The organism is Ottowia cancrivicina (assembly GCF_029813755.1).
Taxonomy (GTDB): Bacteria; Pseudomonadota; Gammaproteobacteria; order Burkholderiales; family Burkholderiaceae_C; genus Ottowia; species Ottowia massiliensis.
The window spans coordinates 1-56526 of record NZ_JARVII010000017.1; the positions used below are offsets into that span (position 1 = coordinate 1).

Genomic DNA, 56526 nt, shown 5'->3' on the forward strand with positions numbered 1-56526 from the left:
GTGGGCGGCTGCTGCGGCACCACGCCCGATCACATCAACGCCATTGCCCGCGCCGTCATGCCGCTGGCGCCGCGCGGCGTGCAGGCGGCGCGCTTCAAATAACACCTTCGCCGCTTCGATACCGCCGATTAAATATATCCAGCTCAGTTGGTTCAGGCTGTAACCATGGTTTTTCAAAATAGCGACCAGCGCGACCAGATAAAAACCGGTCAGCGTGAATTTGTAGGTGCTGCCGTCGATAAGCAGCAGCCAGTCGCGCGGGGCGGGGGATGCGGGGGTTTGCGACATCATGTGGTGTTTTCCTTGGGGCGGGCAGAATGAAGGACAAAGGCCGTCTGAAAGCGGGTTCGGCTTGTTGATAAAGCGGTAAGGGTTTTTGTTACAGGGCACGTCGGGTTTGCACCGATAAGCTGCCGCGTTCCGTTACCACTTGGTTACCCCAGTCGGTCAGGGCGGCCAGTGCGGGCAGAAAACTGCCGCCGAATACCGTCAAGGCATATTCCGTTTTCAACGGCGGTTTGATACCAAATACCTGCCGCGACACCAGTCCGTCGTGTTCCAACTGTTTGAGCAGGCGGCTTAATATTGTTTCGGTGATGCCCGGAAGACATTCGTGCAGTTCGCCGAAGCGTTTTGCACCGCCTTGCAGGTGGTAGAGGATGACCGCCTTCCATTTGCCGCCGACCAAATCCATCGCCACACTCAGCGGGCATGGGTAAGTTTTGCCGCTGAAGCCGAAATATTCGCTTTGACATTCTGTTTTCATTATTCCACCTATTCAAAAGGATAGTTATTGATCGACTGTTTCCGGCTGCCTACAATCGCACCGTTCTCAATATCCAAGAAGGAATAATCATGACCCTCGTCATTTTGGCGCATCCCGATTTCAGCCGATCCGTAGCCAACAAAGCCGTTATCGGACACCTGCAAAACAGCGGGTTGGACATCGAAATCCGCGACCTCACCGCGCTGTATCCCGACTACCGAATCGATTCCGCCGCCGAGCAGCAGGCATTGCTGCGCCATCGGACCATTGTGTTTCAATATCCGCTCTATTGGTACAACATGCCCGCGATTTTAAAGCAGTATTTCGACTGCGTGCTGACTTACGGTTTTGCCTACGGTACGGGCGGCGATAAATTGAAGGGTAAAAACTTCGTGCCCAGCATCACAATCGGCGCGCCCGAACAGGATTACCGCGCCGACGGCGAAGCGCATTTCCGCGTGTACGAGTTTTGCAAAAACCTCGAACAAACAGCCTATTACACGCAAATGAACTATATCGACCCGTTTTATTTCCACGGCACGTCGCCTGCGCTTTACAGCACGGATGAAATCAAAAATCGGGCGGAAACCTGTGCGGAAGGATTAGTAACGCTGCTGCTGCGGTTGGAAAGATAAAGCGGTGTTTTCAGACGACCTTCAACGCTTCTTCCGCCCGCAGCAGGGCGGTTTGCTCGTCGGCTTCGACGATGTAGTTCACGCCCAGCGCAGGGACGAGTTTGGACGATTGTTCGCGGTTACGCGGCGCAGGCGTGAGAGCCTGCTCTCGGGCAGGCTTCGGGCGCTCTTTCTTGAGCCCTTCTATTGCTCTTGATTCGATAGCACCCCGCGCCCATTCCACTAGGACTTGCGGCCCTTTTGGCTCCATCAACACCCCTGCGGCGAGGCAGCGGCAGCGGCGCCTTGGACGCCTGCCTATGATTGCCCGCTTTTTTGCCTGCTTCGCCCCATGTCCGCCGATGGCCTGAACCTCGCCCAGCAAGACGCCGTGAACCATTTGCGCGGCCCTTGCCTGGTGCTGGCCGGGGCCGGTTCGGGCAAGACGCGCGTCATCACCCACAAGATTGCGCGGCTGATGCAAACAGGCGTGCCGGCCAGCCGCATTGCGGCCATCACCTTCACCAACAAGGCCGCCGCCGAGATGCGCGAGCGCGCCCGCCAGCTGGCGGGCAAGGAGGCAGGCCAGGTCATCATCTGCACCTTTCACGCGCTGGGCGTGCGCCTGCTGCGCGAAGATGGCGCGGCGCTGGGCCTGAAGCCTGGCTTCAGCATTCTGGACAGCGACGACGCGCTGAGCTTGCTCAAAGACTGCGGCAAAACCACCGACAGCGCCACGGCCCGCCAGTGGCAATGGGCCATCAGCCGCTGGAAAAACGCGGGCCTCTCGCCCGAAGAAGCCGCCGCGCAGGCCCAAGGCGAAATCGAGCGCCAGACCGCGCAAATCATGGCCCGCTACCACGAGCGCCTGGCCGCCTACCAGAGCGTGGACTTTGACGATTTGATCGGCCTGCCGCTGCGCCTGCTGCTCACGCAGCCCGAAGTGGCGCAAAAGTGGCAGGCACGCCTGGCGCACACGCTGGTCGATGAATACCAGGACACCAACGCCACGCAATACCAGCTGATGAAGGCGCTGGTGGGCCAGGCGGCCAACTTCACCGCCGTGGGCGATGACGACCAGAGCATTTACGGCTGGCGCGGCGCCACGCTGGACAACTTGCGCCAGCTGCCGCGCGACTTTCCGCAGCTCAAAGTCATCAAGCTGGAGCAGAACTACCGCTCCACCGGCGCCATCTTGCGCGCGGCCAACAACGTGATCGGCCCCAATCCCAAGCTGTTTCCCAAGCGCCTGTATTCCAGCCTGGGCGAAGGCGAGCCGGTGCGCGTGCTGGCCTGCGACCACGAGCAGCATGAAGCCGAGCGGGCCGTGGCGCGCATCCAGTCCTTGCGCGCTACCGCGCCGCAGCGCAGCTGGCGCGACTTTGCCGTGCTCTACCGCGCCAACCACCAGGCCAAGGCATTCGAGCAGGCCCTGCGCCGCGCGCAAATCCCTTACAAGGTTTCTGGCGGGCAGAGCTTTTTTGACCGCGCCGAAATCAAGGACTTGTGCGCCTGGTTGCGCCTGTGGATCAACGAAGACGACGACCCGGCCTTCATGCGCGCCGCCACCACGCCGCGCCGGGGCATTGGCCACCAGACGCTGGCCGCGCTGGGCGAATTCGCCAGCCGCGCGCGCCTGTCGCTGTTTGGCGCGCTTTTTGCCCACTCGCTGCCCGCCGCCCTGCCCGCGCGCGCCGTGGCCGCGCTGCATGAATTTGGCCGCCTCGTCAGCCGCCAGCAGCAGCAGGCCCGCCACGCCGTGGGCCACGGCGCCGCGCGCCAGCTGCTAAGCGAGTGGCTGCAAGACATCGCCTACGAAAAACACCTGCTCGACAGCGCCGACAGCAAAGAGCAAGCCGCCGCCCGCTGGCACAACGTGCAGGAGTTTTGCGACTGGATGGCCGCCCGCTGCGGCGGCCAGGCGGGCGATGAAACCGGCGCCGGCGCCCGCGCCGAAAGCAGCCTGCTGGACGTGGCGCAGACCGTCTCGCTCATCTCCTCGCTGGCCGAACGCGAGCAAGACCCCGACGTCGTCACCCTCTCCACCCTGCACGCCGCCAAGGGGCTGGAGTGGCCCCACGTCATCCTGGCCGGCGTCACGGAAGACGTGCTGCCCTTTCGCGCCAGCGAAGACGGCGGCGGCGCACAAGCGGCCGCCCGCATCGAAGAAGAGCGCCGCCTCATGTACGTGGGCATCACCCGCGCCCGCCAAACCCTGGCCGTGAGCTGGACGCGCCGCCGCAAAAAAGGCCGCGAAACCATCGCCGCCCAGCCCAGCCGCTTCATCGCCGAAATGGCGCTGGACGCCGCCACCGTCCGTGAAGACCCGCGCGAAAAACTCAAGGCCCTGCGCGCCGAATTCGCCCAAAAAGCCGCCGCCCAAGCTCAACAGCAGGCGCACGGGCGCTGAAGGCGTGGACGGAGTCCTTCCGATTGTGGAAATCCGCGTTTTTCATGCGCGGCCAAAAGCCTGAATGCGATGCCTGCGGCATGCGCACATTCATGCCTGGCCAGGCAACAGCGCAACGACATTGAGCGCCAGCCCGGCGGCGGGCAGGTTAACCAATGTGAGACGGAGCTGATACGCGCTCCAGGAGCAGGCCGGCATCTCAAGCGTCAGGCAGGAGGCGGTTTGGGGCAGGGCTGAAAAGGGCGTGAATGGCGAAATTTCCCGCCACAAGCCGTTTTCAGATCTGGCGCTGACTTTCACGCGAACAGCCTGGGCAGCAGATGGCTGATGAACTTTCAACAATATGCGGCTGCCAGTGGACAGCGGCCAGGCCAGTTCAGGCGGAGAGTCGAGCGTGATGCTCTCTTGTGGAGAGTGCGTGCCCAGCAGCAAACAACTGACACGCACAGGGCGGGCAGCTTCACCATTGACGAGCCAGCCGTCGCTATCCACATGTTCGCCCGCACCAAAAGTCCACAGTCGCGCCTGGCGAGGCAGCCCGGCTCGCGCCTGCATGATGTCAATCATGGCCGCTTCCAGCGGAGACCGGCGCAGACTGGTGTAGCCCAGAAAACCGGGCTGGCCGTGCTGCTCACCCGGGCTGCCATTCCAGGCCATGCTGGAAACAAAGCGGCTGCCGTAATGAATGATGTCTCGCAACGAGCGATAAGCATCGGCATAGCTTCCCAGAAAATCGGCGCGTGTCAGATTACCCGTATTGTGTTCCACCACCGCCCATTCGGCGCTATTGCGGCGGAACTCATTGAATAAAGAAGTCTTGCTTTCCGTAATAATATTATTGGTAGCGCACTGCCCGTAAATAATGACACCCAGGTGACCGTTTTTGGGACAAGCGCCTTCAATGCTGGCGCCACCCGTATCATAGTTTTTCACTGGGCTGTCGATGCGCTCGGCCAGTGGATCAAGCCGGATTGTGGGTTCCATGAAACCCTGCGAGGAATAAATACGGTCGGACGGAATACCTGTTTCTGCCACCCATTGTGAAAGTTCGTCGTAATGAAGCTGCACGAGATGACGGCGAAACTGTGCCCACAGCGCAATCCACGGATTTTTCGTGAAATGTACATATTCACGCAACCAGCGCGGCGTGGTGCGCGATAGAAAAACGTGCCAGAGAAATTGGCGGGGTGGCTGGACATCAGCCCAGGTTGCAAACTTCTTTTTCGCCAGTTTCGAGACACGGGCCAGCGTCAAACATTTCTTGCGCCGATAGCTTGATAAATCCGGAACACCGTCTTCAGCATTTCCTGCATAAGGGCCGTCACCACGCAGCCAATGACGGAATTGCCGCAGCGTCTGCGGGTTATAGTCGTACCACTGCGGATTTTCCAATTTTGGAAAAAACGGATTCATGTACACATCAGCATCCAGATTCACGCCAATGAAGAGCGATGGATGTTTTTCTCGAAAGGCATTAATGATGCGGCAGGCAGCCTACAAATTTCTTTTCTTGTAAAAGCGGGGCTTTTCCATGTATACATTCAGGCTGATGCTGCGCCCCAGCTCGGGAGAATCGACAGAGCCGGGAAGATTGGATAGCGCGGTGTCAGGCATGACCTGGTTGAATTGATTCCACTGGCACAGAGATTCATCCTGCTCCAGTACATCATTAATGTCCCACTCCAGCGACTGGCCTGCCGAATCAGCCCAAATGCCACCATTGAGCGTGAACAATACTGGAGTTTGTGTCCGGATGGCATGATCCATGACAGCATGCAGACTGTCTTCGGCCACCAAGCGCTCGTTGTGATCGCACTTCTTGTTTGGAACAAAATCAGGATCGAACGCAAAATCTCCTTCGCGCCCCAATATGGTGCGCAAATACAGAATTTGCGTGCGGATGCCCACTTTCATTGTTGGACTTTCAAAAGGAGAGAAAGTCTCTCGAATGCCTTCTGCGCCGCCGCTTGCTACGCGGCTAGTAGCGATCGGAAAATAAAATGCATTATTTTCGTGCAAGGGGTTTTCATCATACAGGCCACGCCACGAATGAATATTTTCGGACGGAACAAGCTGCGTCTTTAAAATTGAATAACGATCGCCTTTCTTACGCTCACCAAAAATGGAAACCGATACTGCCGAGAAGAAATCCCGCCGAATGGATTGCATGCCCGCAAATCCCGGACAGGCTGCTTCCTGCGGCAGGTTGAAATAATCAAGCACATCGTTTCTTTCTTGATCGCACGCCAGTGAAAACAAAGAACCGCCATCCACATAAACATGTATGGCAACGGTTTCCAAAGCCCAGCCTTGCAATTGGAGCAGACCGTCGGCAGACAAGGACAACTTCTCAATGTGATGAGCAGGAACGGTTTGGTTGGCCATGAATTAAAATTCCAAAATCAAAACAGACAAATTTCCCAAATATTCTTAGAGCCTATCCTTAAAATTATCCAGAAAGCCTGAGCATGCGCCGAATGCAAGCGATCTTCACGAAGGCTTCAGCTGAAGAGGGCAGTGACCTCGTAGTCCTTGCTCAGTCTTCTCGATTGGCTCAGCCAGGCAAAATCCTCTGCCCAATCCAGCGTTTGGGGCTTTACCTTGAAGATGTGTTGCTGGCAGCGCTTGATTTTCCCGCCGAACATGCCCGCGCCCATTCGATAAGTTGATCCGCACCTATACGTATAAACACCCTCACAAAAAGGCTCTTGCAGCGCTCAAGCGCACGAGCACAGTCGGCAGCAGCTCCATCGTATCTGCTGCAATGTGGCGCTGGCGCCAGCGGCGAAAATGTTGCGCACCCGCTTTCAACGTTCAACGCGGGGCGCCCCCCAAGGCAGGGCCTTTGGCTGCGCGCATCATTGGCAGCCAATGGTCTGCACGTCAAAGATGGCATTCATCATCTGCCGGGCGCTGCGCCAATGGGGCCTCTCCCGCTCATCGCAGCAAGGGCCCCGGCAGACGCCGCACTTCTCTCCCCTTGGTGATCCGCTTCAATGAATCGCCGCGCACATGACGGCGGCTGAGAAATGGATTCAGGCGCTTCCCGACCGCAGCAGCCGCACGGCTTCGGGCAAGGTGCGGGCGCCGGGGGCCAGATAGTCAATCGCCGCGCCCAGCAGCGTGGCGCTGATCAGCGCCGCCAGCAGCGGCTTGTAGCTCAGGCGAATGGCGGCAGTCAGCCAGCCCTGGCGCTGAAGCCGCGTGGCCGTGCGCGCGGCGGCCCAGGCAAACGCCAGTTCCACGGCCACAGCCAGCAGCACATCGGTGCCGAACAGCAGCAGCAACAGCAGTCCCGCGCCCACAAAAGACACCAGCGCCAGCGCGAAGATCAGCAGCACGGGAATCAGCACCACCGCGCCTTCTTCCGCCGCGCCGCCTGCATCCACCACGCCATCGACGATGCCTTCGGCGGCGCTATCCAGCAGGGCATCCACGCCGCCTTCTTCCGCGTCGAAAGAGCCGCTGGCGCCGCCGCCCGCGAAGTCGCCGTCTTCACCGCTGGCGGCCAGCGCGTCGTCTCCGGCAGAGCGGGCAGAGGCGTCGGCGGCGGCATCCAGCAGGTCTGTTACCGGATCGGGCGCGTCTGCCGCCCGCCGCTGGCGCAACAGCCAGGCAGCCCAGCAACGCAGCAGCAACAAATAGACGGCGTAGCCCGCGCCTATGCAGAGCGCGTAGCGCAGCGCCAGCCAATCAAGCCCCGCCAGTCGCAGCGCGACGCTGGCGCTCCACATGGCCGCCAGCGTGAGCAAGCCAATCAGCCAGCCATGCAGCCACAGCGCGTGACGCTGGCGCAAGTGCCGCCGCAAAGCATTTGACGCGGGCAGACGAATGCTGCGGAACGAGGCGCGGGCAGGCTGCGAGGGGCGGGAATGAGAGGGCATGACGCAAAAAGAAGAAGACGGCGGTGCGGAGGGTTCTGGATGCGCCGCCTATAATTCTCGCAATGGGAATAACTTTTATTCTGCGCGAAAAAGGAGATCGAAATGAAAGTGGACCTGGGCGGCGTGGCCGAAACCCTGCTCATTACTTTGTACATGCGGGCCAAGGACGCCCAAAGCGAGCACCCGAAGCTCAATGACCGCAAGGCGGCGGAGCTGATTCAGAAAATCGACTACGACTTTTCAAAATTCAATACGGCGCGCGCCTCTTATTACGGCGTTCTGGCGCGGGCCAAAATCATGGACCGCGAAGCGCGCAAATTCATTGAAAAATACCCGGATTGCGTGGTGGTTTCCGTCGGCTGCGGTTTTGACACCCGGTTCGAGCGCGTGGATAACGGCCAGATCCGCTGGTACAACCTGGACTTGCCCGAGGTCATTGAAAAACGCCGCCTGCTGCTGCCTGATACGCCGCGCTCCATTTCCATAGGCAAATCGCTGCTCGACGCTTCCTGGCCGCAGGATATTGACCGGGCGGGCAGAAAGCTTCTCATCATTTCCGAAGGCGTGCTGATGTACCTGGAAGAAAAGGATGTGAAGGCGTTTCTTTCCATCCTGACCGGGGGTTTTGATGATTTCGAGGCGCAGCTTGATCTGCTGTACAAGGGCATGGTGAAAAAAGCCGCTTTGCACGACGTGGTGAAAAACACCTCGGCCCAACTCAACTGGGGCGTGAAAGACGGCAGCGAAGTCGTGAAACTCAATCCGGCGCTCAAACAGATTGGCTATGTCAATTTCACCGACGAAATGAAGCATATGCTGCCCGGCTGGATGAAATTGTTCACTCCCATTTTCTATCTGGTCAATAACCGGCTGGGAATTTACACCTATCAGAAAGCGGCCTGAACGCGCGCAAAAAAAGAGCGGCAGCAAACGCATGCCGCTCTTTTTGTTTTCAATCAGGCCGCCCGGTTTTTACGCACAGCGAATCATCGTGCCGAAAGCCTGGTCGGACAGCACTTCCAGCAGCATGGCGTGCGGCACGCGCCCGTCGATGATGTGCACGGCATTGACGCCGCTGCGGGCGGCATCGAGCGCGCCGGCGATTTTGGGAATCATGCCGCCGGAGATCGTGCCGTCTTCGCATAGCGCCTCGATTTGCTGCGCCGTCAGCTCCGGCAGCAGGGCGCCGTTTCGGTCGAGCACGCCCGGAATGTTGGTGAGCATCAGCAGCTTTTCGGCTTCCAGCACCGTGGCCAGCCGCGCGGCCACCACGTCGGCATTGATGTTGTAGCTCTCGTTGTTTTCGCCAAAGCCGATGGGGCTGACCACGGGGATGAAGCGGTCGTCTTGCAGCGCCTGCACCACGCCGGGGTCGATCTGCACGATTTCGCCCACCTGGCCCACGTCGTGCACCACGGCGGGGTCTTTGCTGTCGGGCAGCCGGAGCTTGCGTGCGCGGATCAGGCCGCCGTCGCGGCCCGTCAGGCCCACGGCCCGCCCGCCCGCCTGGTGAATCAGGCCCACGATGTCTTGCTGCACTTCGCCAGCCAGCACCCATTCCACCACTTCCATTGTTTCGGCGTCGGTCACGCGCATGCCTTGAATGAAGTGGCCCTGCTTGCCCAGGCGCTTGAGCGCCGCTTCAATTTGCGGGCCGCCGCCGTGCACCACCACGGGGTTGATGCCCACCAGCTTGAGCAGCACCACATCTTCGGCAAACGCCGCCTGCAAGGCAGGGTCGGTCATGGCGTTGCCGCCATATTTGATGACCATGGTTTTGCCGTGATATTTGCGGATATAGGGCAGCGCCTGCGCCAAAATGGCCGCCTGTTGCCGGGCGAAAGCGGCGGATGCAATACCGGGTTGAGTCATGAGAAATTCCTTTTGCAAAAGTGAAACAGGCTCTGGCGCGAATGAATGGCATGAAATGGCTCGCCGCAATGAATATTTGGGAGCATCCGGCATGGAAAAAGCGGTATTGCAGGGTTTCCGCCCGGTTTTTCAAATGCCTGGCATTATCATGGCGAGGCTCATTTCCGCGCGCCGGACGTATTTTACTTCGGCCTATATTGGGCAGGCGCCTGGTGAAACCGGGTTGAAGCCGGATGGCAATCCTGTTTTTCGATTCTTGAAAAGGAGTTTTCGTCATGAAGTTTTTCCGCCTTTCACACGCTAGCCTTTGCGCCATTGCCGCCAGCCTTTTGCTGGCGGCTTGCGGCGGGGATGGCGATTCTTCGCCCACGCCACCTCCCAGCCCCACGCCCGGCGCTGCCGCGCTGCCCGATGTGCCCAATGGCCGCGCGACGCTGCTGGCCGGCTCGCTGGAGGCCGATCCGGCCAAGGCCTGCGGGCGCGTGGATGCGGACGACCCGCTGCAAAGCCGCTTTGGCTACATCACCCACGCCATGACGGTGGCCGCTGATGGTGCGGTTTATCTGACCGACCGGCCTTGCCGCGCAGACAGCGGGCAGGCGGACGCCGTGCGCAAGATTGCGCCCAATGGCAAGGTGAGCACCGTGGCCACGGGCGCGCTGCCGCAAGCGGGCGCGGCCCTGGCCCGTTTCGTGCGCCCGGCAGGCCTGGCCGTGAAGGGCGGCGTGCTGTATGTGAGCGATGGCGGGCCATATGGCGGCCTGGATGCGGGCGGCGTGTGCGAAACCTATTCGCTGACGACGGCGCCGGGCTACCCCGCAGCGGGCCAGGCCACGGGCATCTGGCGGGTGGCTGCGGATGGCCGCATCTCCGCCGTGGCCGGGGTGGCGCGCGCGTCGTGCGAAGCGGGCGCGGCCTCGCTGGATGGCGCAGGGCCGCAAGCGAGCTTTTGCCTGCCAGCCGGCATGGCTTTTTCGGCGGACGGCGTGCTGCACGTGATGGACGCGCGCATGCAGGGCACGCCCGGCACGTGGCGCACGGTGCATGTCAGCGATGGCAACGTGCAAAGCAGCCCTGCCGGGCGCTTCACGCTCAAGCAGACGCTGCCTTACCCATTGCTCGTTCAACCAGCTTGACCAGAGCAGCCTTTCTGGCCTTGTAGAAGCTGTCGAAATCATCGGCCCGGAGTGCGGTCGTATCAACAAGGTGCGAGCCAACAATGGCGTTCATCTGCGCATCTGTAAGCTGAACCTGCGTGTGCGCCTGTAACTTGGCCAGATAGATGGATGGCGCATGCCCACCGATCATTCGGTTAGCCTTGTAAGAGATTGGTGTTTTATTGACGACTGTGTTGTAGACGGCGCGCTTAATCCCGTTCTTTTCACACCAGTTCTGCGGGAAGATGTGATGAATATCCAGCGCAAGTTCCTCGTCGTCGAGTTCCTGAATCTTTGCCTTCCAGAAGAAGTCTTGCGCCCCTTCGCGAAGCACCAGCACATTTAGGCCCTTGTACGCGGCTGACAGGCGCGATGTCATCGTGTCCAAGCGGTCTGGGCTGAACGCCGCATCTGCAATGGTTCGAGGTATTGCGTCGTCACTCTCGATCCACTGCAGAAGATCCTCGACATCGTTTGCGATGCGAGTGTCGATGGCACTGCCATAGAGTTCGCCGAGAACACCACTCCAGTACCAGTGAGAAAGCTTTTGGTAAATGCGCGGCTCAAGCCAGCGTTCGCGCAAGTGCGCGAGTACCGAGGCGAGTGGGGCCAGTTGTGTTCGATACGGCAATTCGCGTGGGCTTTTCACACATTCCTTGCGTAGGAACTTGGCCGCGAGAAGGAAGCCTGCTTCCACCTCGTCTGCCCATTTGGCATACGCGCTCAGGGGCATCGCAAGTATCGAGACACGTTTTGCGCTCACCGGTTGCACAGACTTTCCTGTTTTCCCCGACGCCACATCGGCGCGGCGCAACTCCAGTGTGTGCAACATCGATACGGCCTGTAGGAAGTCCGTCGACTCCACCTGTGACAGTAGCGCCTCTTTGCACAAGCGCTGATACCGTCCCGAGACATTGCGGGCCGCGTTGCCATGCCAGTCATCGCGCAGATTAAAGCCGTCAGCGGCATAGGTAGCCGTGACCAGTTCGAACACATTGAGAGGGACACCGCCGGTGTTTACCTTTTCGAAGACTAAGCAGACGGCCTCCTTCGTCGTAGCCTTACCCAGCTGGATCACAGGGAGCTGGTAGTTGCGGAAGGCATTCAATACCTGCCGACGGAATTGCATGTACAGGCCAAATTTTTCGGGCGCGTACTCCTGCAGGGCTTCTTCCCATGCGTCGGAGTTCAGGATCTGCTCGCACGGAAAGTACAGCTGCTCGCACTCTTTCTGCGTCGTACTCAAATCAAGATCGATCTGCCTGCCAAAGTTGGAGCGTTTAATCTTGTCCTCTTCGATGGCCTCGATAGCATCCTCTAGGCGGTCTCCGCCTTCCAGTGCCACTTCGATGTTCCAGTAGTAGTGTCTTCGAATCGGCTTACCCTTTTCGGTGCGGGTATTCACCGCACTCTTCGTGGCCAAGACTTGCGTCAAAGTGGTGAGCCGCTGTTGCCCGTCGAGAATCAGAAGCTCCGCATCCGAGGCACCTGATGGGGGCGAAACTCCTTCCACTGGCCGTACCTGGAACTTGGCCTCGCCACCTGTCTCCAGAAGCATGACTGTCCCAACCGGGAATGACCTTGCGATGCTCACCAGCAAACTGCGAATGTGCTGGTCATCCCACACCCAACCCCGCTGAAAGTCCGGCAATTGAATCTTTGCCTTGACGATTTCAGTCAGGATCTCGGGCAATAACCGCTTGGTGCTGTCGAAAGTGCTCATTGTCTCTCCTTCATTTTCACTTCACCACTTCCATCAACTATCTGATCGGCAGCGCCGATGGCCGCATTTACGTGACCGATTCATGCCCTGCCGCCGGGCGCGTGAGCCGGCTGGTTTCCGTGCCTGATTTGAGCGTGCTGACCGACCAGCTGCCCAATTCATCGCTGGTGGCCATCGACAGCCGGGGCAATGTGTATTCGGCTTCCGCCGATGCGCGGCGGGACGGCGTGAAATCCACCCTCTACCGCAAGGCGGCTGGCCAGACGCAGTTCGTGCCCGTGGCAAGCAACGTGCGTGCGCTGCGCGCCTTGGCTGTGGGGCCGGACGATGCGCTCTACCTGAAGTCGGGCCACGCCATCGTCAAGATCACGTTCAATCCTTGAGCTGCAAGGCCGATGCGGCAAAGGCATGAGCAGGGCCTGAAAAAGCGGGCTGGCACGGTTTCAGACAGTTCATATTCGCTCCTGAAAGCAGAGCATGAGGTCTTAGTGCAACCTGCGCAAGACGGCATTTCTACCCCTTTATATTTGCTCTTGTTTTTGATGCGCTCCGCCCAGCGCTACCCGGCCGGATGAAACGGCTTGCCCAGCGAAGCGGGCATGTTGGCGCGTATCCAGGCCGGGTTGCGCGAAATCAGCGCCAGCACGGCAATCGTGGCCAGGTAGGGCAGCATGGTCATGAGCTGGCTGGGCCACTGCACGCCCTGGCCTTGCAGGTGCAGCTGGAGCATGGTCACGCCGCCAAAAAGGTAAGCGCCCAGCAGCACGCGGGCGGGCCGCCAGGTGGCAAACGTGGTCAGCGCCAGCGCAATCCAGCCCTTGCCCGCCACCATGCCCTCGGCCCACAGCGGCGTGTAGGCCAGCGACAGATACGCCCCCGCCAGCCCGCACAGCGCGCCGCCCGCCGTGACGGCGGCCAGGCGAATCAGGCGCACGCGGTAGCCCAGCGCGTGCGCCGACTGCGGCGCTTCGCCCACGGCCCGCAGCACCAGCCCGGCGCGCGTGCGCCACAGCAGCCAAACCAGCGCCAGCGCCAGCAGCGCCGTCAGATACACCAGCGGGTGATGGCGAAAAAGCGCAGGGCCGGCAAAAGGCACATCGCCCAGCCCCAGCCAGTCAAAGCGCGGGCGATCGGGCAGGCGCTCTTGCACATAGCCAATGCCTGCAAAAGCCGACAGGCCGCCGCCAAACAGGCTCAGCGCCAGCCCCGCCGCGTACTGGTTGGCGCCCAGCCAGATCACCAGCGCGCCAAAAGCAGCGGCCAGCAGCGCGCCCGCGCCCGCGCCTGCGGCAAAGCCCAGCCAGTCGCTGCCCGTGTGCACCACCGTGGCAAAACCGACCAGCGCGGCGCACAGCATGATGCCCTCGGCGCCCAGATTGACGATGCCCGCCTTTTCGTTGATGAGCAGCCCCAGCGCGGCCAGCGCCAGCACCGTGCCCGCGTTCAGCGTGGCGGCCAGAAGAAGAGCGTAGGCTTGCATGGCGTTCAGCGCCCTCCCCGGCGGATGCGGTAATGCACCAGCGTGTCGCACGCCAGCAGCGCAAACAGCAGCAGCCCCTGAAACACGCCCGTGATGGATTTGGGCAGCCCCAGGCGCGACTGCGCCAGCTCCCCGCCGATATAGAACATGCTCATCAGCAGCGCCGCCAGCACGATGCCCAGCGGATGCAGCCGCCCCACAAAAGCCACGATGATGGCCGCAAAGCCATAGCCCGCCGGCACGTTGGGCGTGAGCTGCCGCAAAGGGCCTGCCACCTCCAGCGCCCCGGCCAGCCCCGCCGCGCCGCCCGAGGCCAGCATGGCCGTCCACAGCGCGCGCCGCGACGAAAAGCCCGCATAGCGCGCCGCCGCCGGCGCCAGCCCGCACACCTGCTGCGCAAAGCCCGCGCGCGTGCGAAACAGCCAAACCCACAGCAGCGCCGCGCCCGCCAGCGCCAGCGGCAGCCCCGCATGCAGGCGCGAGCCGTCCATCAGGCGCGGCAGCTGCGCGGCCGGGCCAAACAGGCGCGTTTGCGGAAAGTTGTAGCCCTGCGGGTCTTTCCACGGCCCATACACCAGATAGCCCAGCACCTGCACGGCCACGTAAACCAGCATCAGGCTCACCAAAATCTCGCTGGCATGGCACTTGTCGCGCAGCAGCGCCGCAATGGCCGCCCAGCACATGCCGCCCGCCGCGCCCGCCAGCAGCATGGCCGGCAGCGTCAAGCCGCCCGCGCTGGCGTCAGCGGCCAGCGCCACGCCGCCTGCAAACACCGCGCCCATCACGAACTGCCCTTCTGCGCCGATGTTCCACACGTTCGAGCGGAACGCCAGCGCCAGCCCCAGCGCCATCAGCAAAAGCGGCGCGGCCTTCAGACCCAGCTCGCCCAGCGCGTAAACGCTGCGCACCGGCTCCCAGAAAAACACTTGCAGCCCGCGCGCGGAGTCTTTGCCCAGCGCGGCAAACAGCAGCATGCCCAGCAGCGTGGTCAGCGCCAGCGCCAGGACGGGCGAGGCCCACACCCACACGCGCGAAGGCGCAGGCCGGGCCTCAAGCCGCCACATGGCTGCACTCCTTGTCCTTGATTCGCAAAATCCGCCCCGCAAAAAAGCAAACGGCAGATTGTGCCTACGCGCTTTGCCGCCTGCTGCGGCTGGGGCCTGCTCGCAGCAGCCAGGAGGCGGCCGCTTCAGCCCTGGAGCCGGAAGATCTTGCTGGGGTTCATGATGTTCAGCGGGTCCAGCGCCTGCTTGATGGCTCGCATCACGTCCAGCGCGCCCTCGCCGGCTTCCTGCTCGAGAAAGTCCATTTTGTGCAGGCCCACGCCGTGCTCGCCGGAGCAGGTACCGCCCATGCCAATGGCGCGGGCCACGAGCTGGCGGTTGAGCTGCTCGGCGCGCTCACGCTCGCTGGCGTCGTCCGGGTCGATCAGGTAGCCGAAATGAAAGTTGCCGTCGCCCACGTGGCCCACGAGAAAGTAGGGAATGCCGCTGGCATTGACTTCATCGACCGATTGCAGCAGGCAATCGGCCAGGCGCGAGATGGGCACGCACACGTCGGTGGAGATGCTGCGGCAGCCGGGGCGGCTGCTGACGGCGGCAAAGTAGGCGTTGTGCCGCGCGGCCCAGAGGCGGCGGCGCTCTTCGGGGGCGCTGGCCCATTCAAAGTCATTGCCCTGGTGTTCGTGGGCGATGGCCTGCACGGTTTCGGCCTGTTCGCGCACGCTGGCGGGCGAGCCGTGAAACTCCATCAGCAGCATGTGCGCTTGGCGCAGGCTGGTCTTGCTGTAGGCGTTGATCAGGCTCACGGAGTGCGCGTCGATCAGCTCTACGCGGGCGATGGGCACGCCCAGCTGAATGGTTTTGATGACGGTCTGCACGGCGTCTTGCAGGCTGGCGAAGGTGCAGATGGCCGCCGTGACGGCTTCGGGCAGCGGATACAGGCGCAGCGTGATTTCGGTGATGACGCCCAGCGTGCCTTCGCTGCCGACGTAAAGGCGCGTGAGGTCGTAGCCCGCGCTGCTTTTTTTGGCGCGCGTGCCGGTGCGGATGACTTCGCCTTGCGGGGTGACAACTTGCAGGGCCAGCGCGTTGTCGCGCATGGTGCCGTAGCGCACGGCGTTGGTGCCGCTGGCGCGCGTGGCGCACATGCCGCCCAGCGAGGCATTGGCGCCCGGGTCAATGGGAAAGAACAGGCCCGCGTGGCGCACGTGCTCGTTGAGCTGCTCGCGCGTGACGCCCGGCTGCACCGTGACGGTGAGGTCTTCGGCATTGACGGCCAGGATGTGGTTCATGCGCGAGACGTCCAGGCTGACGCCGCCTTGCACGGCCAGCAGATGCCCTTCCACTGACGAGCCAGCGCCGTAGGCGATGACGGGCACGCGGTGCGCAGCGCACAGGCGCACGGCGTCTTGCACGTCCTGCGTGCTTTCGGCAAAAACCACGGCAGCCGGCGGCGGCACTTTGAAGATGGATTCATCACGGCCATGCTGCTCGCGCACGGCCATGCCTTGCGAAAACCGCACGCCAAAGCGCGCCTGGAGGGCGGATGCCAGATCGGGGGAGAGTTCAGTCACGTTTTTTCTCTGGAGCAAAGGCCGTGACTGTAAATCCGCCTCGGCCCCTCGTGGCGAGAGCGCGAGGGGCCAGGAAGGCTGAAGACCTGTTCATGAGCTGGCCGTGAGGGGGCGAAAACACCCACGCGAGTGCTCATGGGCCTTGCAAACGTCCCATCGGGCCACAAGCGGACGGCAAGGCCTGCTGCGGCTTGCGCCTTGCAGGCCATCCCGATCCGCCCCTCACGGCCGGTTCTCAGATGAAGGGAACGAAAGGCACGCCATCGCCCTTGAGCGTGTTGTAGATGTCCTGCGCAGCTTTGACGCCTGCGTCGGCCATCTTGCCAAGCGCTTCCGCGCCAGCGTCGCCCAGGTCTTTCAGGCCGTCAATGACGGCTTTGCCGCCTTCGGACAGCTCCTTGCCCCATGTGTCGATGATGCGCTGCGCGGCTGCGCCGCCTTCGGTGAGCAGGTGCTGGGCGGTTTTCTGGGCTTCCTTGATGCCGCTGTCCACCAAGGTGGTGACGGCGTCCACCGCCTGCTCGGCGGCTTCTCCCACGCCCTTGGCAATTTCTTGCAGGCCGTCGAGCGCGGCCTGGCGCACTTTGTCGAGGGCTTCGCCGGGGTTGTTGACGATGTACTGGAGCATTTCCACGCCCGCTTTGCCCGCGTCGCGCAGCTTGTGGGCGATGTCCACGGCGGCGTCCACAGCCTGTTTGCCTTGCGCAATGACCGTATCCCAGGCCTTTTGCGCCAGCTCGCCGCCTTTGGCAATGAGGTCGGACAGGCCCTGCTTGGCAATGCGTGCGGCTTCGCCGGGGTGCGTGGCAATCCAGGCCAGCGTTTCCAGCCCTTTTTCACCGGCCTTGATGGCGTTGTCGATCACGCCGTCAATGGCTTTCTTGGCGTTTTCCAGCGCCTGCAATCCGGCTTCGCCAGCGGCTTGCAGCGCGTTTTGAGCCGCATCAAGCGCATTCATCACGCCTTGGACGATCTTCTTGCCCGCTTCGGTGCCCAGACGGAGGGCTTCGCTGGCCATGTCAGACAGCGCCTGAGCGGCTTTCTGCGCGGCTTCGCCCGGGTGGGATGCAATCCAGCCCAGGGTTTGCAGGCCCTTTTCGCCGAGTTTCCGGAGATCGCCCACGATTTGGTCGAACTGCTCCTTGGCGGCGGTTGCGAGTTCGCCCGCGCCCTTGGCGAGTTCGCCCAGCTTGCCGATCGCGCCATTGACGATTTGCTCGGCTGCGGCGCCAAATTTTTCAGGGTGGCGGATCATGTCGGCCAGCGCATGCATGCCTTCGGCGGTCATCTTCATGCCCGCGCCCACGCCTTGAGCGGCCAGGGTGCTGGCGACTTCCGTGCCCTTGATGGCAGCGCTGCCCGCCATGCGGGAGACAGCGCCGACAAGCTCGGTTGCGCCTTCGGGGCCGTAAATGCTGGCCAGCTCCAGCGCGCCCGTCGGCCCCTGGGCGGCAGCCAGAACGACGTTGCTTGCCTTGAGCCAGTCGGGGGCCTGATAGGCATTGCCTTGCTCCTTGGCCTGCTCCAGCTGGCTGGTCACAACCACATCCATGGCCACTTCGGCCACGGCCAGCGTCACGTCCACAGCGATGGGAACACCAAATTCAGCGATGAATGGCTCGGCTACGCTCAGCGCTGCGTCCACGCCGTTGAGCTTGGCGGCTTGCAGGGCCATGTAGCGGATGTCGGCAGGCACATTGGGGTCAGCGGCAATTTCGGCCATCTTTGCCGCGTCTATGCCAGCGGGTATGGCGCCTGCCATCGGCACGGCCTTGGCAAGGCCCTTGAGCAGCTTAGAGGCCACTTCGCTCGTCAGCTTCACGCCGAACTTGTCCATCATGTTGGCGAAGGCGCGCAGGGCCTGTCCGGCCACTTTGCTGTCGCCAATGACTGCCAGCGTTTCCTTGAGCGCCTTGCCATCAACCGAGTCGGCCATTTGCAAGGCAAAGCGCACGGCTTTGTCATCAGCATCAGCCAGCATGCCGGCCAGCTTGGTGGCGGTGTCGCCGTCCAGGCTCTTGAAAATGCCCGCCAGCGCTTCAGAGGCAGGCTTGCCGTTGATGGTGTCGGCCAGCAACGAATCAGCCATGCCGGGTTTGAGGCCGCCCACGGCGTCCAGCAAGCCTTTGCGCGCGGCCTTGTCTTCCACGCCTTCCACGGCGGACAGCAGCGCATCCACGGAAGCCGACTCTTTCAGGTTAGGCAATGTTTTGCCCAAGGCTTCCTGCAATGACTTGTCGCCTTCGCTGTAGAGCTTGGACAGGCGGCTGGCCTGCTCGGGCGTGAGGTTTTCGGCCACGGCAGGGTCAAGCTTGCTGACCAGCCCTTCGGGCAGCTGCTTGACGGCGGGCAGATTCTTGATTTCGTTGGTGATCTTGCTGGCATTGGCCGCTTCGATACCGCCTTCGGTGAGGAATTTTTTGAGTTCCTGCAGGTCGCCTGCAATCTGCGGCACTTCCGCCGTCAGTCCCAAAGCGGCTTCAGCCTTGTCTTTGAGCGAGGCATTGGGGTCGAGCAGCGTCAGCGCATGCCCCACGCTCTTCAGCGTGGAGTCGGCATAGCGCAAGTGGCCTGCCAGCTGCGGGAAGGCGTCGCCCACGGAGGTCTTGATGGCATTGGCCAGATCCAGTGTGGCCTTGGCCTTGTCGAGCGCGCTGGCGTCAGGCTTGGCCCAGGTCGTGATGGCGTCCACCAGCGCCTTGCCAGACGGCAGCGCGCTGAGATAAGGCTTGAGCGCGTCGCCCAGTTTTTCAGGCGCGAGCTTGCCCAGACCGTCAGCCAGGTCCAGCCCCGCCTTGATCTTGTCCGCCGCCGATTTCTCAGGGTTGCTCAGGACGTTGTAGGCATCCACGGCTTTTTGCGCACCGGGCAGCTTGTCAAGGAAAGGTTTGAGCGCATCGCCTACCTTGCCGGGCAGGGCCTTGCCCAGATCCTGGCCCAGCTTCATAACGGCGGAAGCCTTTTCGGCATCCGTGGCTGCCGGGTCGCTGAGTTTGTTCAGCGATTTGGTGACGCTTTCAACCGATGGGAAGTCCTTCAGATACTTCTTGACCACTTCGCCCGCCTTGCCGGGCACCAGCTTCATTTCATTCAGGCGGTTGGCCAGGCCAATGGCGGCATCGGCACGCTGCGCGGCTGAAGACTTGGGGTCAGCCAGCGTGCGCATATTTTCGCGCGCCTTGGTGTCTTGGCGCACCTTCTGCACGGTGGGGTCGTTTTCAACGCGCAGCTCCTTGCTCAGCGAGTCCACGCTTTGATCCGGCAGATAGCGGCTGAGCGTGGTCATGGCCTGCACTTTCTCTTCGGCATTGCCGTCGCGCAGTTGCCGGGACGCATCGGCGGCTTCCTGCTGTTCCTGCTGGCTGCGGCTGCCCATCTCGTCAGGAAAGCGCTCTTTCATGCCCTCCGGCGTGGTTGGATCGCTTGTGGGTTCTTTCTGCGGTTTCTGCCCGGCGGCCGCAGGCCCGGAAGCGTTTCCGGCCTCGGCTGGCGCGGCCTGCTTGAGTAGCGCGGCGCTGGCCGGGTTGTCCTGATGGCGCTGCGAGACAACTTGCATGGCCTGCGCGTAATCCGCCTGCGTGGGCTGCTGGCCTTGCGGCAGGCTGGCTTGCACGTGGGCCTTCACTTCGTCGGCCACGGCGGTTTTCAGATCGGCCTGCGTGACTTCCACGTTCCTTTGCAGATGCGGCAGCGCAGCGCTGCGGCCATGCGTGGCGGCGCTCACGTCCTGTAGCGTCTGGTTGGCTTGGCTGGCCGTTTGCACGGCGCGATCGGTCGCCAGCGCCTTTTGCTGGATGGGGGTCAGCGCGGCTTTGGTTTCAGCCTTCTGGCCGAGGGCCATTTCAGAGAGGGAATTGGCTCCCTGTCCGGCCTTGTCCTGCGATTGCTGTCCGGCCGACTGCGCATCAGACTGCTGACCGCCCCCTTGCTGGGGCGTGGCCACCGCCTTTTTCTCCACTTCAGGCTTGGGCGGCGGGGGAGGAGGAGGCGGCGGCGGAGGAGGAGGCGGGGGAGGCGGAAGGTGAGGACGGATATAAGTCATTTCTTCAATCCCTGTCTAAATAACGAAACTTTGTTTGCCGCATGGCGGGCAGCGCATGCCGCAAACGCGAACGGGGCACTATATGAAGCACTTGCGCCAAAGGCATTACGAAATGTTCTGCTTGAAAATGAAAGCAGAAATTTTTCAGAAAACGTAATCGCCTTGCCTGCAAAACCGTCTTGAAGGCCGCCCAAAGCTGCTGCGCGTGCATGACGGCGGGGCGTGCCAGACCATCATTTCGTTACCGCTTTGTGCGTTGCATGCCACACGCGCTGGCGCGTGATGAATGTTCAATCCCATGAAAAAAACCGCCCGGCCTGATGGCGCGGGCGGCCTGTTTCAATGGGCTGTTCAAGATGATTCGCCGTGAGCAGACTCCGGCGCGGCTGAGGGCCGGAGCTGCGCCTTCAGGCCGGCCCTGCCTGCTTGGCGACACTCAAAAAAAGGAGCTGATTCAAGGCAATCAAAACGGCGCTTCGCGCAATGTGCACTAGGACATGGCGCTATGAAGAAAAGAGCGAAATGTGTACCCATCCCGGAGATGGCCCGCCTGCCGCTTGAACTCGCTCCGGCCGGATTCGTTCTTTTCGCGCCCACGGCCAGATCATGAGCAGGTTCCGAGCGCCGGTCAGGCGATGGAAGCCTGATAGATGGATTCGATGGCCTTGTCCAGCGCGGCGTTGAATTCGGCATCGCTTTGCTGGGCCGTCAGTCCTTCGGTCAGAGCGCGGCTGAAGCTGGCGATGACGCCGGGGTTTTGCGCCAGCAGCGCGTTGGATTCATCGCGGCTGTAGCCGCCCGAGAGGGCCACCACGCGCAGCACGCGCGGGTGTTTCACCAGATCGCCATAAGCGCCCGCCACGCTGGGCAGCGTGAGCTTGAGCATCACTTTCTGATCGCCGGGCAGTGCGTCCAGCCGCTCAATGAAGCCGGCCTTGAGCAGGCTTTCGGCCTGCGGCTTGTCGGCGGCCTTGATGCTCACTTCCGGCTCCAGAATGGGCACGAGGCCCGCTTTGAGAATTTGCTGGCCCACGGCAAATTGCTGATCCAGCGCGGCGGCAATACCCCGGGCATTGGCCGCGTGGATGACCGAGCGCATCTTGGTGCCGAAGATGTTTTTGCCAGCGGCGCGCGCCAGCAGGCTGTCCAGCTGGGGCATGGGCTTCATCAGCTGCACGCCGTCGGCCTCATCGGCCAGGCCCTTGTCCACTTTCAGGAAAGGAACGACCCGCTTGCGCTGCCACAGGTAATCGGCGGCGGGCAGGCCGTCGAATTCGCGGTCCATCGTCATCTCGAACAAGATGGCGCCCAGCACGCGGCGGCCATCGAAGGCGGGGCTTTGCACGATGCGCGCGCGCATGGCGTGCACCAGGTCGAACATTTGCGCTTCGCTCTGCCAGGCCGATTCGTCAAGGCCGTAGAGCTTGAGCGCCTTGGGCGTGCTGCCGCCGCTTTGGTCAAGCGCGGCGACGAAGCCTTTGCCGCTGGCGATCTGGTCCATCTGTTGCTGGTTCATGGCTGTGTCTTTCGGGAAGATTGAAAAAAGCGCCGCTGCGGGCGGGCAGGCGGCGCGGGGAGAAACGGGCCGGATTATCGGCGGCGCGCAGGGCCAGCGGCCGCCCGCGCAGGCAGGCAGGTTTCATCAAAAAAAAAGAGCGAATTTGGTAGGCATGAAAATGCCATTTGCGCCCATTCGACTAGGACATCTCGCTATGAATAGAAGAGCGAAATTGGCCTCTCTTGCGCCGCCTGGCGCCTCTATCCCACGCGGCTGATCTTGAGCATGTTGGTGCCGCCTGGCGCGCCCATCGGCTCGCCGCAGGTGATGGCGTAGATGTCGCCCTGGCTCATCACGCCGTGGCGCAGCAGGCAGCTCTCGGCTTGGCGCAGGGCTTCGTCGCGGTCGGCGCTGGTGTCCATCAGCATGGGGATGACGTTGCGGTACAGCGCCATCTTGCGTTGCGTGGTCACGCGCGGCGTGAGCGCGTAGATGGGAATGCCAATGCGGCGGCGGCTCATCCACAGCGCGGTGGAGCCGGAATCGGTCAGCGCCACGATGGCCTTGGCGCCCACCAGCGCCGCCGCGTGCAGCGCGCTGGCGGCAATGGCCTGGTCGATGCGCGGCAGGTGGCTGTGGCTGCCGTCGTACTCGTGGTCAGAGGCTGCCATGTGCTTTTCCGCTTCTTCGCACACGCTGGCCATGGCCTGCACCGTCTCCAGCGGGTAGCGGCCTGCGGCGGTTTCGGCGCTCAGCATCACGGCGTCAGTGCCGTCGAGCACGGCGTTGGCCACGTCGCTCACCTCGGCGCGGGTGGGTACGGGGTTGTTGATCATGCTTTCCATCATCTGCGTGGCGGTGATGATGAGGCGGTCATGCTCGCGCGCCAGGCGGATCATGCGTTTTTGCAGCGCGGGCACGGCCGCATGCCCCACTTCCACGGCCAGATCGCCGCGCGCCACCATGATGCCGTCGCTGGCCAGCAAAATCTCTTTCAGGTTGGCGATGGCCTCGGCGCGCTCGATTTTTGCAATCAGCCCCGGCCTGTGGCGCTGGCCTGCGGCGGCCACGTTGCACAGCTGGCGGGCCATTTCCATGTCCGTGCCGCTTTTGGGAAAGCTCACGGCCACGTAATCGGCTTCAAGGCCAATGGCCGTCTTGATGTCTTCCATGTCCTTGGCCGTCAGCGCCGCCGCCGTCAGCCCGCCGCCTTGCTTGTTGATGCCCTTGTTGTCTGACAGCTCGCCGCCCACGCGCACCACCGTGTGCACCGCATCGCCCGCCACGCGCTGCACATCCAGCACGATCAGGCCGTCATTGAGCAGCAGCACGTCACCCGCCTTCACGTCGCCGGGCAGCTCCTTGTAGTCCAGCCCCACGGCGTGTTCGTCGCCCGGCTCCTGGCGCGCGGCATCCAGAATGAAAGGCGCGCCTTCCCTGAGCTGCACCTTGCCCTGCGCGAATTTGCCGACGCGAATTTTCGGGCCTTGCAAATCAGCCATGATGGCCACCTCGCGCCCCACGCGCCGCGAAGCTTCGCGCACCCGCTGCGCGCGGGCAATGTGATCCTGCGCATTGCCGTGGCTGAAATTGAGCCGCACCACATCCAGGCCCGCGCGGATCATGCTCTCAATCACCTGCGCATCGCTGGAAGCGGGGCCAAGCGTGGCCACGATCTTGGTGGCTTGATCCACGATGGGATTTCCGGTCAGGACTGAAGCGGCAGCAGACGAGACGGGCATGGCGGCAAGGAAAAAGTGGCAATTCTGGCACGCGCCGCCTGCGGCGCACCGTCCGCCTGCCTTCATGAATCGCCCCGCTGCGCTGCCTCGCTTTCTGCTTCCTGCCAGACTCTGAACAGCCTCTAACGGTGGGGCCAGGCGTAGCTCAACGCCAGCATTTGCGCCAGCGCGGCGGCCGTCAGCACGCCCAGCCACAGCACCCAGCCTTGCGCGAGGCCGCGCTCCAGCAGGCAGGCGGCCAAGGCCAGCAGCAAGCCAGCGATGCCTGCGGCGCGCAGCCAGGGCTGCCAGCGGGCAAAGGGGCGCTGCGGGCCGAGCACGTCATGAAAGTGGCGCTCCATGCCCAGGCTCAAAGCCACAAAACCAGCAAAAGCGCAGACAAAGGCAGTCAGCAAAAGCAGGGCGTTCATGGCGTGGCGGGGCTTTCCGGGGCGATGGCGGGCAGTGCAGCGGCGGACGCGGGCGGCTCTGGCGCTGCCTTGGGCGTTTCTGAAGCGGGCTTGCTGGCGGTTTTGCGCGCAGAGGCCTTGGCCGAAGCAGCGGCCGCTGCGGCTTCGCGCTGCCGCAGCCAGCGCACGGCGGCCCACAGCCCCAGGCCCAGCAGCAGGCAAACCGCGTCAAACCCGGCCACGCGCCACAAACCGGCGGGAATGCTTTGCCCCCAGTGCGCCCCGCCCGTGGCGGCATTCAGCAGCGGCATCAGCGCCAGCAGCGCGCCCGCCACGGCCAGCAGCGCCTGCCACAGCCGCTGCGAAGGCCGCGCCAGCCCCAGCGCCAGGCACAGGCCCCACGCGGCAAAAAACAGGCTGATTTCCGCATCGGCGCGATCCGGCAGATCGACAGGCAGCAGCCGGTTGGCCCAAAAGTAGGCAGGCAAAGCCACCAGCAGGCCGCCTATGGCGCCCAGGTTCAGCCCATCCACCACGCGCAGCAACAAGCTGCCTTTTTCGCCGCGCTTGAGGGCTTTCAGATGCTGCGGGCGCTCCTTCACGGCCCACAGCAGCAAGCCCGTGGCCACCATCGCGCAGCCCATCAGGCCGCTCAGGAAAAACAGCCAGCGCAGCGGCGCATCGGCAAAACGGGCCGTGTGCAGGCCCTCCATCACGTTGTAGGTGTGCACGGCAGCGCCCGGCTCTTCGCCCGCTGCGCCCAGCAGCTTGCCGCTGGCGCCTTCAAAGCGCAAAGAAGGCGGGCGCAGGCTCATTTCGCTGCCGTCGCTCTGGCGGGCAATGGTGATGACGGCGGCCGCATCGCCCGGGTTTTCCACCACCACGCGCCCGGCCAGGCCGCCCCAGCGCCGCTGCGCCTGCTCCACCAGCGCGGCCACGTCTGCCAGCGGCGCTTTTTCGCCGCTGGGCTGGGCATTGCCCGGGCGGCCGCCAAAAGCTTCGGCCTGATAGGCGGGCAGCCCCGCCTCGCCATAAGCAGCCTTGGGCGCCCAGGGCATGTACATGAACATCAAAGTGCACAAGCCCGTGTAAGTCATCATCAAGTGATACGGCAGCGCCAGCACGGCCGTGGCGTTGTGCGCATCCAGCCAGCTGCGCTGGCCCTTTTTGGGGCGGAAGGTGAAAAAGTCCGCAAAGATGCGCTTGTGCGTGACGATGCCGCTGATGATGGCCACCAGCATGAACATGGCGCAAAAGCCCACCACCCAGCGCGCCGTCAGCGGCGAGAGATAGTGCAAATCAAAGTGCAGGCGATAGAGAAAGTCGCCCCCGCGCGTGTCCCGCGCGCTGGCATGCGGCTGGCCGCTGGCATCCAGCGTGGCCTCGCCAAAGCGCACGGCGCGCCCGCCCTTGGGATCGGCATTGGGCTTGAGCCACATCAGCGTGGACACCGGATCGCGCGCACTGGGCAAGGCAATGAACCAGCGCGGGCTGCCCGCCGCGTTGGCCTGCATCCACTCAATGGCCTGCCGCGCGCGCTCGGCCTGCTGCTGCGGCGTGGCCGGCTGCGCGCTCGCTTGCAGGGCCGCCGCGTGCATTTCAGGCTTCATCCAAAACGTGATTTCCGGCCGCCAGTAAGCCGCCGTGCCCGCCGCAAACACCAAAAACAGCACCCAGCCCACCAGCAGCCCGCTCCAGGTGTGCAGCCAGGCCATGGATTGACGAAAGCCGTTTTTCATGCCCCGCCTCCTGTCGAAAGCGGCGCCATCCAGCCCAGCCAGCGCAACGCCGCCGGCAGCGCCGCCACGGCCAAGGCCAGCGCCAGCCCGCCCCACGCGCGCGCAGCCGTCGAAGCGGCAAAAGCCCACAGCGCCGCCCCCGCATACACGGCAAACGAAGCCAGCATGCCCCAGGTCACCGCCTCGGAACGGGCCAGCGGCAGCAGCAGCGCCAGCGCCACGCTGCACAAAGCAGCCAGCGCATAGCCGCCCACAATGGCCGCCAGCGCACGCGAAACAATGCCCAGCCGCTCAGACCAGGGCGCGGGGATGGAAAGCATGAAACACCCAGAAAATGAGAAACGTTCAAAAAACGTTTGATTGGGCCACGAAACGGGATGAAATGCCGCGTGGCGCCCAAAAACCAGCTCACAGTCTGGCCGGAGGAGCGAAAAGACAGATCGGGATGGGCCGCAAGGCACAGAAGGGCCTTGTGATTCATCGGGGGTTTGCAAAACCGCAGACCGCCCGGGGGCGCGCTTTCCACACCTACGCTATGAACAGGTTCTGAAAACGCGCCATGGCGCTCCATGACGCGCCCATGAGGGGCGGCGAGAGGAAGCTGAGCAAGACACGGACGTAGGCACACCAGGTTTTTCGCTCCTTCATCAATAGCAATATGTCCTAGTAGATACTGCGCGAAGCGGTATTTTTGGCACCCAAAATTCGCTACTGTTTTTGCGCTGCCAGGCAGATAAAGCTGCGCGAACGCGCCTGAAAGGACGCGCCTACCAGCTGCCGCTGGCGCCGCCGCCGCCAAAGCTGCCGCCGCCGCCCGAGCTGAAGCCGCCGCCACTGAAGCCGCCGCCCCCGCCGCCAAAGCCGCCGCCGCTCCATCCGCCGCCTGAGCTGCTGCCGCCACCGCCCTTGCCGCCGCCCGACAGGGCGATCAGCCAGACGAAGAAGGCGACGATGAGCGCTGCCACCACGCTGAAGGTCAGAAAGAAGGTGATGGCGCCGCCTGCCAGCCCCGCCGTGAAGGCCCCTTTCTTGCGCCCGAACAGGCTGCGCAGCACGCCAAGGCAGGCGATGACGAAAAACAGGATGAAGAAGATGAGTTCCGGCCCCGTTGCGCTCCGGTTTGCGTCGGCCTGGGCGGGCAGCGGCAGGTCTTCGCCACGGATGCGGGCGGCCACGGCGTCGATGGCGGCCTGAAGGCCTCCGGCGTAGTCGCCCTGGCGGAAGTGCGGGGCCATCTGCTGGTCGATGATGCGTTTGGCGATGATGTCGGGCAGCGCGCCTTCAAGCGTGCGGGCCACTTCAATGCGCATCTTGCGCTCGCGCAGGGCCACGATGATGAGGGCGCCGTCGCCCACGTCCTTGCGCCCCAGCTTCCAGGCGCTGGCCACGCGGTTGGCGTAGGCGGCAATGTCTTCAGGCGCGGTGGTGGGCACCATGAGCACGGCCACTTGCGCGCCCCTTTCCTGCTCCAGCGCGGCCAGGCTGGCTTCGAGTGCGCTGGCTTGTTCGGCGGTGAGCGTGCCCGTCTGGTCGATCACGCGGGCGGTGAGCGCGGGTATGGCCTGCGGGGCCTGCGCACTGGCCGCCAGCGCCAGGGCCAGCCACAAGGCCAGCGCCAGCAACAAGCTCAGCCAGCGCGGCGGGCGGAAGGCGAAGGGGGCGGCAAGGGCATTCATGGCGGTCAAGCGTGGAGCAAAAGAAAGCAGATGCGGAAGATGCCAGAAAGCGGCGGCAGGCCGCTTTCAGGCTTGCGGCCGGGCCGTGCGCAGCTCCTTCTCCGGCTTTCAGCCGCCCGGAGCCTCACGGCGCGGGGCGGGACAGGCGGTCCAGCCAGGCGGCGAGGTCGGCAATGGCGGCGTCGGCGGCTTCGCGCATGGCTTTGGCGCCGCCGGCGGCGTCGGGCGTGGGGGCGGGGCGCTGGACGGTGAAGGTGCGCTGGCCCAGCAGGCGCTGGCTGGCGCGCGGGGCGATGAGGGTGGCGCGAATCTGGATGCGGGCGTGGCTGCGGTTTTCGGCTTCAAAGACCTGGCTGAAGTCGTCCAGGTGTACGCGCAGCTCGGCAGCGGCCAGCCCTTCGCCCGCGCCGACGACGGGGCGGCTGGCGGCCAAGGTTTCGCGCAGGCGCTGGGTGAGCAGCTCGGGCGGACTCATGCTCCAGCGCGCGCGCGCGTAGGGGCGGGGCTGATCGGCTTCGTTTTTGTAGGCCAGGCGGTAGAGCATGGCGGGGCTGTCCAGCGCGGCGGGCGCGGTCACGGCAGGCAGGGCCAGGGGCGGCTGGCTGGCCGCGCCGCTGGCCGCTGCGGCAGCGGGCAGGCCAAGGTCGTAGCTGGCAGGGCGCGCGGGCTTGTCTGGCAAAGGGGTGCTGCATGCGGCAAGCAAGGCGGCGGCCAGGGCAAGAACCCAGGCCCAGGCTGGCGCGAAGGCGCGTGAGGGGGCGGCGGTCTGGTTCATGGCGGTTTCAGCAGGAAATCAGGGCGGTGGGGCGAATCAAAAAACAGAGCAAATCAAGAGGGTGCCAAAACGGGTTCTGCGCACTTTCCACTAGGACGTATAGCTATGTTTTCAGGAGCGAAATTGAGGCTTGTCTGCATGCCGGATGGCTCATGGCCCGTGCGCTTTCAGGGTGCGGGAATGACGACGGGCGTTTCAGCCGGGGCGCCGCCAGTGGCAAAGCCTGGTTCGCCGGGGCCGGGGGGGATGGGGCCATAGCCAAAGAGCAGCGATTGCGGGTTTTCGGTGAAGGTGGCGGCGGCGCGGTCCACGCGGCGCAGGGCGCTGCTGGCATGATGGGTGGCTTGCTGGATGCCGGGCAGGGTGTCGGCGGCCAGGATGCCGGCGCTTTCGTTCAGGCTCTGAAGCACGCCGCCGTTGGCGGTGAAGCTTTGCATGCCGTTTTTGACGCTGGCGGCGGCGGCCTGCAAATCGCCCGTGGCGCGGCGGGCCTGCGCGGCCACGTCTTCAAAGCCCTTGAGGGTGGCGGTGGCCTGCCTGACGAGGACGGGAATGCTGCTGTGGCTGGGGCCGAACTGGGCGGTGATGGTGCGGTTGGTGTCGTCAGCAAGTTTGGCAATGCTGCGGGCGGCGCCCGCCATGTCGCGGCTGGCTTCGCCAAGGTCGCGGATGGCCTGCGCGATGGCTTTGCGGTTGTCTTCTTCCAGCAGGGCGTTGATGCGCGAGGTGGCTTCGCTGGCCTGGCTCATGAGCACACGGGCGTGGTCAGTGAATTCGCCCAGCAGGCCGCTGCGCAAAGGGATGCGGGGCAGCTGGCCGCGTTCGGCCTCGATGGCCTCGGTGCTGCGGCCATCGTTGTCAAGCTGCACGTAAGACAGGCCGGTGATGCCCTGGTAATCGAGCCGCGCGTAGGTGGAGCGGGTGATGGGCGCGCCTTTGTCCACTTCAATGCGCACGAGCACGTTGCCCAGCTTTTCGCGGTCAAAGCTGATGCGGGTGACTTTGCCGACGGTGACGCCGCGAAAGCGCACGGGGGCTTGCTCTTGCAGGCCGCTGATGGGTTCGTGTGTGCTCATTTCGTAGGCGTCGCGCACGGTGCGGTCGCTGGTGAGCCAGGCGGCCAGGCCGATGAGCATGGCGCTGACGATGAGCACGAACAGGCCGGCAGCCAGGGCGTGTGATTTGTTTTCCATTCAGGCTCCTGAAGATGGGGCGGCAGGGTGCGCCAGGCGGGCGGCCAGATGCGCCAGCTGCGGCAAGTCGGAGATGGCGCGCAGGCCCCGCTCGCCCAGGAAGAAGTGGCGGATGAAGGGGTGGTCAAACGCCAGCACTTCGGCCACGGGCGCGGCGATGATGACGCGCTGCTCGGCCAGCACGGCCACGCGGCTGGAGAGGGCAAAAAGCGTGTCCAGATCGTGCGTGACCATGACGACGGTCAGGCCCAGCTCCTGGTGCAGCGATTGCAGCAGCGCGCAAAAGGCATCGGAGCTGTCGGGGTCCAGCCCGGCCGTGGGTTCGTCCAGCATGAGCAGGGGCGGATCCATGATGAGCGCGCGCGCCAGCGCCACGCGCTTGATCATGCCGCCCGACAGCTCGGCGGGCATCTTGTGCGCGTCGCCCGGCTTCAGGCCCACCATTTGCAGCTTGAGCAAGGCGGCGCGGCGCACCAGTTCATCAGGCAGGGTGCGCAACTCGCGCAAAGGGAAAGCAATGTTGTCCAGCACGCTGAAGGCGGAAAACAGCGCGCCTTGCTGAAAGAGCATGCCCACGCGCGCCGCCGCGCCCGGCCGGCCCAGCTCGGCGGCGGGCCGCCCCAGCACGCACACGCTGCCAGCCGCTGGCGTGTTCAGCCCCAGCATCTGGCGCAGCAGCACGGTTTTGCCGGTGCCGGAGCCGCCCACGAGCGTGAGCACTTCGCCCCGGCGCACGGTGAGATGGAGGTCTTTGTGAATGACCACGCGCCCGCCCTCGGGCAGCGCGAAGGCGCTGGTCAGGCCCCGGATTTCAATGACAGGCTCGCCCGGCGCGGGCAGCAAAGAAGCGTCGCTGCGCCCGCTCATATGCCCACGCTCTTGAACAGCACGGCAAACAGCGCGTCAATGAGAATGACCGCCGTGATGGCCGCCACCACCGAGGCTGTGGTGCCGCGCCCCAGGCTCTCGGTATTGGGCTTGACTTGCAGGCCGTAGTGGCAGCCGATGAGCGCAATGGCCACGCCAAACACCACCGACTTGCCCACGGCCAGCGCCAGATTGCTCACGCGCACGGCTTGCGGCAGCGTGTGCATGAAAAAGCTGGGCGTGATACCCAGCGTGATGTCAGCCGCCAGCATGCCGCCCAGCAGCGCCATCAGCGAAGTCCACACCACCAGCAGCGGCATGGCCACGGCCAGCGCCAGCGCGCGCGGCAGCACCAGCCTGAAGCCTTGGGCGATGCCCAGCACGCGCATGGCGTCCAGCTCTTCGGTCACGCGCATCACGCCAATTTGCGCCGTGATGGCCGAGCCGGAACGCCCCGCAATCAGCACCGCCGCCAGCAGCGGCCCCAGCTCGCGAATCAGCGCCAGGCCCAAAATGTCCACGATGAAGGCATCCGCGCCAAACTGCCGCAACACCTGGCTCATCAGATAGGCCAGCACCACGCCAATCAAAAAGCCCACCAGCGCCGTAATAGGCAGCGCCTGCGCGCCAATGTGGTAGAGGCTGCCCGAAAAATCACGCCACGGCCCGGCCTGCGGCGCGCGCGCCAGGCGCAGCGCGTCCAGAAAAAGCTGGCCCATGATCTGCACGAAGCCGCGCACCTGCGCCAGCGCGCCTTCCACGCCCTGGCCCAGGCTATCAAAACGCTGCGCGAAGCTGGCATGCCCGCCAGCGGCGGGCGGCAGGGCGGGCTGGCTTGCCACACGCTCCAGCAGTGCGCGCTGCGCCTGGCTGGCGTGCAGCTCAGCGGGCCACTGGCGGCCCCAGCCGTCCCACAACACCAGCGCGCCCAGGTGGTCAAACCCGGCCAGGCCACGCAAATCCCATTCGCCAGCACGGCCCGCAGCTTGTGCCAGCGTTTTCCGCAGGCGCGGCAGCACGCCTTTTTGCGCCAGCGCCGCTGCCGTCCACACGCCTTGCGGCTGGACGCAGCCATGGGCAGCAGGCAAGACGGCCAGGCGGGGAGTGGAGTCAGTCATGCGGGCGTTGGGGATTGCAAGAAAAGCAAGTAAAGGAAAAAGAGGGCAAATGCGGGGATTTCAGACCGTTTTGATGCGTAACACCCATTAGACTGCCCGCCAGCCATTTGATTCAACATTATCTTTTATTCCCAAGGAGAAGACATGGCCCTGAGCTTTGGCAAACGCGAGAACGAATCCCAACCCACTCCCGTGCGTCCGCTAGGCGCTGCGCCCGCTGCGTCGCCCGTGCAGCCGCTGGGCGCGCATGCCGCCAGCCAGGCCGCGCAGGCGGCCGCTGACAACGGCGCGCGCCTGACGGTAGGTGCCAACATCAAGCTCAAGGGCGTTGAAATCACCGATTGCGACACGCTGGCCGTGGAAGGCACAGTAGAAGCCACCATCAACGCCCGCGTCATCCAGATTGCCGACAAAGGCGCCTTCAAAGGCACTGCCGAAATCGACACGGCTGAAATTCGCGGCCTGTTCGAAGGCACGCTCACCGTGCGCCAAAAGCTCATCATCTACCCCACCGGCAAAGTCACCGGCAAGGTGCGCTACGGCAAGATCGTGATTGAGGAAGGCGGTCAGCTCTCCGGCGAAATCACGGCTGACGCGCAGGCTGGCAAATCCTGACCGCAAACGTGCCGCAGGCATTTTCCATGCGTGCCCTGCGCGCCTTCCATCGGGCTGCTTCGGCAGCCTTTTTCATGGCCTGCGCCCTGCTGGCCGCAGGCTGCGTCAGCAACGCCCCCACGCCGCACGGCAGCGTGCAGGGCGCCGAATTTGGCGGGCAGGAGCTGCTGCAAAGTGAAGGCAACCGCCTGGCGGGAACCGCCATGCAGGCCAATCTGCAAAGCCTGCTGTTGCTGGCCGACAAGCTCTACCGCCGCAATCCCGTGCAGTGGCGCAAAACCGCCGCCTCGCGCGAGGCCGCCCTGCTGGCCATCCGCCAGGCCGTCATGCAGGAAGCTGACGAGGCAGCCGGGCAGGAGCCGCCCGAGCAGGAATCTGCCTCTGCCATCGCCTGGCCCGCGCTGCAAGGGCGGCGCGACGTGGCCGCGCTGGCGCTGGCGCTCTCGCCTGATTTCACGGGCGACCGTGTGGCAGCCTTCGTCATCGCTTGCGCCGACACCCTCATCACCGCCCACGGCGGCCAGCGCCAGTTCCATTACCTGAGCGGCCCCGACCCCCAGCACATCTACAACGCCGCCCGCAACATGGAAATTGCGCTGTGGATTCTCAACACCCGCCGCGACAGCGCAGGCCGCCCCTTGCTGCTGGCCAACGAAACCGGCCCCGCCGGGCGAAACCTCAGCTTCGAGCGCGAGTTCGGCAAGATCATTGGCCGCCTGGATCTGGTGGCCGCGCACCTGACCGAGCGCCACCGCCGCGCCGCCATTTCCTTTCTCCAGGGCATGGCTGCCGCCCCGCTGCTGACTTTCCTGCCCGTGCGTTAGCCACGCGCCGCTTTTCACTCTCAAAGCCGCAGCAACAAGGCAAGGTAATCAAGTATTAACAAATAGCACAAACCCTGAATATCTTCTTAAATGGTGGAACCGCCGAGCCAAACGGCAAACCATTGCCGTTCCAATCGGGCAGATCACATGCCGTGGCGGTCAATACCGAATTTGCCGCCAAAGGCGCATAGCGAATAGGGTCCTGGATAAAGCCAATAAAATCGGCGCGCCCTGTGATTTTGAAGCGGCGTTTTTAGGCGGCGTTCGATTAAATGGCCGCCATTTTCAAAGGAAAACAAATGTTTATCGTATCATTGGAATATATTAAAGGATTGCCGGAAGTCGAAGCCTGTTTGCCCGAGCACATTGCGTATCTCGAACGGTATTACAAAGAGGGCATCTTTTTGATGTCGGGGCGCAAAAAGCCGCGCACGGGCGGCATTATCCTGGTGAAGGCGGATCATCGGGAACAGGTGGAAAGGCTGATTCGGGAAGATCCATTTCACCGCGAAGGCGTGGCGGAATACCAAATAATTGAATTTATTCCCACGAAAACCGCCGAAGATTTAAGTCAATATCGGGAAACAGCCTGAAAACCGCGCCCAATAAAAAAGCTGCCAGCCCGCGAAGGACTGGCAGCTTTGAAGACTGGGCGCGGGGCAAGCGCCGAGGTGAGGCGCTTGACTCCCGGCAGGGCTGGCTCTTTACATGTCCATGCCCATGCCGCCCATGCCGCCCATGCCGCCGGGGGCGGCAGGGGTTTCTTCCTTCGGGGCCTCGGCCACCATGCATTCGGTGGTGAGCATCAGGCCGGCCACGGAAGCGGCGTTTTGCAAGGCGGTGCGGGTGACTTTGGTGGGGTCCAGAATGCCCAGCTCGATCAGGTCGCCATACTGGCCGTTGGCGGCGTTGTAGCCAAAGTTGCCTTTGCCTTCCAGCACCTTGTTCACGACCACGCTGGCTTCGTCACCGGCGTTGATGACGATTTCGCGCAGGGGCGCTTCAATGGCCTTGAGCACGAGCTTGATGCCGGCGTCCTGGTCGGGGTTGGCGCCTTTGATGTCGCCAGCGGCCTGACGGGCGCGCAGCAGGGCCACGCCGCCGCCAGCGACGATGCCTTCTTCCACGGCAGCGCGGGTGGCGTGCAGGGCGTCTTCCACGCGGGCTTTCTTTTCTTTCATTTCCACTTCGGTGGCAGCGCCTACCTTGATGACGGCCACGCCGCCAGCGAGCTTGGCCACGCGCTCTTGCAGTTTTTCGCGGTCGTAGTCGCTGGTGGCTTCTTCGATTTGCACGCGGATTTGCTTGACGCGTGCTTCAATGTCTTCGGCCTTGCCAGCGCCGTCGATGATGGTGGTGTTTTCCTTGCCCACTTCGATGGTTTTGGCCTGGCCCAGATCGGCCAGCGTCACTTTTTCAAGCGACAGGCCCACTTCTTCGGCAATGACTTTGCCGCCGGTGAGGATGGCGATGTCTTCCAGCATGGCCTTGCGGCGGTCGCCGAAGCCGGGGGCCTTGACGGCCACCACTTTCAGGATGCCGCGAATGGTGTTCACCACCAGCGTGGCCAGGGCTTCGCCTTCCACGTCTTCGGCAATGATGAGCAGCGGACGGCCGGCCTTGGCCACGGCTTCCAGCGTGGGCAGCAGGTCGCGGATGTTGCTGATCTTCTTGTCAAACAGCAGCACGTAGGGGTTTTCCAGCACGGCGGCTTGTTTGTCGGGGTTGTTGATGAAGTAGGGGCTGAGGTAGCCACGGTCGAACTGCATGCCTTCGACCACGTCCAGCTCGTTGTTCAGGCTCTTGCCGTCTTCCACGGTGATGACGCCTTCCTTGCCCACTTTGTCCATGGCGTCGGCAATGATCTGGCCGATGGATTCGTCCGAGTTGGCGGAAATGGTGCCGACCTGGGCGATTTCCTTGCTGGTGGTGGTGGCCTTGCTGGCTTTTTTCAGTTGCTCGACGAGTTCAGCCACGGCTTTGTCGATGCCGCGCTTCAGGTCCATCGGGTTCATGCCGGCGGCCACGTATTTCATGCCTTCGCGCACGATGGCCTGGGCCAGCACGGTGGCGGTGGTGGTGCCGTCGCCAGCGGTGTCGCTGGTTTTGGAGGCCACTTCCTTGACCATTTGCGCGCCCATGTTCTGGAGCTTGTCTTTCAGCTCGATTTCCTTGGCGACGGACACGCCGTCTTTGGTGATGGTGGGTGCGCCGAAGCTGCGTTCCAGCACCACGTTGCGGCCTTTGGGGCCCAGGGTTGCCTTCACGGCGTTGGCCAGGATGTTCACGCCTTCAACCATGCGGGCGCGGGCGTCAGAGCCGAAAACAACGTCTTTTGCTGCCATTTGTGTGTATCTCCGTAAAAAGCCGGGATCAGGCCCGGCAGAAATCAAAAATCAAAAGGGATCAGGCGGCGCGCCAATATGTTGCGATTTGCTGCAAGATGGATGCAGGATGAATGCAGATGGCGGCGCAGCCCAGGAAAAATCACTTCTCGACGACGGCGAACAGGTCGTCTTCCTTCATCACCAGCAGCTCGTCGCCGTCCACCTTGACGGTCTGGCCGCTGTATTTGCCAAACAGCACGCGGTCGCCCACTTTCACGCTCAGGGCCTTGGTTTCGCCCTTGTCGTTGGTCTTGCCGGGGCCGACGGCCAGCACTTCGCCTTGGTCAGGCTTTTCGGCGGCGTTGTCGGGGATGACGATGCCGGAGGCCGTTTTGGTTTCGTTTTCCAGGCGCTTGACGATCACGCGATCGGCGAGGGGACGCAGTTTCATGGACATTCCTTCAAAAGGTTGCTTGAAAAAAGAGGACTGGCAGGGGCCTTGCGGCGGGCCTGCCAGGCTGAATGCATGGCGGCGGGCTGGTTTGTTAGCACTCGCCGCCAACGAGTGCCAATGATAGGGGCGGGCTTCGGGCTTTCAAGGCCCCGCTGGCAAAGAAAGCACCATCGCCCGCTTCTTCCTGCCCGTCTGCCCGGTTCGCCCCGCCGCTGCGCGCCTTGCCGCCGCGCCGCCTTTCGCCTTGAAACGATTCGCCTGTCTGGCTAACCGCTGTTGCCGCTGCCAGGTGCGCTGCGGGCAGGCCCAGGCAAAAAAAGCCGCCGCAAGGGCGAAGCGTCTTGCGGCGGCTTTTTTCAGGCGGGCGCGGGCTGCGCCTGCGGCATCAGCGGAACACCATGCCGCCGTCGATGAGCACGGCCTGGCCGGTCATGTAGTCAGAGTCGGGCGAGGCCAGGTAATGCACGAGCGAGGCCACGTCGGCAGGCACTTGCGGGCGGCCCATCAGAATGCCGGATGAGAAGCGCTTGAAGGCTTCGCCGGGCTGCCAGCCGTGAATCTTGGCCATTTCCTCGTCAATGCGGTCCCACATGCGGGTGCCCGCCACGCCGGGGCAATAGGCGTTCACGGTGATTTTGTAGGGCGCCAGCTCCTTGGCGGCGGTGACGGTGAGCGAGCGCACGGCGTGCTTGCTGGCGCAGTACACGCCCAGCAGGTCGTAAGACTCATGCGCGGCAATGCTGGCGGCGTTGATGATCTTGCAGATGCGGTCGCCGCCCTGTTTTTTCATTTGCTCGGCGGCGGCCTGAATGCCAAAGAGCACGCCCTTGACGTTGATGCCAAACACGCGGTCAAAGTCGGCGGCGGTGACTTTGTCCAGCGGCATGACGTCTTCAATGCCCGCGTTGTTCACGAACACGTCGATGCGCCCGAAAGCCTGCACGGCGTGCTGCACCAGCGCGAACTGGTCTTCGCGGCGGCTCACATCGCCACGGAAGGCGGTGACGGCCTGGCCTGCGGACTTGAATTCGGCCTCGGTCTTTTCCAGCGTGGCGGCATTGATGTCGGACAAAACGATCCTGAAGCCATCCTGCGCCAGCCTCTGGGCAATGCCTTTGCCCAGGCCGTCGCCTGATCCGGTAATGACAGCTACTTTTTCAGTCATGGTGTCTCTCCTTTGCTGACTGGGTTGAGAAAAGCGGGCCGCAGGATGCGGAAAACGATAATTTCAATTCAAAAAGAGGAGCAAATTCAATGCCTCCAAAACAGCATGTGTCGCAATGAATACGGGGACCTCGCGCTATCAAACAAGAAGCTAAAACTGATAGGCCATCACCAAGAACTGACCACGGCTGCCGCCAAGTCTGCGGCGGCCCAGAAGCTGGTGCCGGTTTTATCACTGCGCATGGCAATGCGACTGCACTTTTCTTGCGCCTGGCGCAGAAGTTTTCGCTCGACTCACTCTCTGCTCACTCACGCGCGCCTGCGGCGCTGGCTGCTGCGCGCTCCAGGCGGTCGCGCACGCCTTCCCATTCGATTTCGGGCGGGGGCGTTTCCACCCAGATGAGTTTGACTTGCGCCTGGTCAAACGCGCGCAGCGTGGCAAACAGCTCGTGCGCGGCCTGCGCAGGGTTGTCGGGCATGCGGCGCAAGATCAGCTTGCGCGAGGCGGATTTCAGCGCGGCGCGCGACCACACGGCAATGTGCGCGGCCTCGCTGCCCAGCAGCTCCAGCGCGGTTTTCAGCATCTTGCCGTCCATCAGCCGCACCGTGGCGCGGGGCGCGTAATGGGCGGCCAGCGTGCCGGGGGCCTGGGGGCCGGGCGCGGCCAGCTCGTCTGGATGGCGCACGCGGCAGCCCGCCGCTTTTTCCAGCTCGGCGCGCGAAATCGCTCCGGGGCGCAGCAGCACGGGCTGGCCGCGCGTGCAGTCCACGATGGCCGATTCAATGCCCACCGCGCAAGCGCCGCCGTCCAGCACCAGCACGTCTGCGAATTCTTCTGCCACGTGCGCCGCCGTGGTGGGGCTGACGCGCCCGAAGCGGTTGGCGCTGGGCGCGGCCAGCCCGTGCACGCCGCGCGCCGCGCAGGCCGCCAGCAGGCTTTTCGCCACGGGGTGCGCGGGGCAGCGCAGGCCAATGCTGGTGTGCCCGCCTGCCGCTTCGTCTGCCACGCCCTCGCGGCGCGCGAGGATGAGCGTGAGCGGCCCGGGCCAGAAGGCGGCCATCAGCCGCTGCGCCAGATCAGGCACTTGCCGCGCGAAATGCCCGGCCGCTTCGCTGCCTGCCACGTGCACGATGAGAGGGTGGCTGGCGGGCCGGCCCTTGAGGGCGAAGATGCGGCGCACGGCCCCGGCGTTTTCAGCATCGGCGGCCAGGCCATACACGGTTTCGGTGGGCAGGCCCAGCAGCTCGCCGGCGGCCACGGCGTCGGCGGCCTGCGCCAGCGCGCCGGGTTGGGTGGGGTCAAGAATCATGATGGGTGAGCAGGGCGGAAATACTTTGATTTTGATAGCGGCCCGCGCAGATTCCACTAGGACCAGGGGCCGATTTGTGCCTGAAAAACCAGGCCGCTTCAGCTGATGGCCTCGTCCACGAACACCGTGAGCACGCCCGCATAGCCCAGCAGGCGGCGGCTGGCGATTTCGCCGCCGGAGAAAAAGCCGGTGAGCGGCACATCGCCCAGAGCCTGGCGAATGGTTTGCAGCTCTGCGCCCGGATGGCCGAAATGGGGGCCGCCCCGGCTGGCGCAGCTGACGTAAATGGCCCCGGCAATGCGCCGCGCCGGATGCGGCTGCGACAGCGGCGGCGGCGCAGCCAGCGCGGCGGCGGTTTCGGCGGGAATGAAGGCCGGCTCAAGCAGGTCCCGAATGCCCGAGCAGATGCGCCGCAGGTCGGCGCGGGCCTTGGCGGCGTCGCGCTGGCAAAAAGCCAAGCGCTGGCCGCAATGCACTGCGTCAGCCACGGCCAGGCCGCGCTGGCCGGGGTCAATGCCCACAAGGTGGCGCGCCAGCACATCGGCGCCGAAGCGGCCATGCCGCAGGGCCAGCTCTTCGCTCATGCCGCAACTGACTGCGGGGCAGGCTGCTTGCGCGTCGCACAGACCCACAAGCATTTGCCGCACGGCGTGCATGGCCTGCTGGGGCTGGCACAGATCGATTCGCATGTCGTCCAGCATCACGTCAAGAGCAGGCTCGCCGTCGATTTCAAACACCATGTTGCCTTCGCTTCGCGTGATGGTGTGCCAGGGGCCAACCGGATGGCAGCCTTGCGTGACGCGGGTGATGAGCGGCACGCCCTCGCCAAAGGCCACGCCCGTGAGGCCGCCGCTGAACACGCCGCCCAGCAGCGCGCCGCCCGCCATGCCGCCCGAGCGCGAGGCGGCCATCTGCACGGTAGCGCCCCGGCTGGCCGCCAGGCCGCCAAACAGATGGCCGCACGCCGTGCAGTCGGCCAGCTCGGCAATCAGGCCCGCCACATCGGGCGTGTGCGCGTCGGCATGCACCAAGGCGGCCTGCGGAGAAAAAACGCCCTGGCGGCGCAGCGGAGCGACGCCTGAAAACACGCGCCACTGCTCTGGCGGCAGCTCGCAGAGCATGACGGACAGGGCCGGCTCGTCAAGATATTCCGCATTGCTCGCGGCCACGCCCACGCCCACGGCACCCGCCCAGCCCAGCACGCCCGGCAGCGCCTCGGCCAGCCAGTCCAGCAAATGCTGTGCGTGGGGCACGTAAGGGCTGGTGATGTAAAGCAGCCCCAGCGTGGGGCTGCTGGCGTAGCCGGGCAGCGCCATTTGCGCGCGCAACTGCGCCAGCGCCAGGTGCGCCGCCATTTGCCACTGCGGGTGCGTGGCGTGGCCAACGGGAAAAAGCTTCATGCCGTCAAGCGGGCCTTAATCAAATGAGCCTGAAAGCCTGTCCGGAAGTCTGGCCTTGAGGAACCGCGAATCGGAATGGCCGCAAGGCGCAAACCGCCGCCGGGTTTTGTGGCCGGCAAGGGTTTGCAACGCAGCAGAGCGCCCGAGGCCCGCGCTTTTGCCCCCACGGGCAGGCCATGAGCAGGTTCTTCATGACAAGTCTGCGGCGCTTGCGCCTCTGGCCGGCTTGCCTTTGCGGGGCGCTGCGGCCTTGCCTGCCTTGCCGCCCGCCTTGGCGGCGGATTTGGCGGTTCCGGCGGTTTTCGCGCGGGCCTTTGCAGCGGTTCTGGGCGCCGTTTTGGCGGCTGGCCGGGCGGCGGTCTTGTCCACGGCTTGGGCCGCCTTTGCGTCAGCCGCCTTGGCGGCAGGCGGGGCCATGGGCGCCGTCATGGCGCTGGCGGCTGTGGCGGCCGTCGCCGCCGTGGCAGCGGCCATGCTCTGGAATTGCTGGGTCAGCGCATTCCACCACTGCAACGGGTCGGGCACGGCGCTATTGACTGCTGCCGCAGGCTCGGGCTTGACGGCCTCAGGCGCAGCCCGGGTTGCCGCCGGAGGCGGCGGCGCGGAAGCGGCCGCTTCGGCTGGCTTGGGCGCTGCCGCTGGCATGGCAAAGGCGCGCGCCAGCTCGGCAGCGCCCACGTTCATGCTTTGCAGCGTGGCCAGCGTCATCTTCTGCACTTCCAGCGCCTGAATGCCCGCCTTGATGGCCGCAGCGTTTTGCTCCAGCCAGAACAGCACCGTTTTCAGCTCGGCAATGCGCTTGTCCAGCTCCTGCTCGCTCACGGTGGGCATCAGCCACGCGGAAGCGCCTTTGCCCGTGAAAAAGTCCAGGCCCGGAAAGAACTTGCCGAAATCAAATACGCCGCCAGACTGGCTCATGCTGGTCTCCTGAAGTTGTAGAAAGTGCAATGAAGAATACCGCGCGCGGCGCACCCGAACCCACTGTTTTCAGCGCGCGCGAACGGCCGGAGAAAGACGGGCGCTTTCTGGAGCGCTGGCCGATTCATCCTCCGCCGCAGCCTGCGGATCGGGCCGCCCCAGCGCGCGCACGGGCACGCGCAGCTCAATGGAGCCTTTCATGCCGGAGCCGTCTTCAAAAATGAGCGTCAGCGGCACATCGGCGCGCGGCGTCAGCGGCTGCTTCAACCCCATCAGCATCAGGTGTCCGCCGCCGGGCTTGAGCGCTACCGCCTGCCCCGCTGGCAGCGGCAGCGCAGGCGTGGCGTGCATGCGCATCACATCACCTTGCAGCGACATTTCGTGAATTTCAATGCGCTCGGCCAGCGGCGAAGAAGCGCCCACCAGCCGTGCAGGGGCCGCAGACTTCAGCGTCATGTACACCCCCGCCGTCTGCTGGCCCGGCACGGTGGCGCGCGCCCAGACGCGCTCGACGGCCACATCAATCAATCCGCCCTTGGGCTGCGCCCAGGCCGCGCTGGCGGCCAGCAAGGCGGCCAAAGCCAGAAAATAGGATTTGCGCATGACCGGAAAACTCCTTTGCGTGCCAATCAAAACCAGCTTGCAATTATGAAAGCCGCGCGATGAAAACCGCGCGGCGCCATGAACCACAGATGAACGCGCGCTTCAGGCCGCATTCAGACCGCGCGGCGGAAGATGCGCTCATCGTTTTTTCTGTTTCTTTCGAAGGAGTCCATCCATGAAAACCAGAAACCTGATCGCCATGGCCACGCTGGCCGCCACGGCCGCGCTGGCGCTGCCGGCCGCCGCCAAAGAAAAATCGGCCCTGGTCGTGCCTGGCGGCCCGGCCTACGTGGCGCCGCCGGGCTATGTGGTCACGCCCGGCTACATGCCGCCGCCTGAAAAACCGCGCAAGCACAAATACCGCATCTCGTCTTCACAGGTGCGCCACATCCTGCGCTCGGCGGGCTACCGCCGCATTCATGACGTGGATTTCGACGATGGCCGCTGGGAAGCCGAAGCCATCAACCCAGCCGGCTACCGTGTCAAGCTGCGCCTGCCGCCCGATGGCAGCGCCATTTATGAAAAACCGGACTGGGATGGCGACGACGATGATGACGATGACGACGATTGAATGGCCGTTCCTCTGCTGTCCTGCCGCCTTTGCAGCAGCGGCGCCCAAGCGTCTTGCCTTGCCAGCCCCGCCTTTCTGCCACACCGGCGCGAAAAGAGCGGGGCGCATGAAGCAAGGCGCAGACTGTGGCGCCAGTTTTCGCTCCTTTATCAATAGCATAATGTCCTAGTGGAAACTGCGCGAGATACTATTTTCGACATCCAGATTTGCTCCTGTTTTTGATGTCGCAGGGCCTGCGATGCCAACCGTGGTTCCGGCCATCTGCCGCGCCCCAGCCCGCCCGCAGGCATTTGACGGACGGGTTGCCGCATGAAAGAGCGCCTTCACCGGGGCGGGAGCAGCCGTCTTGGCAAAACCAGAAAGCGCGGCCACGGCGCGCATCTTCATAATTTGCCGCACCTCTTGAGTTGAGCAATTGCCCTTGGCTACCGAACAGGAACTCTCCGACTTTCTCAAAAGCGTGGAAAAGCGCGCCTTCAAGCGTGCCGTCTGGCAAGTGCGCGATGACGACGCGGCGCTGGACATCGTGCAAGACAGCATGCTCAAGCTGGCGCAGCGTTATGGCGACCGCCCTGCGCAAGAGCTGCCGCTGCTGTTTCAGCGCATTCTGGCCAATCAGACGATGGACTGGTTTCGCCGCCAGAAAACGCGCGACGCCCATCTGGCCAGCGCGGCCGATCTGATCGGCGGCGATGAAGAAGAGGGCGGCCCCGACGCGCTTGAAGTGCTCCAGGCCATTGCGGGGGCTGAGGCCGCCGCCGAAAGCGCCGAAACCTCCCTGAGCCGCCGCGAAGTGCTGCGCCTGATTGAAAAGGCGCTGCAAGAGCTGCCTGCGCGTCAACGCGAAGCCTTTCTGTTGCGTTACTGGGAAGAGCTGGATGTCGCCGAAACAGCCGCCGTCATGGGCTGCTCGGCCGGCAGCGTCAAAACGCACTGCTCGCGCGCCACGCAAGCGCTGGCCCGCACGCTCCAGGCCCAGGGAATTTCGCCATGACCACCCAGAAACGCATCGACCAATTCGCCAACCGCATCGCCGCCCGGCTGGAAGGCGGCGGCGTGCCGCATGACGTCAGCGAACGCCTGCGCATCGCGCGCCAGCAGGCGCTGGCCGCGCGCAAAACCGCTGCGCTCGCCGCCGCACAGCCCGCGTCTGCCATCGTGACGCAAGGCCGCCATGCGGCGCTGGCTGCAGGCGGCGAGCCTGGTTTTGGCTGGCTGGGCTGGCTGGCGCCCGCGCTGGCGCTGGCCGCGTTGCTGGCAGGCCTGCTGGCCTTGCAGCCGCAGCAAATGCGTCTGACCGATCCGCGCGTGGCCGAAGTCGATGCCGATCTCGTGGCCGATGCCTTGCCGCCCAAAGCCTACGCAGACCCGGGTTTTCTGCAATACCTGCGTCTGACCCAGCCGCCAGCCAACGTGCATTGACTTTTGCGCCGCCCCTTCGCCATGAAATACCCGCCCCTGCCACGCTCCTTGCTGGCCGCCGCTTGCCTGCTGGCCGCCTGCGCCGCGCATGCCCAGCCGTGGACGGCGCTCACGCCGGAGCAGCAAACCGCCCTGGCTCCGCTGGCCGCCCAGTGGCCCGGGATGAGTCCCGAGCAGCAAGGCCATTGGCTTGCTTTGGCGCAAAGCTATCGCAGCATGAGCGCGGACGAGCAGGCGAGCCTGCAAAGCCGCATGCGTGAGTGGGCTGCTCTCACGCCCCAGCAGCGCGCGCAGGCGCGCCAGAGCTTTGACGAAGCCCGCAGCGTGCCCGCTGACGAAAAAAAGCTCCGCTGGGAGGCCTACCAGCATCTGCCTCGGCAAGAGCGCGAACGGCTGGCGCGTGAGCCAGCCCCGGCCATTGGCGCGCCTGACAGCGCCAGATAATCGGCCGCTCACCGCCTGCGGCGCGCGCCTGTTGCGCCGCCAGGCTTTTTTGCTTCACCCGCTCCATTCGTTTTTTCATGCCTGCCCCCCCACTGCGCCGCCGCATGGCCTGCTGGCTGTACGAGGGCGTGCTGATGTTTGGCGTCGTCGTCGCGGCGGGCCTGGTTTTCAGCATTGCCGCCCAGATGCGCCACGCGCTTGAGCACCGACACGCCATGCAGGCGTTTCTCTTTCTGGTGTGCGGCATCTACTTTTGCTGGTTCTGGTCCAAGGGGCAGACACTGGCCATGAAAACCTGGCGCATCGGCATCACCGACCGGCAAGGCCGCCCCCTCACGCAGGCGCGCGCTGCCTGGCGCTACCTGCTGTGCTGGCTGTGGTTTCTGCCACCGCTGGCCCTGAGCGCCCCTTTTCATCTGCCTGCCGCTGAAGTGGGCGTGCTCACCCTGGGCTGGATCGCCGTCTGGGCGCTGCTCTCGCGCTTTCAGCCCGAAGGCCAGTTCTGGCACGACGTGCTCGCCGGCACGCGCCTGACGGATGCGCGCGCGCCGAAAACACCCGCTTCGCCCGCCCCTGCCGCCAATGCCGACGCCGCCTGACTCACCTTCCACGCCGCAGGCCCAGGGCGCTGCGGATATTTCCAGCGGCCTGCCGCCCAAACGCACCGGTCTGGCGCGCCTGTGGCATGCCTTCGGCTACTCGCTGGCGGGCTTGCGCGCCGCCTGGCATGAACCGGCTTTCCGGCAAGAAGCGGCGCTGAGCTTCGTGCTCGTTCCGGCCGCCTTCTGGCTGGGCCGCAACTGGGTGGAAACCGCCTTGCTCGCTGGCTCTTGCCTCATCGTTATGGTGGCCGAGCTGCTCAACAGCGGCATCGAGGCGGCCATTGACCGCATCGGATTGCAGCGGCACCCGCTTTCCAAACGGGCCAAAGACCTTGGCAGCGCCGCCGTGCTGCTGGCGCTGCTGCTGGCTGTCGGCATTTGGCTGGCCGCCATCTGCGCCCGTTTTGCGTGAAAAAGTTGCGCGGGAGGGCGCGTGCAGACTGGCTTGACGCCGGTTTTTGCTGCGCCTGGCGCTGTCAGCTCCCTCCTTTTCATTCTGGTTTCCCTCAACGTCTGTCCGTTCATGAAAGAACCCGCCTTTTCCATTTGCGTTTATTGCGGCTCCCGCACTGGCGCTGATCCTGCTTTTGCCGCCCTGGCCGCGCAAACGGGCCGCTGGATCGGCCAGCACGGCGGCCAGCTTGTGTATGGCGGCGGCAAAAACGGCCTCATGGGCGCTGTGGCTGATGCCACGCTGCAAGCGGGCGGCCGCGTCATTGGCGTTATTCCGCAGGCGCTGGTTGAGCGCGAGCATGCCCATCGCGGCTGCACCGAGCTGCACGTTGTGCAGACCATGCACGAGCGCAAGCACCTCATGGCCGCCCGCGCCAGCGCTTTTCTGGCCCTGCCCGGCGGCATTGGCACTTTCGAGGAATTTTTTGAAACCTGGACGTGGCGCCAGCTCGGCTATCACGCCAAGCCCATCGGCCTGCTCAACCATGACGGCTTCTACGACGGCCTGCTGTCTTTTCTGCGCCATAGCCAGGCGCAAGGCTTCATGTCTCCCGATTTGATGGCGCTGGTTGATGTCGATACCCATCCAGCCGCCTTGCTGGAGCGCCTGGCCCGGGGCGCAGATGGCGAATTCAGCCCGCTTGCGGCGGTTTTTTAGCTCCTTTATCTAGAGCATGACGTCCTAGTGGAATGTGCGCAAAGCGGTATTTTGACCTCTTTAAATTAGCTCCTGCTTTTGATGGCGCCGGGCCAGAGGAGCCGGATGGAAGGCCAGAAGATCAAAAAGGTGCCAGGCGCGCGCCGCAAATGAAAAAGGGTGGCTGGGCCACCCTTTTTCAAACCACGCCCTGGGCGAGCATGGCATCGGCCAGCTTGACGAAGCCGGCGATGTTGGCGCCTTCCACGTAGTTCACCGCGCCCTGGGCGCGCTCGCCGTAGCGCACGCAGTTTTGGTGAATGTCTTTCATGATGGTGTGCAGGCGCTCGTCCACTTCTTGCGCCGTCCAGCCCAGCCGCATGGCGTTCTGGCTCATTTCCAGGCCCGAGGTGGCCACGCCGCCCGCGTTGCTGGCCTTGCCGGGCGCGTAGAGCGTGCCAGCGGCCAAAAAGACATCCACCGCTTCCAGCGTGCTGGGCATGTTGGCGCCTTCGGCAACGCAGAGCACGCCGTTTTTGACCAGCGTTTTGGCGTCTTCGCCGTCCAGCTCGTTTTGCGTGGCGCAAGGCAGGGCGATGTCGGTTTTGACGTGCCAGGGGCGGCTGCCGGGCAGGAAAGTGAGGCCATGCCGCGCCGCGAAGTCGGCCAGGCGGCCGCGCTGCACGTTTTTCAGCTCCATCACGGCCAGCACTTGCTCGCGGCTCAGGCCCGCTTCATGCACCAGCGTGCCGCCCGAGTCCGACAGGGTGATGACTTTCGCGCCCATCTCCAGCACCTTTTCGGCGGCGTACTGGGCCACGTTGCCGCTGCCGCTGATGGACACGCGTTTGCCTTCAAAGCCTTCGCTCTTGCGCGCGAGCATTTCCTGCGCGAAGTAGGCCACGCCGTAGCCCGTGGCTTCAGGGCGCATCAGGCTGCCGCCAAAGCTCATGCCTTTGCCGGTGAAGACGCAGGCGGCGCTGTTGCTGAGCTTTTTCATCATGCCGGCCATGTAGCCCACTTCACGCGCGCCCACGCCAATGTCGCCAGCGGGCACGTCGGTGTCAGGGCCGATGTGGCGGAACAGCTCCTGCACCAGCGCCTGGCAAAAGCGCATGACTTCGGCGTCGCTCTTGCCTTTGGGGTCAAAGTCGGAGCCGCCCTTGCCGCCGCCCATGGGCAGCGTGGTGAGCGCGTTTTTGAAGCTTTGCTCGAAGGCCAGGAATTTCAGAATCGACAAATTCACGCTGGGGTGAAAGCGCATGCCGCCCTTGTAGGGGCCAATGGCCTTGCTGTGCTGGATGCGAAAGGCGCGATTGACTTGCGTGCGGCCCTGGTCGTCGGTCCAGCTCACGCGAAACTGCACCACGCGGTCCGGCTCGCACAGGCGCTCCAGCAGGGCGTATTCGCGGTACTGCGGGTTCTTCTCCAGGAAGGGCCAGAGGCTGGTGAGCACCTCGCGCACGGCTTGCAGAAATTCCGGCTGGTCCGGATCGCGCCGCTGCACATTGCGCAGAAAGTCTTCAAGGCTGGTTGTGGCTGTCATTTTTTCTCCTTTTCGTGAAAATAAACGTGATAAAGCGGCCCAGCCAGGCCGCCATTCGCCATGATATTCACCGCCTGACCGTGATACCGCGCTCTGCCATGCGCGCCTTGGCCTCGGCCACGGTGTGCTGGCCGTAGTGGAAGATGCTGGCGGCCAGCACGGCATCGGCCAGGCCTTGCTGCACGCCGTCGGCCAGGTGATCCAGCGTGCCCACGCCGCCAGAGGCAATCACGGGCACCGGCACGGCCTGGGCCACCGCGCGCGTCAGCGCCAGGTCAAAGCCGCTTTGCGTGCCGTCGCGGTCCATGCTGGTGAGCAATATTTCGCCCGCGCCCAGATCGGCCATCCGCCGCGCCCAGGCCACGGCATCCAGCCCCGTGTTCTGGCGGCCGCCGTGGCTGTAGACCTCCCAGCCTGCGCCATCGGCGCGGCGCTTGGCGTCAATGGCCACCACGATGCACTGCGCGCCGTATTTGGCCGACGCCTCGCCAATCACCTCGGGGCGGGCAATGGCCGCCGAATTGAAGCTGGCCTTGTCCGCCCCCGCGTTCAGCAGGCGGCGCACGTCTTGCACGGTACGCACGCCGCCGCCCACGGTGAGCGGAATGAACACGCGCGAGGCCACGGCTTCGATGATGGGCAGGATCAGATCGCGCCCGTCGCTGGTGGCGGTAATGTCCAGAAACGTCAGCTCATCGGCGCCCTGCTCGTTGTAGCGCGCGGCCACTTCCACCGGATCGCCCGCATCGCGCAGGCCCGTGAAGTTCACGCCCTTGACCACGCGGCCCGCAGTCACGTCAAGACAGGGAATGATGCGTTTGGCAAGCATGTTTGGTTTGACAGATGAAGGGTTGCTGACAGAATCCGCCGCCATGACAGCCTTGGCCATTTCTGACAACGGGCGCGTGCTCATTCCCGCCGTGCGCCTGCATGCCGAAGTGCGTGATGGCCGCCTGGCGCTCACGCCGACTTCCCGGCGTTACGCCAACGCTACGCGGCGCTACGCGCCTATTTTGACAGCCACCTGCCGCCCGTCGAAGGGCGCAGCGTGGCCGACGAATTCATTGCCGAGCGCCGCGCCGAAGCCGCGCACGAGGCCAGCGGCGGCCAGCCAGGCACATAGGCGGAAGAAGGCGTGATTTCGCTCCTTTAGCAATAGCAATACCTCTCCGCAGAAACTGCGCGAAACGCCTTTTAAACTTCCTTGAATAGCTCCTCTTTTTGATATGAATCTGCATGCCAGCCGTTCACGTCATTGACGCCTTCGTGCTCATCGCCATCTCGCGCGGCAAGGCGGGCGCCAGACTGCTGAAAATGGGCCTGCCACCTGCCGGACCGCCCCCCCGCGCGCTGGAACAGTTCAGTCTGGGCGCAGCCGCCTTTGCCCATACGCAGGCGCATGTGCAGCAGGCCATCCGCATTGCCGTGCAGCTGATCCGCTGCCCCCTTTTCACTCTCCAAGGAATCGCCATGAAACATTCCCTGCAACGTCTGCCCTCCCTGCCCCGCCTGGCTGCCGCCTGCGCCCTGGCGCTCGCACTGGCCGGCTGCGGCTACAACGATTACCAGCGTCTGGACGAAGAAACCAAATCCGCCTGGAGCGAAGTCGTCAATCAGTACCAGCGCCGCTCCGACCTGGTGCAAAACATGGTCAACACCGTCAAAGGCGAAGCCAACTTCGAGCAGGAAACGCTCACCAAGGTGATCGAAGCGCGCGCCAAGGCCACCAGCATCCAGGTCACGCCCGAAACCTTGCAAGACGCGGCAAAACTCCAGCAATTCCAGGCCGCGCAAGGCGAACTCTCCAGCGCCCTCAGCCGCCTGATGGTCACCGTGGAGCGCTACCCCGATCTGAAAGCCAACCAGGCGTTCTCCGACCTGCGCGTGACGCTTGAAGGCACCGAAAACCGCATCACCGTCGCCCGCAACCGCTACATCCAGGCCGTGCAGCAATACAACGTGCTGCGCCGCAGCTTCCCCACCAACCTCACGGGCATGGTGTTCGGCTACGAACCCAAGCAGAACTTCACCGTCGCCAACGAAGCAGCCATCTCCACCGCACCCACGGTTGATTTCAGCAAGCCCGGCCAATAAGGCCCGCGCAGCCCTGGTTCCGCTCCAGCCACAACGGCCGGTTCAGAGGCATCAAAAACAGAAGCGAATTCAGGCCTATTGAAATACCCGCCAGCGCAATATCCACCAAGACCTATAGCTATCGTAAAAATAGCAAACCCAGAGCTTTCTGCCCTGCCTGCGTCAGGCTGCGCGCGAACTCTGGCGCCCTCCTTGCTCGGCTGACCAAAGGCAGAAAAAAAAGCGCCCCGGCGCTCGCTGGGGCGCGAGGGCCGGGGCGCTGGGCCGCAAGGAGCCGGGCGGGCTTTATTCGGCGGCGGGGGTGTCGCCGTCGGCGGCTTCGGCGCTGTCAGCCACGCCAGCCAGGGCTTTGAAAGCCTGGGCGATGGCGTCCACATCGGCGGCGCTGGCAGCTTCTTCGCTGACTTCAGCCAGGTCAGCCTCGGCTTCAGCTTCAGCAATGGCGCGGCGCTCGGCTTCGTCCATGGCGTCTTTGGCCTTGCGGGCCTGGTGGTAGGCCAGGCCGGTGCCAGCGGGGATGAGGCGGCCGACGATGACGTTTTCCTTCAGACCGCGCAGGTCGTCGCGCTTGCCCATGATGGCCGCTTCGGTGAGCACGCGCGTGGTTTCCTGGAAGGAGGCGGCGCTGATGAAGCTGTCGGTGGACAGGCTGGCCTTGGTGATGCCCAGCAGGATGTTGGCGTAGGTGGCGGGCGTTTTTCCTTCGGCGCGCAGGGCGTCGTTGGTGTTGAGGATTTCGCTGCGTTCGACCTGCTCGCCGGTGATGTAGTCGGAGTCGCCAGGGTTTTCAACGACCACGCGGCGCAGCATCTGGCGCACGATGACTTCGATGTGCTTGTCGTTGATCTTCACGCCTTGCAGGCGGTAGACGTCCTGTACTTCATCGACGATGTAGCGGGCCAGCTCTTCCATGCCCAGCAAGCGCAGGATGTCCTGCGGGTCGGCGGGGCCGTCCACGATGCTCTCGCCCTTGTTGACGACCTGGCCTTCGTGGACGAGGACGTTTTTCTCCTTGGGGATGAGTTCTTCCCACACCTTGCCTTCGGCGTCGGTGATTTGCAGGCGGATCTTGCCCTTGGTTTCCTTGCCGAAGGAGATGGTGCCGGTCATTTCGGCCAGCACGCCCTTGTCTTTGGGGCTGCGGGCTTCAAACAGCTCGGCCACGCGGGGCAGACCGCCGGTGATGTCGCGGGTTTTCTGGCCTTCCATCGGCACGCGGGCGAGGACTTCGCCAGGGCCGACTTCCTGGCCGTCGCGCACCTGGATGAGCGCGCCGACCTGAAAACCGATGGCCACGGGGTGGTCGGTGCCGGGGATCTTGACTTCCTGGCCTTGCGCATCGGTGAGCTTGACCAGCGGACGCACGATCTTGGTGGAGCCGGCGCGCTTGGGGTCGATGACGGTGAGGGTGGACAGGCCGGTGATGTCGTCCGACGAGCGGGCCACGGTCACGCCTTCTTCCATGTTTTCGAACTTCACCGTGCCGGCGTATTCGGTGATGATGGGGCGCGTGAGCGGGTCCCAGTTGGCGAGGATGGCACCGGCCTTGACGGGCTGGTCGGCCTTGACGGCGAGGGTGGCGCCATAGGGCACCTTGTGGCGCTCGCGCTCGCGGCCGAATTCATCGACGACGATGATTTCGCCGGAGCGGGAGATGACGACCAGCTCGCCCTTGGTGTTGGTGACGTAGCGCATGGCGGCGTTGAAGCTGATGACGCCGCTGGAGTGCGCCTCGACGCTGGAGGCCACGGCCGCACGCGAGGCCGCGCCGCCGATGTGGAAGGTGCGCATGGTCAGCTGCGTGCCCGGCTCGCCGATGGACTGCGCGGCGATGACGCCGACGGCTTCGCCCACGTTCACAAGGCCGCCGCGGCCCAAATCGCGCCCGTAGCACTTGGCGCACACGCCGAAGCGGGTGGCGCAGGTCAGGGCGGTGCGTACGCGCACTTCGTCGATGCCGGCGGCTTCGAGGTCGTCAATGGCGTCTTCGTCGAGCATTTGCCCGGCCTTGACGACGACTTCACGCGTTTCAGGATTGACGAGGTCTTCGGCGGCGGTGCGGCCCAGGATGCGCTCGCGCAGCGATTCGATGACTTCGCCGCCTTCGACGATGGCGCGCATGAGCGAGCCGTCAGCCGTGCCGCAGTCTTCTTCGGTGACCACAAGGTCTTGCGTCACATCCACCAGACGGCGCGTGAGGTAGCCGGAGTTGGCGGTTTTCAGCGCCGTGTCAGCCAGGCCCTTGCGCGCGCCGTGCGTGGAGATGAAGTACTGCAACACGTTCAACCCCTCGCGGAAGTTGGCGGTGATGGGCGTTTCGATGATGGAGCCGTCCGGCTTGGCCATGAGGCCGCGCATGCCGGCCAGCTGGCGGATCTGGGCGGCGGAGCCGCGCGCGCCGGAGTCGGCCATCATGTAGATGGAATTGAAGGACTCCTGATCGACTTCCTGGCCGTTGCGGTCTTGCACTTTCTGCTTGGCCAGCTGGCCCATCATGACCTTGGAGATTTCGTCGCCCGCCTTGCCCCAGATGTCCACCACTTTGTTGTAGCGCTCGCCTGCGGTGACAAGGCCGGCGTTGAACTGCTCGGCGATTTCTTTCACCTCGGCCTCGGCGCGGGCAATGATTTCGGGCTTTTGCGGGGGCACGAGCATGTCTTCAATGGCAATGGAGATGCCCGCGCGCGTGGCCAGCCGGAAGCCGTTTTGCAAGAGCTTGTCGGCCATGACGACGGTGTCCTTGAGGCCGCATTTGCGGAAGGAGGCGTTGATGAGGCGGGAGATTTCCTTTTTCTTCAGCGCCTTGTTCAGCAGGGCGAAGGGCAGGCCCTTGGGCAGGATTTCTGACAGCAGGGCGCGGCCCACGGTGGTGTCCACCAGGCGGGTGGAGGGGGCGAGGTCGCCCGTGGCCTTGTTCTTGGTCCATTCGGTCAGGCGCACGGTGACTTTGGAAGTCAGCTCCACTTCGCCCGCGTCCAGCGCGCGTTGCACTTCGCCTACATCGGCGAACACCAGGCCTTCGCCCTTGCCGTTGATTTTTTCGCGCGTGGCGGAGTACAGGCCCAGCACCATGTCTTGTGAGGGCACGATGGAAGGCTCGCCGGAAGCGGGGAAGAGCACGTTGTTGGAGGCCAGCATGAGCGTGCGCGCTTCCATCTGCGCTTCCACGCTCAGGGGCACGTGAACGGCCATCTGGTCGCCGTCAAAGTCGGCGTTGAAGGCGGCGCACACCAGCGGGTGCAGCTGGATGGCCTTGCCTTCAATCAGGATCGGCTCGAACGCCTGGATGCCCAGCCGGTGCAGCGTGGGCGCGCGGTTGAGCAGCACGGGGTGCTCGGTGATGACTTCTTCCAGAATGTCCCACACCACGGGGGTGCCGGCTTCCACTTCCTTCTTGGCGGCCTTGATGGTGGTGGCGATGCCCATCTGTTCCAGCCGGGCGAAGATGAAGGGCTTGAAGAGTTCGAGCGCCATCAGCTTGGGCAGGCCGCACTGGTGCAGCTTGAGCGTGGGGCCGACGGTAATGACCGAGCGGCCGGAGTAGTCCACGCGCTTGCCCAGCAGGTTCTGGCGGAAGCGTCCGCTCTTGCCCTTGATCATGTCGGCCAGCGACTTCAGGGCGCGCTTGTTGGCGCCGGTCATGGCCTTGCCACGGCGGCCGTTGTCCAGCAGGCTGTCCACGGCTTCTTGCAGCATGCGCTTTTCGTTGCGGGCGATGATTTCAGGCGCTTTCAGCTCCAGCAGGCGGCGCAGGCGGCTGTTGCGGTTGATGACGCGGCGGTAGAGGTCGTTCAGGTCGCTCGTGGCAAAGCGGCCGCCATCCAGCGGCACCAGCGGGCGCAGGTCGGGCGGGAGCACGGGCAGCACTTCCAGCACCATCCATTCGGGCTTGATGCCGGATTTGCGGAAGGCCTCCAGCACTTTCAGGCGCTTGGTGTTTTTCTTGATCTTGACTTCGGAGCCGGTGAGGTCGCCGCGCAGCTTCTCGATTTCGGCTTCCAGATCAATGTTTTCCAGCAGTTCCTTGATGCCCTCGGCACCCATGCGGGCGGTGAACTCGTCTCCGTATTCCTTGTACTTGGCGTCGTAGTCGTCTTCGGTGAGGATGCTGTACTTCTTCAGCGGGGTCATGCCGGGGTCGGTGACGACGTAGGCTTCGAAATACAGCACGCGCTCGATGTCGCGCAGCGTCATGTCCAGCACCATGCCCAGGCGGCTGGGCAGGGACTTGAGGAACCAGATGTGGGCGCAGGGCGCGGCCAGGTCAATGTGGCCCATGCGCTCGCGGCGCACCTTGGTCTGCGTGACTTCCACGCCGCACTTTTCGCAGATGACGCCGCGATGCTTGAGGCGCTTGTACTTGCCGCACAGGCACTCGTAGTCCTTGATGGGGCCGAAGATCTTGGCGCAAAACAGGCCGTCGCGCTCCGGCTTGAAGGTGCGGTAGTTGATGGTTTCGGGCTTCTTGACTTCGCCAAAAGACCAGGAGCGGATCTTTTCGGGCGAGGCCAGGCCGATGCGGATGGCGTCAAAGTGCTCATCCGGCGTGAATTGCTTGAACAGATCGAGCAAGGATTTCATGTGACTGTTTCCCCAATTGCTTCAAATTTGATAGCTGCCCGCGCCCATTCCACTAGGACTTGCGGCCGATTTGGCTCTGAAAACTGCGGCCAGTGGCGCATGGAAAGGCGTTTCATGGATGCGGCGGCGGGCAGGGCCGGGCGCGGCTTCAGGTGCGCTCCAGTTCGATATCCAGACCCAGCGAGCGGATTTCCTTGACCAGCACGTTGAAGGACTCGGGCATGCCGGCGTCGATGGCGTGCTCGCCCTTGACGATGGACTCGTACACCTTGGTGCGGCCCTGCACGTCGTCAGACTTGACGGTGAGCATCTCTTGCAGGGTGTAGGAAGCGCCATAGGCTTCCAGCGCCCACACTTCCATCTCGCCAAAGCGCTGGCCGCCAAACTGCGCCTTGCCGCCCAGCGGCTGCTGCGTGACCAGCGAGTAGGGGCCGGTGGAGCGGGCGTGCATCTTGTCGTCCACCAGGTGGTGGAGCTTGAGGTAGTGCATGTAGCCCACGGTGGTCTTGCGCTCGAAGGGGTCGCCCGTGCGGCCGTCATACAGCTGCGCCTGGGTGCGCGTGGGCGTCAGGCCCTTGGCCTGGGCGATGTCGTCGGGGTAGGCGATCTTGAGCATGTCCAGGATTTCCTGCTCCGTGGCGCCGTCGAACACGGGGGTGGCGAAGGGCATGCCGGAAGTCAGCTCCTGCGCCATGGCGCGCACGTCCTTGTCGGAGAGTTTGTGGATCTCTTCCTTGTGGCCCGTGGTGTTGTAGACCTGCTCCAGGAAAGCGCGGATTTCGGCCAGATTGGCTTCGCGCTTGAGCATGTCGCCAATGCGCTGGCCGATGCCCTTGCCCGCCCAGCCCAAATGAACCTCCAGCACCTGCCCGATGTTCATGCGCGAGGGCACGCCCAGCGGGTTGAGCACGATGTCCACGGGCGTGCCGTCGGCCATGTAGGGCATGTCTTCCACTGGCGTGATCTTGGAGACCACGCCCTTGTTGCCGTGGCGGCCGGCCATCTTGTCGCCCGGCTGCAAATGGCGCTTGACTGCCAGATAGACCTTGACCATTTTGAGCACGCCAGGAGGCAGCTCGTCGCCCTGGGTGAGCTTCTTGCGCTTTTCTTCAAAGGCCAAGTCAAACACGTGGCGCTGCTGCTCAATGGAAGCCTTGATGCTTTCCAGCTGCGCGGCCACATCGTCATCGGCCGGACGGATGTCGAACCAGTGGTATTTATCCACTGACTTGAGGTAGTCCTTGTCGATCTTGGCGCCTTTGGCGATGTGGTTGGGGCCGCCGTTGGCGATCTTGCCGTTCAGCAGTTTCTCGATGCGGTCGAACGCGTCGGCTTCCACGATGCGGAGCTGATCGTTCAAATCCAGCCGGTAGCGCTTGAGTTCGTCATCAATGATCTGCTGGGCGCGCTTGTCGCGCTGGATGCCTTCGCGGGTGAAGACCTGCACGTCAATCACGGTGCCGCTGGAGCCTTGATCAACGCGCAGCGAGGTGTCTTTCACGTCGCTGGCTTTCTCGCCGAAGATGGCGCGCAGCAGTTTTTCTTCCGGCGTGAGCGTGGTTTCGCCCTTGGGCGTGACCTTGCCGACGAGCGTGTCGCCAGGCTGCACTTCGGCGCCCACATAGATGATGCCGGACTCGTCCAGGCGGCCCAGCTGCTGCTCGCTCAGGTTGGGAATGTCGCGCGTGATTTCTTCCGGCCCCAGCTTGGTGTCGCGCGCCATGACCACCAGCTCTTCAATGTGAATGCTGGTGTAGCGGTCATCGGCCACCACTTTCTCGGAGATCAGGATCGAGTCTTCGTAGTTGTAGCCGTTCCAGGGCATGAAGGCGATCAGCATGTTCTGGCCGATGGCGATTTCGCCCAGGTCGGTGGAAGCGCCATCGGCGATCACGTCGCCCTTGGCCAGCTTGTCGCCGCGCTTGACGATGGGGCGTTGGCTGATGTTGGTGTTCTGGTTGCTGCGCTGGTACTTGATGAGGTTGTAGATGTCCACGCCCACTTCGCCAGCCACGGCTTCGGCATCGTTCACGCGGATGACGATGCGGGTGGCGTCAACGTACTCCACCACGCCGCCACGGCGGGCTGTGACGACGGTGCCGGAGTCCACGGCGGCCACACGCTCGATGCCAGTGCCCACCAGCGGCTTTTCGGGCCGCAGCACGGGCACGGCCTGCCGCGACATGTTGGCGCCCATCAGGGCGCGGTTGGCGTCGTCGTGCTCCAGGAAGGGCACCAGCGAAGCGGCCACGGAAACGATTTGCGCAGGCGACACGTCCATGTACTGCACGCGATCGGCGTTCACCAGCACGGAATCGCCGTTTTCGCGGGCGGAAACCAGCTCATCGGTCAGGCGGCCTTTTTCGTCCAGTGCGGCATTGGCCTGGGCAATGACGTATTTGCCTTCCTCAATGGCGGAGAGGTAGTCGATGTCGTTCGTGACCTTGCCATCCACCACGCGGCGGTAGGGCGTTTCGATGAAGCCGTATTCGTTCAGGCGCGCGTACAGGGCCAGCGAATTGATGAGGCCGATGTTCGGGCCTTCTGGCGTTTCGATCGGACACACGCGGCCATAGTGGGTCACGTGCACGTCGCGCACTTCGAAGCCCGCGCGCTCGCGCGTCAGGCCGCCCGGCCCCAGAGCTGAAACACGGCGCTTGTGCGTGATTTCGGCCAGCGGGTTAGTCTGGTCCATGAACTGCGACAGCTGCGAAGCGCCGAAGAACTCTTTCAGCGCTGCCGAAATCGGCTTGCTGTTGATGAGGTCATGCGGCATCAGCGGCTCTTGCTCGGCCTGGCCGAGACGCTCTTTCACAGCCTTCTCGATACGGGCCAAGCCCGTGCGGTACTGGTTTTCGGCCAATTCACCCACGCAGCGCACGCGGCGGTTGCCCAGGTGATCGATATCGTCCACCTCGCCGCGTCCATTGCGCAGCTCAACCAGGATCTTCACGACATCCAGAATGTCTTCATTGGTCAGCACCATGGGGCCGGTGGAATCTTCGCGGCCGACCTTGGCGTTGAACTTCATGCGTCCCACG

Annotated in this window: 52 protein-coding genes (1 of these 52 only partly in view); 19 read left to right on the forward strand and 33 right to left on the reverse strand. The window is 63.9% G+C overall.

What is annotated here, in order from left to right; all coding sequences use genetic code 11:
* A partial coding sequence (locus QB898_RS08700; RefSeq protein WP_279524671.1) for a homocysteine S-methyltransferase family protein occupies positions 1–102 on the forward strand: 102 nt, incomplete at its 5' end.
* Between the two features lie 277 nt (positions 103–379).
* Here QB898_RS08700 and QB898_RS08705 read toward each other — a convergent pair.
* Positions 380–766 (reverse strand): winged helix-turn-helix transcriptional regulator, encoded by a 387-nt coding sequence (locus QB898_RS08705; RefSeq protein WP_279524627.1) that lies wholly within the window; start codon positions 764–766, stop codon positions 380–382.
* Positions 767–855: 89 nt separating this feature from the next.
* Here QB898_RS08705 and QB898_RS08710 point away from each other — a divergent pair, with 89 nt between their 5' ends.
* Positions 856–1401 carry an NAD(P)H-dependent oxidoreductase gene (locus QB898_RS08710; RefSeq protein ID WP_279524628.1) on the forward strand — a complete coding sequence of 182 codons (546 nt, stop codon included), beginning with the start codon at positions 856–858 and terminating at the stop codon, positions 1399–1401.
* A 10-nt stretch (positions 1402–1411) separates the two neighbouring features.
* Here QB898_RS08710 and QB898_RS08715 read toward each other — a convergent pair whose 3' ends face one another.
* On the reverse strand, positions 1412–1651 hold the full coding sequence (locus tag QB898_RS08715; RefSeq protein ID WP_279524629.1) for a hypothetical protein: 240 nt from the start codon (positions 1649–1651) through the stop codon (positions 1412–1414).
* Between the two features lie 81 nt (positions 1652–1732).
* Here QB898_RS08715 and QB898_RS08720 point away from each other — a divergent pair, with 81 nt between their 5' ends.
* Positions 1733–3790, forward strand: coding sequence for an ATP-dependent helicase (locus tag QB898_RS08720; RefSeq protein ID WP_279524630.1), 2058 nt, complete (start codon positions 1733–1735; stop codon positions 3788–3790).
* A 90-nt stretch (positions 3791–3880) separates the two neighbouring features.
* Here QB898_RS08720 and QB898_RS08725 read toward each other — a convergent pair whose 3' ends face one another.
* Positions 3881–5227, reverse strand: a complete 1347-nt coding sequence (locus tag QB898_RS08725; RefSeq protein WP_279524631.1) for a hypothetical protein — start codon at positions 5225–5227, stop codon at positions 3881–3883.
* Between the two features lie 57 nt (positions 5228–5284).
* Positions 5285–6175, reverse strand: a complete 891-nt coding sequence (locus QB898_RS08730; protein ID WP_279524632.1) for a hypothetical protein — start codon at positions 6173–6175, stop codon at positions 5285–5287.
* A gap of 92 nt (positions 6176–6267) precedes the next feature.
* On the opposite strand from QB898_RS08730, the gene QB898_RS08735 reads away from it, so the two are divergent.
* Positions 6268–6459, forward strand: coding sequence for a hypothetical protein (locus QB898_RS08735; protein WP_279524633.1), 192 nt, complete (start codon positions 6268–6270; stop codon positions 6457–6459).
* 366 nt (positions 6460–6825) lie between these two features.
* Here QB898_RS08735 and QB898_RS08740 read toward each other — a convergent pair whose 3' ends face one another.
* Positions 6826–7674: a hypothetical protein gene (locus tag QB898_RS08740; protein WP_279524634.1), complete on the reverse strand. Its 849-nt coding sequence runs from the start codon at positions 7672–7674 to the stop codon at positions 6826–6828.
* A 102-nt stretch (positions 7675–7776) separates the two neighbouring features.
* Between QB898_RS08740 and QB898_RS08745 the strand changes: the two genes are divergently transcribed.
* Entirely contained in the window at positions 7777–8577 is an 801-nt protein-coding gene (locus QB898_RS08745; RefSeq protein ID WP_279524635.1) for a class I SAM-dependent methyltransferase, read from the forward strand.
* A gap of 69 nt (positions 8578–8646) precedes the next feature.
* On the opposite strand, the gene argB is transcribed toward QB898_RS08745, so the two are convergent.
* Entirely contained in the window at positions 8647–9546 is a 900-nt protein-coding gene (argB, locus tag QB898_RS08750; protein WP_279524636.1) for an acetylglutamate kinase, read from the reverse strand.
* Here argB and QB898_RS08755 point away from each other — a divergent pair.
* Positions 9545–9850 (forward strand): hypothetical protein, encoded by a 306-nt coding sequence (locus QB898_RS08755; protein ID WP_279524637.1) that lies wholly within the window; start codon positions 9545–9547, stop codon positions 9848–9850. The two genes, argB and QB898_RS08755, sit on opposite strands and share 2 nt — an antisense overlap.
* Positions 9822–10682, forward strand: a complete 861-nt coding sequence (locus QB898_RS08760) for an NHL repeat-containing protein (protein ID WP_279524638.1) — start codon at positions 9822–9824, stop codon at positions 10680–10682. Before QB898_RS08755 ends, QB898_RS08760 begins: the two co-directional genes overlap by 29 nt.
* On the opposite strand, the gene QB898_RS08765 is transcribed toward QB898_RS08760, so the two are convergent.
* Complete coding sequence (locus QB898_RS08765; protein WP_279524639.1) at positions 10639–12426, reverse strand: GmrSD restriction endonuclease domain-containing protein; 1788 nt, start codon at positions 12424–12426, stop codon at positions 10639–10641. The genes QB898_RS08760 and QB898_RS08765 overlap by 44 nt on opposite strands.
* Here QB898_RS08765 and QB898_RS08770 point away from each other — a divergent pair.
* On the forward strand, positions 12426–12809 hold the full coding sequence (locus QB898_RS08770; protein WP_279524640.1) for an NHL repeat-containing protein: 384 nt from the start codon (positions 12426–12428) through the stop codon (positions 12807–12809). The genes QB898_RS08765 and QB898_RS08770 overlap by 1 nt on opposite strands.
* Positions 12810–12985: 176 nt before the next feature.
* Here QB898_RS08770 and QB898_RS08775 read toward each other — a convergent pair whose 3' ends face one another.
* The 15 genes from QB898_RS08775 to QB898_RS08845 all read right to left on the reverse strand — a co-directional run bounded on the left by QB898_RS08775 (position 12986) and on the right by QB898_RS08845 (position 31520).
* A complete protein-coding gene (locus tag QB898_RS08775) occupies positions 12986–13906 on the reverse strand; it encodes an ABC transporter permease (RefSeq protein WP_279524641.1) in 921 nt (306 codons plus the stop codon).
* A 5-nt stretch (positions 13907–13911) separates the two neighbouring features.
* Positions 13912–14970, reverse strand: coding sequence for an ABC transporter permease (locus QB898_RS08780; protein WP_279524642.1), 1059 nt, complete (start codon positions 14968–14970; stop codon positions 13912–13914).
* A 125-nt stretch (positions 14971–15095) separates the two neighbouring features.
* A complete protein-coding gene (locus QB898_RS08785; protein WP_279524643.1) occupies positions 15096–16481 on the reverse strand; it encodes an FAD-binding oxidoreductase in 1386 nt (461 codons plus the stop codon).
* A gap of 235 nt (positions 16482–16716) precedes the next feature.
* Positions 16717–20439 carry a hypothetical protein gene (locus QB898_RS08790; RefSeq protein ID WP_279524644.1) on the reverse strand — a complete coding sequence of 1241 codons (3723 nt, stop codon included), beginning with the start codon at positions 20437–20439 and terminating at the stop codon, positions 16717–16719.
* A gap of 88 nt (positions 20440–20527) precedes the next feature.
* Positions 20528–20734 (reverse strand): hypothetical protein, encoded by a 207-nt coding sequence (locus QB898_RS08795; protein ID WP_279524645.1) that lies wholly within the window; start codon positions 20732–20734, stop codon positions 20528–20530.
* A gap of 417 nt (positions 20735–21151) precedes the next feature.
* Positions 21152–22039 carry a fructose bisphosphate aldolase gene (locus QB898_RS08800; protein ID WP_279524646.1) on the reverse strand — a complete coding sequence of 296 codons (888 nt, stop codon included), beginning with the start codon at positions 22037–22039 and terminating at the stop codon, positions 21152–21154.
* A 242-nt stretch (positions 22040–22281) separates the two neighbouring features.
* Positions 22282–23763 (reverse strand): pyruvate kinase, encoded by a 1482-nt coding sequence (gene pyk / locus QB898_RS08805; RefSeq protein ID WP_279524647.1) that lies wholly within the window; start codon positions 23761–23763, stop codon positions 22282–22284.
* Between the two features lie 122 nt (positions 23764–23885).
* Positions 23886–24173 (reverse strand): DUF3325 family protein, encoded by a 288-nt coding sequence (locus tag QB898_RS08810; protein ID WP_279524648.1) that lies wholly within the window; start codon positions 24171–24173, stop codon positions 23886–23888.
* On the reverse strand, positions 24170–25891 hold the full coding sequence (locus QB898_RS08815) for a PepSY-associated TM helix domain-containing protein (protein WP_279524649.1): 1722 nt from the start codon (positions 25889–25891) through the stop codon (positions 24170–24172). The genes QB898_RS08810 and QB898_RS08815 overlap by 4 nt, the downstream gene beginning before the upstream one ends.
* Positions 25888–26211, reverse strand: a complete 324-nt coding sequence (locus QB898_RS08820) for an iron transporter (protein ID WP_279524650.1) — start codon at positions 26209–26211, stop codon at positions 25888–25890. Before QB898_RS08820 ends, QB898_RS08815 begins: the two co-directional genes overlap by 4 nt.
* Before the next feature lie 447 nt (positions 26212–26658).
* Positions 26659–27567: a TPM domain-containing protein gene (locus tag QB898_RS08825; protein WP_199170960.1), complete on the reverse strand. Its 909-nt coding sequence runs from the start codon at positions 27565–27567 to the stop codon at positions 26659–26661.
* A 124-nt stretch (positions 27568–27691) separates the two neighbouring features.
* Complete coding sequence (locus QB898_RS08830; RefSeq protein ID WP_279524651.1) at positions 27692–28342, reverse strand: ABC-type transport auxiliary lipoprotein family protein; 651 nt, start codon at positions 28340–28342, stop codon at positions 27692–27694.
* Between the two features lie 167 nt (positions 28343–28509).
* Positions 28510–29535 carry an MlaD family protein gene (locus QB898_RS08835; protein WP_279524652.1) on the reverse strand — a complete coding sequence of 342 codons (1026 nt, stop codon included), beginning with the start codon at positions 29533–29535 and terminating at the stop codon, positions 28510–28512.
* Positions 29536–30402 (reverse strand): ABC transporter ATP-binding protein, encoded by an 867-nt coding sequence (locus QB898_RS08840; protein WP_279524653.1) that lies wholly within the window; start codon positions 30400–30402, stop codon positions 29536–29538.
* Positions 30399–31520 (reverse strand): MlaE family ABC transporter permease, encoded by a 1122-nt coding sequence (locus tag QB898_RS08845; RefSeq protein ID WP_279524654.1) that lies wholly within the window; start codon positions 31518–31520, stop codon positions 30399–30401. Before QB898_RS08845 ends, QB898_RS08840 begins: the two co-directional genes overlap by 4 nt.
* A 144-nt stretch (positions 31521–31664) precedes the next feature.
* On the opposite strand from QB898_RS08845, the gene QB898_RS08850 reads away from it, so the two are divergent.
* From QB898_RS08850 to QB898_RS08860, 3 genes are all read left to right on the forward strand, one after another.
* Positions 31665–32135 carry a bactofilin family protein gene (locus QB898_RS08850; protein WP_050715180.1) on the forward strand — a complete coding sequence of 157 codons (471 nt, stop codon included), beginning with the start codon at positions 31665–31667 and terminating at the stop codon, positions 32133–32135.
* A gap of 26 nt (positions 32136–32161) precedes the next feature.
* Positions 32162–32959 (forward strand): hypothetical protein, encoded by a 798-nt coding sequence (locus QB898_RS08855; protein ID WP_428982781.1) that lies wholly within the window; start codon positions 32162–32164, stop codon positions 32957–32959.
* Positions 32960–33231: 272 nt separating this feature from the next.
* Entirely contained in the window at positions 33232–33552 is a 321-nt protein-coding gene (locus QB898_RS08860) for a YciI family protein (protein WP_346429806.1), read from the forward strand.
* Positions 33553–33663: 111 nt separating this feature from the next.
* Here QB898_RS08860 and groL read toward each other — a convergent pair whose 3' ends face one another.
* From groL to QB898_RS08895, 7 genes are all read right to left on the reverse strand, one after another.
* A complete protein-coding gene (gene groL, locus QB898_RS08865; RefSeq protein ID WP_050715182.1) occupies positions 33664–35304 on the reverse strand; it encodes a chaperonin GroEL in 1641 nt (546 codons plus the stop codon).
* A gap of 142 nt (positions 35305–35446) precedes the next feature.
* Entirely contained in the window at positions 35447–35737 is a 291-nt protein-coding gene (gene groES, locus QB898_RS08870; RefSeq protein WP_050715183.1) for a co-chaperone GroES, read from the reverse strand.
* 388 nt (positions 35738–36125) lie between these two features.
* Positions 36126–36905 carry an acetoin reductase gene (locus QB898_RS08875; protein ID WP_279524655.1) on the reverse strand — a complete coding sequence of 260 codons (780 nt, stop codon included), beginning with the start codon at positions 36903–36905 and terminating at the stop codon, positions 36126–36128.
* Positions 36906–37209: 304 nt separating this feature from the next.
* A complete protein-coding gene (locus tag QB898_RS08880) occupies positions 37210–38214 on the reverse strand; it encodes an L-threonylcarbamoyladenylate synthase (protein ID WP_279524656.1) in 1005 nt (334 codons plus the stop codon).
* Positions 38215–38312: 98 nt separating this feature from the next.
* A complete protein-coding gene (locus QB898_RS08885) occupies positions 38313–39614 on the reverse strand; it encodes an FIST signal transduction protein (protein WP_279524657.1) in 1302 nt (433 codons plus the stop codon).
* A 189-nt stretch (positions 39615–39803) separates the two neighbouring features.
* Positions 39804–40532, reverse strand: a complete 729-nt coding sequence (locus QB898_RS08890; protein WP_279524658.1) for a PhaM family polyhydroxyalkanoate granule multifunctional regulatory protein — start codon at positions 40530–40532, stop codon at positions 39804–39806.
* Positions 40533–40601: 69 nt separating this feature from the next.
* Positions 40602–41135 carry a copper chaperone PCu(A)C gene (locus tag QB898_RS08895; protein WP_279524659.1) on the reverse strand — a complete coding sequence of 178 codons (534 nt, stop codon included), beginning with the start codon at positions 41133–41135 and terminating at the stop codon, positions 40602–40604.
* Positions 41136–41310: 175 nt separating this feature from the next.
* Here QB898_RS08895 and QB898_RS08900 point away from each other — a divergent pair, with 175 nt between their 5' ends.
* The 7 genes from QB898_RS08900 (at position 41311) to QB898_RS08930 (ending at position 45285) form a co-directional block, all read left to right on the forward strand.
* Entirely contained in the window at positions 41311–41706 is a 396-nt protein-coding gene (locus QB898_RS08900) for a PepSY domain-containing protein (protein WP_279524660.1), read from the forward strand.
* Positions 41707–42127: 421 nt separating this feature from the next.
* Positions 42128–42700: an RNA polymerase sigma factor gene (locus tag QB898_RS08905; protein WP_279524661.1), complete on the forward strand. Its 573-nt coding sequence runs from the start codon at positions 42128–42130 to the stop codon at positions 42698–42700.
* Entirely contained in the window at positions 42697–43128 is a 432-nt protein-coding gene (locus QB898_RS08910; RefSeq protein WP_279524662.1) for a DUF3619 family protein, read from the forward strand. The genes QB898_RS08905 and QB898_RS08910 overlap by 4 nt, the downstream gene beginning before the upstream one ends.
* A 21-nt stretch (positions 43129–43149) precedes the next feature.
* Positions 43150–43572, forward strand: coding sequence for a DUF3106 domain-containing protein (locus tag QB898_RS08915; RefSeq protein ID WP_102283534.1), 423 nt, complete (start codon positions 43150–43152; stop codon positions 43570–43572).
* 77 nt (positions 43573–43649) lie between these two features.
* A complete protein-coding gene (locus QB898_RS08920) occupies positions 43650–44171 on the forward strand; it encodes an RDD family protein (RefSeq protein WP_279524663.1) in 522 nt (173 codons plus the stop codon).
* The gene (locus QB898_RS08925; RefSeq protein WP_428982783.1) at positions 44146–44586 is read left to right on the forward strand and encodes a diacylglycerol kinase; all 441 of its coding nucleotides are present in this window, start codon (positions 44146–44148) and stop codon (positions 44584–44586) included. Before QB898_RS08920 ends, QB898_RS08925 begins: the two co-directional genes overlap by 26 nt.
* A gap of 111 nt (positions 44587–44697) precedes the next feature.
* Positions 44698–45285, forward strand: a complete 588-nt coding sequence (locus tag QB898_RS08930; protein ID WP_279524665.1) for an LOG family protein — start codon at positions 44698–44700, stop codon at positions 45283–45285.
* Positions 45286–45463: 178 nt separating this feature from the next.
* On the opposite strand, the gene gdhA is transcribed toward QB898_RS08930, so the two are convergent.
* On the reverse strand, positions 45464–46810 hold the full coding sequence (gene gdhA / locus QB898_RS08935; RefSeq protein WP_279524666.1) for an NADP-specific glutamate dehydrogenase: 1347 nt from the start codon (positions 46808–46810) through the stop codon (positions 45464–45466).
* A gap of 67 nt (positions 46811–46877) precedes the next feature.
* On the reverse strand, positions 46878–47639 hold the full coding sequence (gene hisF, locus QB898_RS08940; RefSeq protein WP_279524667.1) for an imidazole glycerol phosphate synthase subunit HisF: 762 nt from the start codon (positions 47637–47639) through the stop codon (positions 46878–46880).
* Positions 47640–48280: 641 nt separating this feature from the next.
* Here hisF and QB898_RS08945 point away from each other — a divergent pair.
* Complete coding sequence (locus tag QB898_RS08945; RefSeq protein WP_428982784.1) at positions 48281–48904, forward strand: LemA family protein; 624 nt, start codon at positions 48281–48283, stop codon at positions 48902–48904.
* Between the two features lie 285 nt (positions 48905–49189).
* Here QB898_RS08945 and rpoC read toward each other — a convergent pair whose 3' ends face one another.
* Positions 49190–53485 carry a DNA-directed RNA polymerase subunit beta' gene (gene rpoC, locus QB898_RS08950; protein ID WP_279524668.1) on the reverse strand — a complete coding sequence of 1432 codons (4296 nt, stop codon included), beginning with the start codon at positions 53483–53485 and terminating at the stop codon, positions 49190–49192.
* A 148-nt stretch (positions 53486–53633) separates the two neighbouring features.
* A protein-coding gene (gene rpoB, locus QB898_RS08955; protein WP_279524669.1) for a DNA-directed RNA polymerase subunit beta crosses the window boundary here: on the reverse strand, positions 53634–56526 show its 3' portion. The gene runs 1220 nt beyond the window's last position; only the last 2893 of its 4113 coding nucleotides appear in the window; its start codon lies off the right edge, out of view; the stop codon is at positions 53634–53636.

Excerpts from the sequence above, each read along its gene's own strand:
- QB898_RS08705 (WP_279524627.1), bottom strand. The coding sequence starts at position 766 with ATGAAAACAGAATGTCAAAGCGAATATTTCGGCTTCAGCGGCAAAACT.
- QB898_RS08710 (WP_279524628.1), top strand. The coding sequence starts at position 856 with ATGACCCTCGTCATTTTGGCGCATCCCGATTTCAGCCGATCCGTAGCC.
- QB898_RS08715 (WP_279524629.1), bottom strand. The coding sequence starts at position 1,651 with ATGGAGCCAAAAGGGCCGCAAGTCCTAGTGGAATGGGCGCGGGGTGCT.
- QB898_RS08720 (WP_279524630.1), top strand. The coding sequence starts at position 1,733 with ATGTCCGCCGATGGCCTGAACCTCGCCCAGCAAGACGCCGTGAACCAT.
- QB898_RS08730 (WP_279524632.1), bottom strand. The coding sequence starts at position 6,175 with ATGGCCAACCAAACCGTTCCTGCTCATCACATTGAGAAGTTGTCCTTG.
- QB898_RS08735 (WP_279524633.1), top strand. The coding sequence starts at position 6,268 with ATGCAAGCGATCTTCACGAAGGCTTCAGCTGAAGAGGGCAGTGACCTC.
- QB898_RS08740 (WP_279524634.1), bottom strand. The coding sequence starts at position 7,674 with ATGCCCTCTCATTCCCGCCCCTCGCAGCCTGCCCGCGCCTCGTTCCGC.
- QB898_RS08745 (WP_279524635.1), top strand. The coding sequence starts at position 7,777 with ATGAAAGTGGACCTGGGCGGCGTGGCCGAAACCCTGCTCATTACTTTG.
- QB898_RS08755 (WP_279524637.1), top strand. The coding sequence starts at position 9,545 with ATGAGAAATTCCTTTTGCAAAAGTGAAACAGGCTCTGGCGCGAATGAA.
- argB (WP_279524636.1), bottom strand. The coding sequence starts at position 9,546 with ATGACTCAACCCGGTATTGCATCCGCCGCTTTCGCCCGGCAACAGGCG.
- QB898_RS08760 (WP_279524638.1), top strand. The coding sequence starts at position 9,822 with ATGAAGTTTTTCCGCCTTTCACACGCTAGCCTTTGCGCCATTGCCGCC.
- QB898_RS08765 (WP_279524639.1), bottom strand. The coding sequence starts at position 12,426 with ATGAGCACTTTCGACAGCACCAAGCGGTTATTGCCCGAGATCCTGACT.
- QB898_RS08775 (WP_279524641.1), bottom strand. The coding sequence starts at position 13,906 with ATGCAAGCCTACGCTCTTCTTCTGGCCGCCACGCTGAACGCGGGCACG.
- QB898_RS08780 (WP_279524642.1), bottom strand. The coding sequence starts at position 14,970 with ATGTGGCGGCTTGAGGCCCGGCCTGCGCCTTCGCGCGTGTGGGTGTGG.
- QB898_RS08795 (WP_279524645.1), bottom strand. The coding sequence starts at position 20,734 with ATGCACGCGCAGCAGCTTTGGGCGGCCTTCAAGACGGTTTTGCAGGCA.
- QB898_RS08800 (WP_279524646.1), bottom strand. The coding sequence starts at position 22,039 with ATGAACCAGCAACAGATGGACCAGATCGCCAGCGGCAAAGGCTTCGTC.
- pyk (WP_279524647.1), bottom strand. The coding sequence starts at position 23,763 with ATGCCCGTCTCGTCTGCTGCCGCTTCAGTCCTGACCGGAAATCCCATC.
- QB898_RS08810 (WP_279524648.1), bottom strand. The coding sequence starts at position 24,173 with ATGAACGCCCTGCTTTTGCTGACTGCCTTTGTCTGCGCTTTTGCTGGT.
- QB898_RS08815 (WP_279524649.1), bottom strand. The coding sequence starts at position 25,891 with ATGAAAAACGGCTTTCGTCAATCCATGGCCTGGCTGCACACCTGGAGC.
- QB898_RS08820 (WP_279524650.1), bottom strand. The coding sequence starts at position 26,211 with ATGCTTTCCATCCCCGCGCCCTGGTCTGAGCGGCTGGGCATTGTTTCG.
- QB898_RS08825 (WP_199170960.1), bottom strand. The coding sequence starts at position 27,567 with ATGAATGCCCTTGCCGCCCCCTTCGCCTTCCGCCCGCCGCGCTGGCTG.
- QB898_RS08830 (WP_279524651.1), bottom strand. The coding sequence starts at position 28,342 with ATGAACCAGACCGCCGCCCCCTCACGCGCCTTCGCGCCAGCCTGGGCC.
- QB898_RS08835 (WP_279524652.1), bottom strand. The coding sequence starts at position 29,535 with ATGGAAAACAAATCACACGCCCTGGCTGCCGGCCTGTTCGTGCTCATC.
- QB898_RS08840 (WP_279524653.1), bottom strand. The coding sequence starts at position 30,402 with ATGAGCGGGCGCAGCGACGCTTCTTTGCTGCCCGCGCCGGGCGAGCCT.
- QB898_RS08845 (WP_279524654.1), bottom strand. The coding sequence starts at position 31,520 with ATGACTGACTCCACTCCCCGCCTGGCCGTCTTGCCTGCTGCCCATGGC.
- QB898_RS08850 (WP_050715180.1), top strand. The coding sequence starts at position 31,665 with ATGGCCCTGAGCTTTGGCAAACGCGAGAACGAATCCCAACCCACTCCC.
- QB898_RS08855 (WP_428982781.1), top strand. The coding sequence starts at position 32,162 with ATGCGTGCCCTGCGCGCCTTCCATCGGGCTGCTTCGGCAGCCTTTTTC.
- QB898_RS08860 (WP_346429806.1), top strand. The coding sequence starts at position 33,232 with ATGGCCGCCATTTTCAAAGGAAAACAAATGTTTATCGTATCATTGGAA.
- groL (WP_050715182.1), bottom strand. The coding sequence starts at position 35,304 with ATGGCAGCAAAAGACGTTGTTTTCGGCTCTGACGCCCGCGCCCGCATG.
- groES (WP_050715183.1), bottom strand. The coding sequence starts at position 35,737 with ATGAAACTGCGTCCCCTCGCCGATCGCGTGATCGTCAAGCGCCTGGAA.
- QB898_RS08875 (WP_279524655.1), bottom strand. The coding sequence starts at position 36,905 with ATGACTGAAAAAGTAGCTGTCATTACCGGATCAGGCGACGGCCTGGGC.
- QB898_RS08880 (WP_279524656.1), bottom strand. The coding sequence starts at position 38,214 with ATGATTCTTGACCCCACCCAACCCGGCGCGCTGGCGCAGGCCGCCGAC.
- QB898_RS08885 (WP_279524657.1), bottom strand. The coding sequence starts at position 39,614 with ATGAAGCTTTTTCCCGTTGGCCACGCCACGCACCCGCAGTGGCAAATG.
- QB898_RS08890 (WP_279524658.1), bottom strand. The coding sequence starts at position 40,532 with ATGAGCCAGTCTGGCGGCGTATTTGATTTCGGCAAGTTCTTTCCGGGC.
- QB898_RS08895 (WP_279524659.1), bottom strand. The coding sequence starts at position 41,135 with ATGCGCAAATCCTATTTTCTGGCTTTGGCCGCCTTGCTGGCCGCCAGC.
- QB898_RS08900 (WP_279524660.1), top strand. The coding sequence starts at position 41,311 with ATGAAAACCAGAAACCTGATCGCCATGGCCACGCTGGCCGCCACGGCC.
- QB898_RS08910 (WP_279524662.1), top strand. The coding sequence starts at position 42,697 with ATGACCACCCAGAAACGCATCGACCAATTCGCCAACCGCATCGCCGCC.
- QB898_RS08915 (WP_102283534.1), top strand. The coding sequence starts at position 43,150 with ATGAAATACCCGCCCCTGCCACGCTCCTTGCTGGCCGCCGCTTGCCTG.
- QB898_RS08920 (WP_279524663.1), top strand. The coding sequence starts at position 43,650 with ATGCCTGCCCCCCCACTGCGCCGCCGCATGGCCTGCTGGCTGTACGAG.
- QB898_RS08930 (WP_279524665.1), top strand. The coding sequence starts at position 44,698 with ATGAAAGAACCCGCCTTTTCCATTTGCGTTTATTGCGGCTCCCGCACT.
- gdhA (WP_279524666.1), bottom strand. The coding sequence starts at position 46,810 with ATGACAGCCACAACCAGCCTTGAAGACTTTCTGCGCAATGTGCAGCGG.
- hisF (WP_279524667.1), bottom strand. The coding sequence starts at position 47,639 with ATGCTTGCCAAACGCATCATTCCCTGTCTTGACGTGACTGCGGGCCGC.
- QB898_RS08945 (WP_428982784.1), top strand. The coding sequence starts at position 48,281 with ATGAAACATTCCCTGCAACGTCTGCCCTCCCTGCCCCGCCTGGCTGCC.
- rpoC (WP_279524668.1), bottom strand. The coding sequence starts at position 53,485 with ATGAAATCCTTGCTCGATCTGTTCAAGCAATTCACGCCGGATGAGCAC.